Here is a 57,671-nt window from a genome sequence, read left to right on the forward strand (position 1 = left end):
TAAGTAAAGGGCAAATCAACACATACCTTGAGTTCAATCAATTGACGTGGGTAGAGGATCCAAGCAACCAAAAAAATCAATACAGCCGAAATAAAATTCGCAATCAGCTGCTGCCAGTCATCGAACAATATGATGAACACGCGGTTCAAGCCATCAGACAGTCTGCGGCTTATTTGCAAAAGAGCCATGAATTACTCTTGCAACTGCTACCTAAAGACAACCCTATTCCTATGAACAACCTGGTAACAAGCACCTTTTTGCACCACTGGATTCAAAAACAAGGCATCAATCCACCACCTGCCAAACACTTAGACGCCTTTATGATCAGTTGTTTACAGGCTGAAAAACACAAAAACCCAAGCATAACTTGGGCACGTTATACACTGTCACTATGGCATAAACAGCTCTACTTACTTAAACGGGTTGCACAACCCAAAAACGCAACCCTAGACTTTCACCAACACATAAAACTTCCATGTGGAGGCCAGATCAGTTTTTCCCGTCCTCTGGACATGAGGTCACTACAAATTAGGTATGGGGTAACAGGGTTTCGAATTAAACTAACAAAACATGCGCAACACAAAAGTATCAAAAAATTACATCAAGAGCAAAAAACGCCACCATGGGATAAAGTCATTACCCCTTTCATTTACCACAATAATGAACTGTTAGCAGTTGGCTCATGGTGCACTCAATCCTTTGAGCAATTACTGGCAGCAAACAATTGTGATTTTTCATGGCAGAAACCCAATCAAATTCTGTAAAATAGCGCCCATGAGTCAATCCAAAACATTCGAAGCACAACTACAAGAGCTGAACAAAATCATTGAGCAAATGGAAGACAATGATGTCGGTTTAGAAGCCTCTTTAAAGCTTTATGAACAAGGCGTCAAGCTGACCCGTTCATGCCAAAAAATCATACTAGAAGCTGAGCAAAAAATACAAAAACTGATGGATCAAAACAGTGAAAGTGAATGATTTTTTCGCTGTTGAACTGGCACGCATCAATCCATTTTTAGCGCAACAGTTAAACTCATCGGCGATTGAAGACAGTAAGCTTAAAGAAGCTGTTGCCTATTCTTTATTAGCCGGTGGTAAGCGTGTTCGTCCGTTATTGGTTTATGCCACAGCTGACGCACTTGGCGTTCCTTTTGATGAAGCAGACCATGTTGCCGCTGCGATAGAGATGATCCATGCTTATTCTTTGATCCATGATGACTTGCCTTCAATGGATGACGATGATTTACGACGAGGCAAACCCACTTGTCACATTCAATTTGATGAAGCTACTGCCATTTTAGCTGGCGATGCTTTACAAGCCATGGCTTTTGAAGTGTTGTCACAAACACCTAGCCAGGCCACTCAAATCGTCAAAATCATTCAAATCATGTCCAAAGCCTGTGGTTTAGTCGGCATGGCTGGCGGCCAGTCTTTGGATCTAGAAGCCGAAAATAAAGAAGTGAGGCTCTCACAATTACAAAAAATCCATGCTGCAAAAACTGGTGCACTTTTAATTGCTTGTGTAGATATGATTTGCGCCTTATCTGACAACCACAAAGCAGCCGCTGAATTACATCAATTTGCAAATCATTTTGGCATGGCTTTTCAAATTGTAGATGACATACTCGACGTGACAGCTGACACAGAAACTTTGGGTAAACCAGCTGGCTCTGATGAAGCACTGAATAAATCGACTTATCCAAGCTTAATGGGGCTTTCAGGTGCTAAGGATGCCGCGGAAAAGCACATTCACAGTTGTTTTAAGCATTTAGAGGCCGCCCATATTTCAAGTGACAAGTTAACACAGTTGACTCACTTTATATTAAACCGAGCGCATTAAAGCAACAGCTGTTTCTTCAGTCCATATATTCAAATACTTTGACCACACGCTCTACATGCTTAAGGTGACGGATTCGCTCGACCACTGCCTCAGATTCTTGCTGCGTTACCATTCCCATCAAAAAAACCTCATGATTAGCCGTCACAATAGACACTCGGGTTGGATCAAAGTCTTCTAATTCGATTTTTAATAAACTGCCTTTGGCTTTGGTACTGATGTATTTATCTTTGGTCCGACGGCCCATTTTTGAAACTTCATCCACCAATTTCAGTTCATTAACCACTTTCATCACGCCATCTTTCACAGCAGCAACATCTTCTGCCGTCACACGATCTGAATGATTTGTCACTTCACCCACCATCAAAACCACACCATTATAAGTTTTGACTTTGATGCGACTGTCGTCTGACAAACTTTTGCGCAATTGATTCTTTACACTGGCGGTGATCATTTTGTCATCTAAAACTTGTCCACTGGAACGTCGGTCATGTGCCACGTTTACAGCAGTAACCAGCGCCCCGCCAACCAAAACAGGTGCACAAGATGACAAACCCAAAGTCAAAACCAAAGCAGTGATGATAATTTTCATTTTTTTCCTCAATTAGCCTTCAATAAAAGGCATGTTCTATCCAATCTATAGTATGTGATTCATGATCACCTTGAATCGCTACCACATCAAATCTGGCATGGTAACGGTTATGCCATTTCTTCTTTGTCATCAGATGGTTGGCGGCCCTGATCACTTTTTGTTGTTTCTGTTTACCAACAGACTCAAGTGCATTGGCCCATTGATCATGCTTTCTGTAACGGACCTCTACAAACACAATCATGTCTTTTCCTGATTGCATCACCAAATCCACTTCTCCAGCAGTACAACGGTAATTTTTAAACAAAAGCTTCAATCCTTTTTGTGTTAAAAATTCAGCCGCTTGGTGCTCCCAAAAGTCTCCAGTTTTTATTGTTCTGCGGCGAACACTTCGCCACCAATGTAATACGCCCATGGTAGGTGCCTGCGAATTTTGCCATCAAAGTCCATTGATAAATTACCTGACAAGCCGGAAAATTTTCCACTGTTAACACGACTCATCCAAGTCAATCGAGACGTTAATTGATAAGCATCATAACCAAAAGCAAATAGATTCAAATCTGTATTTTGAATTAGACTCACATCAAAGGCTAAAGTTTCTAAAAAGTCACCTGTTTGTAATAAGAGTGGCGCTACAGGGAAATAAACACCTTCTAAATCCTTATTATGTTGCTTGTTATCAAAACCCACAAATACATGAGATGTTGCATAAACAGGGACTTTCGCTGCCCGATTAAATTTCAACTGTGGCACCATCATACGCGCAAAACCAGGTTGAGCTGCCAAAAATATGGCATCAATATCTGCCCTAACCACTTCTTCGGAATGCACAGGTAACTTCAAGTATTGTTGTAGGTTTTTACTCCTCAGGCGACTTCCAACCAAGCCCAACACTTGCCTGAGTTGTGCAGAATAATCTGCTTGGTCGGTTGCAAAATAATGGTTAGAAATGATCTGACCTCCTAAATCTACAAATCGTTGTGCAAATGCCAATGTAATGCGTTCACCCCATGGGTCATTTGATGATAAAATTAGAACTTGGCGCTTACCTTGTTGATACATCACTTCAGCCACATCTTGAGCTTCCGCTTCTGGAGACAAGGTAAATTGATAATCGTCACTGTTGGACTGATTGAGTAGCAACACTGGAACTGTAGGCTCTGGTAATGCCTCGAGTGCTGCAATAGATTGCTTGTCCAATGGGCCTAATATGATATTCACTCCCGCTTCTTGTGCAGAAAACAATGCCGAAGCAAGCGCCTCACCTTGACTGCCGGTATCAAAAAATAACAGTTCATTTCGGCCACCTTGACTCATAGCAGCAGTCAGCATCCCTTTTTGAACCGCCTTAGCAACATGCTCAAAACGCCCACTCATGGGCAATAAAACGCCAACTTTTTGACGCAAAGACACTTCATTACTACCCAAAAAGTAACTTGAAGCTGGGTGGTTTTTCCATTGACTAAACCAATGTTCACCTGACTCACCGTCAGCTCCAAACTCAACAAAAGCGGCTTCTAGCCACCCACGCCACAGCTCATCATCCGTTTCACTGATTGCTTGAATCAAGTCCATCTCAGGTACTTTCATCAACTCATAAACCAAGTCATCAGATACTTTGTTATCAGTCGAGTTCTGTTCATCTGTTGGCAACTGCATCAATGCAAGTATATTTTTAGCTGCCAATAATGAATTGCCGAGACGTGCATGACATGCTGACAAGAGATTATAATATTCGGATTTCCAGTGTCCCGTAACTTCTGATACATTTAACGCACCCAATAAATCAATCACTGACGAGCAGTTACCATCCTGATCAGCCAGCTGGGCAGTGATGATGTCTTTTTCAGCCGAATATGAGAGTAGCTCATGATTTAAAAGTGGGTATATTTTGATGGACTCACCCAATCGACCATAGGCATCTATTAATGCCAACAAAACCGTTTTATTGGGGTGAGCGTTGTGGCTTTGTTCTAACCAGCTGACTGCATTGAAATAATCCCCTGCTTGATACAAAGCCATTCCTTTTCTTTGTTCGTTAAGTCCATCAGGGCGCACATTATTACCACCACAGGCCAACAATAAGCTAAACACGGTCAATAAGGCAGCATGCCGAACTGAGACTTTCACATTCCAATGATTTATATTCATCTCCAAATTTTAACCCGATTCTTACCTTCAAAATACAGTAAAATGACAATTTTCTGATTCTCTCAACATCATGGAAAACACGCCAGGTATTTTGTACATCGTAGCCACCCCTATTGGCAACCTCAATGACATCAGTTTTCGTGCCTTAGAGACTTTGAATAAATGCGATTTAATTGCTTGTGAAGACACCAGACACACCAAGAGACTGTGTCAACATCACGACATCAGAACCCCTTTACAAGCCTACCACCAGCACAATGAACACCAAGCAGGTCAAAAATTAATTGACCGCTTAAACTGTGGAGAGCACATTGCATTGGTTTCAGATGCTGGCACACCTTTAATCAGTGACCCTGGCTATGTGGTGGTGCAGCTTGCCCATCAAGCTGGCATTCAAGTATCACCCATTCCTGGCCCTTCAGCACTGATTTCTCTGCTCTCTGTGGCTGGCCTTGATACCAGTAGCATTCAATTTGAAGGTTTTTTACCTAATAAATCATCACAAAGACTGAGTGCTTTAAAACAACTTTTACCCTGTCAAAGCACGCTGGTCATTTATGAGTCGTCACATCGGATTTTAGCCTGCTTAAATGACATCAGCAATATTGCGGGAAGTGACCACTTAATGGCTATGGGAAGAGAGCTGACCAAAACGTTTGAAACTATTTACCATGGCAGTATAGATCAAGTTTTAACTCAACTGACAGACAATCCTGTACAACAAAAAGGTGAATTTGTTATTGCCATTTCGGCCACAAAGCCCACTGTTAATGAATCTGTACCCCTGATTGCGCAAAAATTAGCGCTGACTTTGATGCCGTTATTGCCACCCAAAATTGTATCTAAAATAGTTGGGTCGCATCATGACTGCAACAAAAAGCAGGTTTACCAATTTATTTTAGACCAACAAGCAAGTGAATGAGCTTTTGCTCCCAATTAGGCCTGTGTTTTTCAAAATAGCGCAGCAGTCCTTGTTTTTTCCACTCAACCACTTGCTTACTGTCTGTACTTGAGTGTCCCTTGATGTGCTTGACCTGTATGTCTCCGGCATAACCTAATTTGCCTCCCTTGTCTTGAATCCTTTTGAACAAGTCCAAATCTTCAAAATGTAATGGGTACCCTTCATCAAAACCAGAAATTTCTTCAAATACAGGTCGTTTGATGGCATAACAGGCTCCATTCACTGCTTCTACATTTACCGGTGCTTTTCTTAAATTCAAACCTTGTATAAAGGGCAGTTTCTCCAAACTTGAAACTGTTTTCAGAACACGCCAAATATTTGGTAACCTGCGCCAAGTTCCTTTTTGTGTGGACCCATCTGGGTCAACCACATGGCAACCCAATAAATCAGATGACCCTTTGGTTATCCTTTGTGTCAATTGCTCCAACTGGCCTTGTTCCAACAAACAGTCTGGGTTAACAAATGATATTACAGGTGAACTACCGCATTGAGCGCCTTGGTTACAAGCATATGAAAAACCCATGTTCTTATCATTTTCAAGTAAATTGACATCCAACTGTTGAAGACGTTTTAATGACCCATCTGAAGAAGCATTATCCACAACAATAACATTCATTTGCTTGTTATGTTTAAGCACATTGATCAAATCAATAACATACTGACCTGCATTGTAGTTAACAATCACGACGTCGACACTTACAGGAACTATACTTTGATCTGATATTTGGTTCATCAATTATTGTGTGCGGCAAAACTGCCACAGTTCTGGCCAAACACGCATTGCATCAGCAATCTCTTTCAAGTCGAACCTTGCTTTTGCCAGGCAAGCTTCCATATCCATTCCAACGGGCCAATCTCTTAAAACAGGGACTTCATTCTCGCGAACAGCTTGTCCATTGGCTTGTAACAATTCACGCACATCAGCCTGCCAATAAATGGGTGCATCTGGCACTTCTGCTGAAATTTGTTGCAAATTATTCACCAAATCCGAACGTACTTTAGACATGTATTCACGCAATCTCATTTCTAACATTTGATCATCTGACGTGCTTAAATCATCTAAAGCTGTTGCCACCGACAACAGTCGAGAGGCCGGATCTTTAGATAACAAACGTGGTGCAATCGATAAAGCATAGTCTGCGACAAATCGGTTGAAGTTGGGCCGCTGTGCTATGTGGTTGAAGCTGCTCCGATCGCGTTTATTGGTTTGCAAATGACCGAGCATCATTGGAAAATGCAGCGACACTTGATCAGGGTAGCAAGCGTTCATCATGGCATTGAAGAAATGGTCTTCATTTTTATTCACCGGCATGGCAAATGGTGCCATTTCACTGTTATCGATGGCAGATGGTGCAAATTGTGCCAGAACCGTTGCTTGAAATCTTGGGGCATAATGTAATAAATGAGAGGCTTCAATATTGTCTAGATAGGTCTCTCTGTCCTTCCAGAATGCCTCCCTTTGGTCACCCTTCAGTTGATACAGCCAATAATTACTTTCTGCTCTAGGGCTACCCCATGTTCCATTACATGTGGTTTTTATTTTTGAGTTTTGATTCAACTTTAGTAGGTCACGCAATCTCAAACCATACAGTGGACTGCTTTCCATGTCAGACTGACCTGACAACCAAGAGCCAAACGATTGACCGCAGGCACCAATCATACCCGCCAATATATCTTCATCATATACTTTGGATTGGCCTTTAATTTCTCGAACGTTCAATCCAAAATCAACACCCAGCTCTCCTCGACTAAGCAAGTCAATCTTATCTAATTGGGCAGATTCAGTATGTCTTGGCTGCATTAAAAAATCATCATCAAAAAATGTGAATTTTTTGCCGGCTAAAGCCAAAAGTGCTAAATTCCAAACACGCCCACCGGTAAACCCTTCTTGTGTTGAAAGCAACCATGACACTTGAGTTGCATCGTGAGGAAATTCTTTTTGAAGCATGGTTATAAATTGTTGCTGCCAGGCTGATCCGTGATAAGTCACTTTGAGTTTTACTTGTGTACACAACAGCTCATTTTCCTGGGCCAACTTTCGACCTGTGGAGTCATCAAAAACCAAAACCTCATGCTTACAATCATGAGATTTTTGATATTGTTCCAATGACTCTAACAAACGCGACAAATGCTCAGGTCTGTCACAAGTTCTGACCACCATTCCCGCATATTTCGGTTCGGCAAGTGCTTCTGTTGCTTTTAAATCAGACATCCAGTCGTCAGCACTTTTTAGCAAGCCTTTGTTTTGCATAAAACCCAGCACTTTTTCTATGGCCGACTGTTGACCTCTCAATTCAGATATAGATTGCTCAATGTGTTGAACGTGTTCATGTATTGGCTTGAAAACTTGCGTTAAGCTCATGGCTTGCAACACTTGTAGTGTCATGATGTGATTCATACCGGTATCTGCTTGCAGAAATACCAGTTCATCTGACGACAAAGGTAAAGCAACCCCATCCACAGAAGCGAACAAAGTCATGTCCTTAGGTTCTGGCTTGGCTATTGTCTGGCTGCCAAAATTAAATTCAAATTCCATTATTTTTCCTTATCAAACCAGCGAATACATCGACCTATGATTGGATGCTTTCGCCATTTATCTTGTTGGTCATTCAGTTTAACGAATTTTTCAGCAACAGAAATATATTCACGAATCATTTCATTGTAGTGTTCATAAACACTCTCGCTGCTGTCAGTAAACCCATAACAATCATCAACCATAGATGTGTCGATACTTTTATTTGAAGCCACGACGATAAAATACAAGGGATTAAAAGGCATTTTATCTAACAATGCCTTTCCATCATCTTGGTGTGTTTGCATGGTTAACGTTTTTAATTTCTGGTCCATTCTCCAAATAGCAGACTGGAACATGAGTTTTTGACCAAACCACTCTGTGTATTTAAACTCTTTGTGAATCAAGTCAGAAAATTCATCTTTGTACAGCTCTTTGATGTGGTATTCATTCTCAAAACCTGTTTTGTCACTGTATTCAGCTTTGTCCGGTGTGCTTATGATAAGCATGCCATCATCTTTTAAAACCCGTTTAAAAACTGCCAGCAGCTGTTCATGTTCTGCTAAATGTTCAATGGTCTCAAAAGAAACCACAACATCCACACTGTTTTCAGGTAAATCCAAAGCCAAAATATCTGAATGCATGAATCTTAAGTTTTTATTGCTATATTCACTTTTTGCATGCTCAATTGCCTCTACCGATACATCCACACCCAATACACGGTCTGCCTTGTGTGACAATATGTGACTGCCATAGCCTTCACCACAAGCAGCATCTAAAACCACCTTACCTTCAACCCATTCCGCCACCATGTGGTAGCGGTGGTAATGCTCGTACCAAATTTCTCGCTGACACTCGGGTAAAAAACGTTCACCTGTGAATTTAAGTTTTGTATTTTCTGACATGGGTTATCTGGCCACTGCCTGAGGCATTAAAAACGGCCTATTTTATCAATGATTGATTCCCTGAGTGAAGCCAATGCATCTTTTTCAATAAATTCAGCAATTAACTGCGCATACTCAGGGTGCTTAGCCAACAACCTGTTCATTGTTTCGCTGCTGGGCTTAAGTGCCAAGTCTTTAAATGACTGGTTTCCTATATGTGCTACATACACGTTATCACATAAAATATTTTTTAGGCCAGCATATTTGACTCGCAAAGAATAATCATTTTCTTCACCATATCCGTGACCAAATACTGTTTCATCAAAATACCCAATAGCTTTTTTTGCTTGAGCGGTTACCAGCATACAAAACCCCACCGCAGTCGGTATTTCTGGGTAGGTAGCCTGGTGTATTGATTGTAAACGAGAAGTAAATTCGTCTATATCCTTAGGCAACAGATTGTTCTGCAAGGTACAGGGGAAACTACAAATTTCTGCATTATTAGACCAAGGGGTTGCTGTACCTAATTGCTCACAGTTTTCAGAAGCATACTTTAAACCCGCTAACCAGCCCGTTGTCACCAACGTATCTGAATTAAGTAAAACCGTATGACCACTTGTTAGTTTCAATCCCCTATTGGCTGTTTTTACGAAACCTAAATTTTTACTGTTATTCAAAAACTGCCAGTTTTGTCTGTACTCACACATGCTTTCAATAAACGGCAGCACACGAGCATCAGTTGATGCATCATTAATAAACACCACATTTTCTTCACCGCTGTGTTTGACTAGTGATGCCACACAGTCTGACAAAGACTCAAACGCATTAAATACTGGAATAACAACCTGCATTAAGACCACTCAGTTTCTAATCGACAAACACCCAATTCTCGTGTTTTACCTTCAATATGTAAATCCAGCTCCAATGTATCTACCATTTGTAATTGATCAGGTGTCATGCTGTGCAACTTAATTTTATAGTCACCTGGCAGCAACTTATTATTTATAAATTTAATTCTGAATTGAACATGTAAGTCATCAATAAACACAGGAATGCACCCTACTTCACTCGAATAGGTTCCATAAATGGCATGTCCATCAAACCCGACAATTCCGATGCTTAATCCAGGTTTCAAACCATCTGGCGTATACACAGTAGCCACAACTTCAAAAGTTTCCATCATGTTAATCTGATTGCCACGCCCCTTTCCTTCTACCAGAATAGATGCATCTGACACATGATAGGTATTTAAGTCTTGATGTTTATTGGAAGCATCTAGTTGACCTAATATTGCCGTTTGATACGCCTTAGCGACTTTATGAGAATCACCGTACATTTTTATACTGCCATTTTCTAACCACATGGCATTTTTACAAATGGTCTGAATATGATAAATACTGTGAGAGACGAGCAATAAAGTACCACCACCTGCTAAATACTTTTCCACCCATGCCAAACATTTAACTTGAAAAGCTTCATCACCTACAGCAAGAATTTCATCTGTAATCAATAAATCTGGCTTGGTTTCAGTAATCACAGCAAAACCCAACCTAACTATCATACCTGAAGAATAGGTTTTAACTGGTTCATTGATAAATTCACCAATGTCCGCAAAGTCGGCCATGCGTTGTATTTTACGATCTAAGTTTTCAGAGATACCTGCCAAAGTTGCAGCCATCTTAAGATTTTCAATGCCGCTATACTCAAGGTCGAAACCAGAGCCAAGCTCTAATAGTGCACCGATAGAACCATTGACGTTTACCTCACCTGAACTGGCTTTCATAACTCCTGAAATGATCTTAAGCAAGGTACTTTTTCCAGCTCCATTTCGCCCTACTATCGCCAAAGACTCACCTTTTTGTATCTCAAAGCTTATGTCTTTTAATACAGGTATTCCATCCGTATGCTGCTTGCTTCTAAGTGTTGCCCATAAACCTTTCATGCGATCTTTATTACAGTTCACATGTGGAAAACTTTTGCATAAGGAAGAAACTTTTAATAAAGAGTTAGTCATTATAAATAATCATCAAAAACAGGTGATGTCTTATTAAAGAACATCAATGCAAGTTTTAACAAGACACCAGCAACTAAAAACCAAATCAATAAACTTTGCCACAGCAAATCACCTTGATTAACAATGATTTTTTGACTAAAGTCTACAACAATAAATAAAGGATTATAAGGAAGCCAGGATGTGAGACCATCTGGTAAACGTGAAACTGAATATATAATCGGTGTCATAAAAAACCACAAAGGAAAGACAGCCGCAATGATGTTTTTCACATCCCGATTAAAAACCTGAAATGAAGATAAAAACAAGCCCAATACGATGGCCATAAGAAACAATAATGCCAAAGGAAAAATCAAGAATAATAATTTCCAATGTAAATCAATAATTCCAGCCAAAATTAACACTGTTATAACTGCAACAAACCCAATGACCTGCAACAAAAAAGATGCTGTGATGTGAGCATACAATAAAATTTTTATATCTATTTTAACTTTACCAATTAGGTCTTTTTTATTGATGACCAACTGAGCTGCACTCATTACTGATTCAGAAAAAGCCATCCACGGCCACAAACCAGCTGATAAATAGGCTACGAACATATTTTCTGGTAGTTCGGGCACGCGGGCTTTGAATATCAATCCAAATACAAAATAATATACCGCTAAAGTCGCCAAAGGCTGAAATAACAACCAAAAAAAAGCGGAAGAGTTTCCAATAAATCGATCAGAAACTTCCCGCTTAAGGAAATAAACTATCATTGATTAACTGTCTTCTTCAAACACTAAATACCTTTCAAAAACCTTACTAATAACATTAGAATCAATCTTTATTTTGTCATTAACACTATAAGAATTTATTATATTTTGAAGTTTCATTTTTCCAAATTCTGGTAAAAGCTCATCTATCAACCTTTGTTTATGGTCTTCAAAAACGGCCTCCTTTGCTGGCAAAATCTCATCAATAGAAATTAAATAATAATAATCTTTCATTTCAAAAACTGAAGGAATAATTCCTGTTTCATTCAATGAAAACACATCATCAGCAAATTTATAATGAAACTGTTTCTTAGAGAAATACGATAAATCACCCTTATTGAGTTGGACTGTTGGATCATCTGATATTTTTAAAGCCACTTCATTAAAGTTATTATTTTTTATTACATCTGTAAGAAGACTCACTACTGACGACTGAGCGTGTTTATTTTTATCTAATGTAATCATAGACAATCTTCTTTTTTCAGGAACAGTTAATTCATTTTTTTCTATTAGAAATTGGTCATAAGCATATTGTTGAATAGGACCTTTTAATAACTGTTTTTGAATGTATATTTTCATTCTCATGAAATATTCTTTTTTTAAAGTGAAAAACTTCATATTTGTTAAAAAGTCATTACGGTCTATTCCAAGTTTTTTAATAAAATTTTCATCAACCTTAAACTCAAATGTATTTAATGCTTCAGTAACAGAGGCGAATTCTTTTTCTTTATCTAAATCATTATCAATGACATACTGGTAAACGAAATTTACATTTAATATTGACAAAATATTTCGTTCAATTTGACCATGATCTTTAGCAAAGCCGAAACGACTTTCAGGTTTCAGGTTATGAACATACGAATCTAAATCAGAGAGGTTGACAACCACATCATTTTGCTCAACCAAATTAGTATTTTGGTTGAGCAAACTAATAACAAAGAAAATTAGCTTTATCATTATTGAACTTCACCCTCTGAAAAGAAAGCAGCACAACGTGTGTGACTTGCATTTTGACATATAGGATCATCATTTGAATAAGGCACTTGTTTATTCACTAAATTAAGGTAATAAGCCTTATTTGGATCAAGTTTACAATATGTTGATGGCTGACCAGATTTAGTTGTTATAAACACATTTGGATTTTGCGCTGCAACTATAGTTTTAACACACGCTGTTGTTTGTGTATTAAAATCACCTGGACATTCACTGATTGATAATGTTGTATACAATGTTTTATTATGCGTTGTAGGTGGCGTCACGAAATTCAGTCTTCTTGATGTGTTAGCCCCCATAGAAGTAAAAGTGATAGCCGCAAACTCTGTATTTTTTATATCTAGTAAGATGTTACCATTTGCTGTTGCGCCGAATTCATTACCATCTTTGAGTGCAGCATATGAATATGTTTTGTTATTTAAATTGGGTGGATAAACAGCCGCAGAGCATTGTGAAGGTATAGAATCATCAAGAATGATATTCACATCACGTGTAGCAGAACCACATGTCAATGTTAAAGTCACTGAATCTGTAATATTCACAGCCTTAGATGAACTGCTTGTTGGATTAAATGTATGGTTCCAATCAGAATTTAATGGTGATGATGATGCAGTACAGCTCGTAGCATTAGAAACACTCCAACTGACTGTAACATTACCAGCTGCCGTAACTGTCAAATTATTACTACTTCCACCGGCCCTCAAGTATGAAATACTAGGACCTTCCACAACTTGCTGTTCTGCCTCTGATATAACCAAATCTTTACTACTTGTAGTAGTTGCCGTATACCCCATATAGTTATCACAAGTGATTCGCAGTGTGGCAGGTAAACTATTGATTGTTACAACTTTACTGTGAGAGCCGATACCACTGTTCAATGACCCTGCCCACCCAGTGGCACTGCCATCTTCAACAGTACCTACACAGTTTTCACCGTATGCAACTGCCCAATCGACTGAAATGGAGTCTCCCACATCTACTTGATATTTGTCGGCATTAATACCCAAAACAGCAGACTGATTAGGCACGATGAACAAGTCATCAGAAGGTGAAACTACAACATCACCTGTTACCACATCAATTACTGCAGTACCAATAATATCCGCTGATTGGTTTTTTGCTGGGTCCGAGTATTCAAATTTAATTTTTTCAGCAGAACCCGCAGTGGCAATCAACGCTGAAAGCAACAATAGTTTTTTCATTATTTTCTCTTTCGCAATAAAGTGGGTACATTATATAGTTAATGTCGTTAAAATTTCTTTAAAAAAAAAGGACAAGCACTAAGCTTGTCCCTTTTTTTAAACAATATGTTTATTCTATTAGAATGAAACGATATCGCCTTTGTGGTTAAACAAACCAGCGTACTGTGCCATCAAACCAGGAGCAGCATTAGCGTTGGTGTACTGTTGTACCATAAAACCAGCAACTGGCAAACCTTCATAGCCTGCACCTGCAGCTGGAGTCATTGGAAGTGTACCAACAAATGACATTGCAGCCCAACCGTTTTCAGTAGCATTAGGGTTATCTAAAACACCACCAACTGAAATTAAGTTAGTTGCACCTAATACTTTAGATGCAGCACCACCAACTTCACCTGGAGCTAAGAATTGAACAACGTTAGCTTCTTGACAAATTTGTGGGTTACTACCTTGAGGAGGCTGTGGAGAAATTTGTCCGCCGCCTGGAGGTGTTAATTGCTCTTCACGATCGAATGTAGTTAAACGGAATTCTTCACAAGCTTCTACACCATCCCATACTGCAGTAAACGGAGCCAAGTTAACTGTGTCAACGTGTCTGTTTTTAGTAGGGAATGTAACAACCCACTCAGATTTAGCAGCAATGGCTGAATCGAATGCGTACTCATTAAATACTTGTTGCTTCATGAACAATGAAGAAACGGCTTCAATACCAGAGTTCCAAGTAGAGTAAACAGCAGAGCCGTCTAACAAAATAACACTTTCCACGTCTGACTCAGAGATAGAAGGAGCCAAAGAACCTGGATCTGTGTGGTTACCAGCGCCTGTCCAGAAATCATCTAATGCAGTTGCATCATAAGTCATGGCCAAACCTTCAGCAACATTCAACATCGTTGCAGCACCAAACAAACCACCTGTAGGATCTACAATATCAGTTTGTGGAGCAGCTGCCCAAGTACCACCGTCCCAAGATGCTTTCAAGAAAGCACAATCAGCAGGAACACCTGTAGAGTTATGCAATGCAGCAGCAGCGTGAGTACCTGTTACAACACCCATTTCAATCACTTCGAAGTGACCTTGAGTAGAACGTTCCATGCTTTTGTTTGACGCAGCTAAGTCTGTATCAATTTCGTATGGCAAAAATTCTTGACCCGCTTTTGTTAATCTAGGAGCACAAGATGTATCTTCAGATACATGCATACCAGAAGGCTCACCAGCGTGGGCACCGATAGTAGATGTAGTTGAACCTAAAGCACCTGTCCATACGTCGTATGGCGACATATATACGTTAAAATCGAGCACCTCTAAAGAGTGATCGCCTTCTAAGAAACGTACTTTGATAGCTTTAGTCTCATCAGTTGTATTAACAACAGAGTAACTAGTAATCAAACCATTGTTTACTGTGTAATATGGGTAAATCAATACTTGACCAGTACCTTCACCGCTCACATGTACAGCAGCATTTGCCATGCCGGCAACGCCAGCTAAACCAGCAATTACTGCAGTAGTTAGTTTATTTTTTTTCATTTCTAACTCCAAATTATAAAATTTTAATATCAGGGCTATTCATTAATTTCTCTGCATACAATTGCAGAGCTAAACAAGATAGCTTGGCGAATAATATATCAAATTACATTATTAAACAAGTTTTTATTCAATATTAATTCATACTTTTGCTGTATCATTTCTTTGTAGGTACATGATACCATCCATCTGATTTCTTAACCCATTTTTCAGAAATGGGAGATACAATTGAGGCGCTACCCATACTTTTCCTTGGAAAACTATAAGTAACCTTTAGCGTCAACTCAACATCACAAACTTCTTTGTCACACTGTTTGGAAATAAATTTTGGCTTTTCCCATTTAACATTTATTTTAGCTGTTTCAATTCGCACAGAATAAGAAGTTAAGCTTTCCACCTCTCTGTATGACGGTGACAGATAACTGTAAGCTTTTTCATAATCTGAATCAACAATGGCTTGCCACCTATTAACTACTTTTTCCTCTATGGTTTCTGTAGACTCTGAACATCCAGTTAAAACGACCACGATTGTAAACAAAACGGCTTTCAATATCATTTTCATTCTCATTCCTTTTCTTCTTTATCTTTTTTATTTGTATTAATCGGCTTCAAGCCTTCAAATTTCTTGGCATATTCTAAAGTTGCTTTTCTTGCCTGCTCTGGATTCTCTATAACGGTGGGCGTGATTAACACCATCAATTCCGTTTTTGATGAACTGTTGGTTCTTTTACCAAACGCACCTCCTATCAAAGGTATCCGACTCAAGAATGGCACACCATCTCTTCTGTTCTTATTAGAATCGCGAATAAGTCCTCCCATTATTATCGTTTGTCCACTTTGTACTGCAATCTCTGTTGACAATTCGCGCTTAGAAATAGGAGGGTTGCCACCGTCATTTCTTGGCTCACCAGCTTCACTTACATCTTGGGTTATTTCCATGTACACCAATCCACCTGGATTAACTCTTGGAGTAATATCAACTTGAACACCTGTCTGAATGTAGCGAACATTACTGGTAGGAAAGTTATTATTAAAGTTCCCTCCATTGTTACCATTATTTACACCTCCAATTGAAGTTGATGTTATTGGCTCTTGATTACCTACATTGATTGTCGCATTCTTATTATTCATAACCATTACACTTGGTGATGACACCAGTGAAACACGTCCCGCACCTTCTAAAGCAGTCAATTTTGCCTGAGCCTCTTTTCCAAAGAAGTTGTAAGAAGCTCCACCTGAGCCAGTCGTTGCACCATCTGTAAACCAGTTATAACCTTTGGTTTCAGGACTTTCTCCACCATCACCGCCATCACCGCCATCTTCACCTCCCTCACCAACGGCAGAACCAAAGAATAATTCCATCCCATATTCTAGACTGTCATTTAAAGAGACTTCAATAATCTTAAGCTCAACGAGCACTTGCAAAGGTACCTTATCTAATCTTTTAATGGCTGAGATAATTTTGTCATATTCTGCAACATTGGCTTTGATTAACAATTGGTTTGACTCTTCAATCGAAGTTATCTGAATGTCATTGTCATTATTTGATGTTGAACGTCTTTTGGTGGTATTGCTGTTTTTTGCACCACTTGAAGACACTTCTTTCCCGTTACTACCTGGCGCTGTTTTCCCTGAATTACTTTTTCTCGAAGATGAACCACCACCGCCTCCAAACACGTCATTCAAATAGCCAGCCAAATCATCTGCTTTGATATTTTTCACACTATAGACATATAGATTGGCGCCACCTTCCAAGTCTGCTCTGTCCAATCGCTCAATCCACTTTTGAGATTGTGCTAGGTATTCTTCTTGAGGCGTGATAACCATGATTGCATTCAATCGTTCCAAAGGCAAAAAACGAAACATCCCTGCCAAAGGCGTTTCAGCACCTTCACCAAACAAAGCTTCAAGTTCTACTATGATGTCATTTGAATCTGTTCTTTCTAAATAAAAGATTCCAGTGGACATACCAGCGAGCCAGTCCACATCAAATATATTGATGGTGTCTATATAATTATTCAACTCTCTGTTTGTACCCGATAAGAATAAAATATTTCTGGCATTGTCTGCTTTTACAACAGCACCTTCTTTAGCATAAGGCTCAAGAATTTTTTCCATTTCTGTTGGTGAGACAAAAGACAGTGGGACTGCCAATACTTGAAATCCTTTTTTGGCATTCACTGCACCTACTCTTGGTGTCAACTTACCTTTGATGGCTTGATTTTCTGGTACAACATGAAAACGACCTTCAACTTCAACCAAAGCCGCTTTATTCCAACTGAGTAGCATTTCTAAAATGGGCAAAACCTGATCTTTGCTTATAGGCTTAGCCGTTGCAAAAGTCACCTTGCCTGACACCCCTGGTGCCATGACATAGTTTTCTTGTAAAATAGTGCCCAGAATCAAGTGCACAACAGCCTGTAACGGTTCTCCCTCAAAATTGAATGTCACTTCACCTTGAACAGTTAATACCTTTTCAAGCTTTTTAGCAGCAGCCACATCAATGAACTCACCTGTTCCAGGGTATATTTCATGTTCTTTTTTGCCATCACCGATTGGATCTCCGCCTGTATTAAAGACTTCTCCAGAATAATTCGTGGTATCCATGTCTTTTAAGTAGTCAGAATTTTCCAACTCTTTATTTAGATCCCGTGGCGCACTTGCACATGCAGCCAACATTGCAAACACGGCACCCGTGAACAGGTGTTTAACTAATCGTTTATTCATCATTGCTTTTGATTCCTATCTGCTGCTTCTTTACGCATTTGGGCACGTCTTTCAGCTATTTTTTTTCTGATTGCTTCGGCACTGTTGGCACGTTCGTTTTTATTCTTTTCTTGCGTGATTTTTTGTGTCTGTTTGTTGTTGCGACTGTTATTCGCTTTACTTTTGTTTTTTTTACCACCAGCCTTACCTAATGATCCACTGAATACTTCCAGCTCGAGCTCTACTGGCTCTTCCCCTTCCGCTTCAAAAGTCACCTTTCGCGGCTCAATGTTAGCTACAGTCCATAGTCCTTGTTCGCCTTCTAATGGCATACCTTGCGCCAATGTCAACCGTTCTTTACTGACATTGTCTTGGATAATCACATAACTGTTATCTCCTGTGATGACAATACTAGAAACTTTTGCATCTAAAGGTGAAGCAACTGGCTCATCAATAGTAGGCTCTATACCAATTATCGGCCCTACATAAGGTTCTCTTGTCGAACTGAATAATGGCAAGGCAACAATTTGCTCTAACTGCCTTTCTTTTTCCTTTCCATCCGGAGCAGTATCAGAAACTTTATCAACCAATTGGTTCAATTGTTTTTCATCAAATTGTTCAGCTTCAAGTTCGCTCAACCCTTGGCCAATACCAAACATTTGTATAGAAGCTAACAGCAACAAAATACCCAACAACCCCAGTAAAACCTGCGCTAACAAATTATTTTTCATCGCTTTTCTCAATTGGGTTTTTTAGGTAGGCGTACAATTCAAACCTGATTTCCACACTTTCAGCGGCTGGCTCACTGTTCTTGCCTTTTCTTCTGTAGCGACTGACATTTCTTGCCTCTATCCTTAAGTCGTTAATAAACAAAGACGGTAAATTCTGCTCTAATCGGGCCAAAATATTCGCAAAGATTTCATATTGGCAGCGCATTCTAACACGCAATACCACTTTTTCAAATTGGTCCAAATCCCTGTCTTGTGTGGGCTGTTGACTGACTATTTGACACTCTGCCGTTTCCGCACCTTGCTCATTAAAAATGTTTTTAAAAGTTGAAGTTAACTCTGCATTACCCAGGTTTTTTGTTTCAGCTTTGAGAAATTCGTCATTACTTCCAACTTGTAACTTCACTTCTTTAAGCTTTTCTTTCAGCTTGGGGGATTTAGCCGCCTGATTGATGTACTTCTGACGTGAGCGATTCAACTCATCAACAGATTCGTTCATACCTGCATGTGTCACGAAAAAGTTGTGAAAGAATAAAAAATAAACAATCACAGACACCATTAAAAGAACCGTCAATGCGGCCCATCGATTCATGTTTTTATCAAGCGTCATCTGTCGTCTCCTCTGGGGCTTTCAGCGCCGCTTTGATTGTGAACTTTTCTTTTCCAGTGCGTGCATCTGGCATGACTTGACCCACTATTTCTGGCTCAAACCACAAGTCCGATTTATTTAATATCGGCACCAATGCATTGGCATTATCTGATTGTCCAACAATTTCTATACGCTCTTCATCTAAAATGATCCGAGTCAAATAACTGTTTTGTGGAATCATTCGAGTCAATTCATCCATGATTGATATGGCACTGGCTGCATTAACTTTTTTATCACCCAAAAAATTAGCTGCTTGAATAGATGCATTCAATTCAGTCTCTAGCAATTTAGCACGACGAGCGTCCCTTCTCCATTCATCCGTTTGGGCTTCGAGACGCTCAATTTTATCTATTTTATTTTCTATTGAATTGAACATCACAAACCAAATCATCGCGACAACCGCTGCCAGCAATAACAAATTAAGCTTAATATTACTCCAGTCTTTTTTCTTTCTTAATGATTCAGTTAATAAATTGACACCCAAGGCCTTAGGCGATTCTGCTGAACTTAAGTTAACATCAATCGCTGATAATTGAACACCCTTGTTACTCGCCTCTGTCTCTATTGCTTCAATTAATGATTTTTGTGCTACCACCAGTTGAACCGGCGTCTTTTCTGCACCCTCTTCCGCAAGCATGGGTTGACTGGCAAACACCACTTCTTGAGGATTAAAGGGAATGTATTTGTCCAATTCATAACCTAAAACAGCATCAATGTTGCTTAATGCCGCAGTAGGCATAGCAACTTCTCTGATTAACACATGTTCATTTGGTATCAAATAAGTGACTTTCGATTGCACGTCAGATTGCGCCACATGATGATTGAGCTGGTGCCACCACTGTTTATCTACTAATGACTCATCTTCTGGCAACTGTGTTGCCTCACCTGTATTTTGAATCCACAAGGCAATTGAATCATCTGACCCACTTATAAACAGCTGCTCTTGTTTTGGAAAAAATTGTTTCCGCTTCCTTTCTGGCACCCATTCCATCATTGACTCAGTCCACCAATCCCAAAACGCACGAACGCCTGAAGTTTGGTACCAAGTACTGATTGGGGTAACGATTTTATCTACAATAGTTGTCATTTGTGTTCGTTGTCTCTCCAGCGCACCACTCGAAATGGCTTGCCATTAACTGTGCCGCCCATTCTGATGGTGGCATCAAATTCTGCCCACTGCCCATTCGGCAAAGTGGCTTTACTTATAATACTGAAAGTGGTTCCACCACCCCTCAATTGTCCTGCATAACCCTCAGACAATAAAGGTAACTCTGTACTGATGTCATCAATTTCATGTCGCTGTCTGATAAAGTCATCGGCCATTTCTGCTGATATACCATCAATAGCCATCAATGCCTCTTTAGGGGCAAACCCCAAATTGATGTTATTCCTGCCTGAGTAGACCGTGATGGCAGGCTCTATTTTTAAATAGGTCTCATAGTCAATACCCATTACCTGTACCAGCTCGGGAACTGAGTCAAAGGGCGCATCTTTTGCACCATAGGCATAGCCTGCTGAAAAGTAATCTTGATCTTCTGCCCCACCCAACCTGACTTCCTCATCAGCATCTTTCCAGTCCAATATCTTATCTGCCAAAGCCAAAGCTTCGTCAAACTCAACACCTACTGAGGCAAACAATCCCATTAAAAGTTCCTCATTGGCCTGGTTGATATCAATTTTCCCTGACTCATCAGTTATTCTCAGCTCAATTTTCGCACCTTCAAAATCCAATTCTTGGACCCTTCCATCTGGAATCCATCGTGCCTCAGGGTCAGGGTTCCTCAGTTGGAATACGGCCATATTCAATCCAGCCTCTGCTATATATCTGGCTTGAGTTGATGAAAAAACAATTCGTGATTGCATATACTCAGTCCTTGCTGACAAAGCAAAACTGCCCGCAATCACCGTCATCAACAAGGTAATCCAAAGCACCAATACCAAAGCCACACCTTTTTGATTCAACTGACTTTTCACTGCAATTCCTTGCCTGAGTTGCTTCTTTGGTTTAATAAATTCAAAGAGCTTCTGCGTCTGGTTCTGGTACTGCTGCCATCCACTTGTATCGCCACTTGCATTATCGGCCATTGTTCTTTGGCATCTTGGTTCATTTCTAAGTCTAATTGAACCATCATAGGCATGGAAGCGGTGTTTTCTATCTCTGACACCCAATCCGTCGGCAATCCATCTTCACCAACCTCAATAAATGCAAACTGTCCACTTCGGATATTTTCCATCAGCACAATGGGCTCAGCATCATCAAATCCAGACTGCTCATCTTCATCGTCATAATTACTCACCATGCCATGACGGTATTGTAAATACTTACCATCTCCATCTTCCGCAATTTCAATCTTTTGAATATGTGGCCCAGCATTTCCAAGATAACCTGGCATCTGAGAAATAAAAGTGACAGAATTTTCATCGCCATAAAATAATGCCATTTGGCCTTCATCATCTTCTTCTATACCAATTGCCATTGCCCTAGAAACCTGTCTTCTTATGATGCCCTGCACCACCCGCATTTCATTGATTGCTGAAATGCGTTTTTCTCCTTTTTCTGCCGTTCTCCTTCCTGAGTCAAGGCCAGAAAAAATCATCGCCATAATCATCGCCAACAATGTAAAGACAACGATGACTTCAATCAAGGTAAAACCTTGCTGTTTTTGATTAACCACCGGGACCTCGATCAAAATCGGGAGTCATTGCCCTCAATGTAGAAAAAATCGCCTCTCTGTTTTTACCCAAGCCATCAACCCAAGCAATCACCAACTGTACTTTGAACAACTCAACAGGTGCAAAATCCATACTCGTGTTACCTTCATATTCCGCTTCATAAGGTGTGATGTCGATTTGCCAAGTGATACCATCTTCAAAGTCACCAGATTCAGTACCTTCTTCAACAGGAATCGTAATACCCACTTCATCCATTTTGCTTTGCGCCAATAAAGCCAGCTTGGTTTGCTCCGAAGACTTGATGGTGTTACGTGAAGAGTTAGACAAAATTTCAAGAACAACCATAAAAGTCATGGCTAAGATCGTGAAAGACGCGATCACTTCAATTAGAGTAAAACCTTGGGAGCGCTGCTTGTACATCATTAAACCTCAGTGTCTTGAAACAAACGGATTTCTCCAGTAAGCCAAGCCACATTGATCCGCCAAAAACGCTCTTCATAGATTAAGGTCACACGTCCACCCGTTGAAGAACCATCTGAAAAGAACCTAAAACCCGCTTGAGTTTCACTTGGCACTTCCGACTCTGCCGCAAAAACCTTCAGCTCCATGCCTTCAGGAAAAGTCACTTTCTTTTTTCCAGGTGCTTGATAAGATTTGCTTTCAACGTCTATCATCAGACGCTGCTCTTTATGTTTAACGACCGCCTGAGAACGTGTATATCTTAATGCCGCCACCAAATCTTTGCTTGCCGCCCTGATTTTTGTGGCTTTCATGGAACCAGACATATTAAACGCAACGGTACCTGCAATGATGGCCAACATGACCAACACCACCAAAACTTCAATCAAAGTGAAACCGTCGCCTTTTCGCATTCTTACTGCCAATTACCAATATCTAAACCCAACTTATCACCACCTGGGCTTTTGTCTTTTCCATATGAATAAACATCAAAACTTTGACCGTGTTGTGACTGGGTAGAATAGTGATAAGACTCACCCCATGGGTCTTTCAGCTCTTTTTCCTTGACATAAGGGCCCATCCACATCGAATCACCTGAATCATTAACCAGCTGATCCAATGAATCAGGTAAATTACCCGTATCCAAACTGAATTCTTGCACTGCTTGGGTTAATTTTTGCACCATAATCTGTGCTTGTTTTTGCTTGGCTTTGTCTTGGCCTCCAGTCACATTCCTTACCACCATGCCAAAAATAACAGCCAAAATGGTCATCACAACCAAAACCTCAATCAAACTGAAACCTTGTTGCGCTGCGCTGAATTTTTTTCTATTTTTCATATGCTTTTCTCACTTAAATTATTTATTAACCAACCAATTCACTCATGTTCATCATCGGCATCAAGATGGCGAACACTATGGTAAAAATCATACCTGCCAATGCCAATACCAAAATAGGTACCAACACCGACAACATGCGGTCTATTGTATTTTTAACTTCACTGTCATAAGTATCAGATGCCCTGACCAGCATCTCATCTAAATTACCTGTCTCCTCACCCACACTCAGCAACTGCTGCGCCAATCGCGGGAAGGACTCTTCTTTAGCCAAAGCATCTGACAAAGGTATGCCGTGCTTGACCTTTTCAGTCGCATTGGCTATCGCTTTAGACAACACCGTGTTGTTTATCACTTTTTTTGCCACGCCCAAGCCAGATAGCAAGGGTACACCACTGTCTGCCAAGGTACCCAACGTGCGAGTGAACTTTGCTGTTTCCACACGGGTAATCAACTCGCCAAACAAAGGCAGTTTGAGCATTTTTTGATCGACTTTAAATCGAAATTCTGTGTCTTTCAGTTGTTGTTTTATTATTGCAACCACTGCCACAATTAAAATTACAAACACCCACCAAAAACTTTGCACCAATTCAGCACCTGCAAACACCACCTGAGTTAACAAAGGTAATTCAATGTTTGCATCTTCAAACAAAGGTTTAAATTTAGGCACCACTTTGGCCAACAAAATAAACAAAGAACCCACAGCCAGCACCAATAAAATGGCAGGATAAATCATCGCAGAAACCACCGAATCTTTAAGCTCTTTTGAAGATTTCAAGTAATCACTTAGTCGCTGTAATGAGAGCTCTAAAGTGCCGCCCATTTCTCCGGCACGAACCATATTGGTGTACATGGTTGAAAAAACGCCATGCTGCTCTTCCATTGCATCTGATAACGAACCACCACCACGAACTTTATCTCTAATCTGTTCAACCATGGTTTTGATGCGCTCATCATCTGACAGTTCAATCATCACTGACAACGACCGATCCAAAGGCATACCAGAATTCAACAATGTGGCAAGTTGCTCAGTAAAAAAACCAACCTGTTTTTGTGACACTTTCTTGCGGTTGGCCATCAAGTTTTCAAATGAAAACCCCGCCTTCATTTCTTTAGCTAAAACAGGAATGTTGCCTGCTTCTTGAATTTTAACAATCACCTCAGCTTCACTGAAAGCTTCCATTTGACCTTCCAATTGTTCGCCTGTCGGAGTGATTGCTTTGTAGATAAATTGAGCCATTATTCGTGTGACACCCTGATGACTTCTTCAAAACTGGTGTCACCTGCCAAACATTTCAACAAACCATCTTGATACATGGTTAACATACCTTCAGCTTGTGCTTGTCTTTGTAACTCGCCTGCAGTTGCTCCTTTCATGACCAATCGCCTGATGTCCTCAGTCATGGTAAGGCACTCTAAAATTGACAACCTGCCACCATAACCAGTTGGGTTTGTCTCTGAAGGTTGAGGTCGATAAAAGTGAAATTCCTTGTCATCACTGATTTCATGCAATTTCAACTCTTCTACCATCTCTGGCATTACCGGATATTTTTCCATGCTGCTTTTGTCTAAGCGACGGGTCAAACGTTGGGCCAATAGGCCATTAATGGTTGAGGTCAAAAGATAATCTTCAACGCCCATATCAATCAATCGAGTGATTCCACCTGCTGCTGAATTCGTGTGAATGGTTGACAGCACCAAGTGGCCCGTCAGTGCAGATTGAATCGCAATTCGAGCGGTTTCCAAATCTCGCATCTCACCAATCATGATAATGTCAGGATCTTGTCGTACAATCGCACGCAATGCCGATGAAAAGTCCAGTCCAATCGACGATTTCGCTTGAATTTGATTGATGCCTGTCAATTGATACTCTACTGGGTCTTCAACCGTAATGATTTTTCTGTCTTCGGTATTCAGTTTTTGTAATGCGGTGTAAAGGGTGGTGGTTTTACCACTACCTGTTGGCCCCGTCACCAGCAAAATACCATGAGGCATTTCCAACACTTTCATAAAAGGATCCAAAGTGTTTTCCCTGAATCCCAATTGATGGAAATCAAATACAATGCTTTCCCTATCAAGAATACGCATGACCACACTTTCGCCGTATGATGTTGGCACGGTTGATACACGTAAATCCAGCTCTTTACCTTGAACCCGCAACATGATACGCCCATCTTGAGGCAACCGCCGCTCAGCAATGTTCAGCTTCGCCATGATTTTGATTCGAGAAATAACTGCTGAAGTTGACCTGGCCGGTGGTGACTCAACCTCATGTAACACGCCATCTACACGGTAACGTACTTTCAAGCGGTTCTCGAAAGGCTCAATATGAATGTCTGATGCGCGAGATTCTACAGCGCGTTGCATGACCATATTTACCAATCGGATTACAGGTGCTTCAGAAGCCAAGTCTTTAAGGTGTTCGACATCCTCTTCTTCATCACCGTCGTGAGACAATCCTTCAACGATTTGACCCATTGCCGACTTACCACCACCAAAATATTTTTCAATGGCATTTTCTACATCAGATGGCATGCCAATTTTAATGTCGATTTTTTTATGTGCAGCCATATTAATGGCTTTGATTAAAAACTCATCAAAAGGATAAACCATCACAACTGACAATGTATCATCGCTTTCATCAATAGGAACAAATTGACTTTCGCGCATAAAGCGCAATGGAAACTCAGTTTCTGTGGTAACCGTTTCTGGCATGGATTTGTCATTCATCAATGGCAAATCCATCAACTCATGTAAACTCAAGGCCACATCACGTTCTGATGCCAGACCCAAACGCACCAGCAATGGCACCAACGACCCACCAAAACTTTCATGGTGTAATCGAACACCTCGCTGTAAGTCTTCTTCCTTGATTCGCCCTTGCTCAACCAAATATTCGCATAACTGCGCTTCAAAGCCTTTTGGCTTTTCAGGCACATCTTGCACGTCGGTTGCTGTTATTGTTTCAGCTTGATCTTCGGTTTTATCTGTTGTCATTGTTTCTGTCATTTGTGACGAATCTGTCATTTTATATTTCATCCATCAGACATTACAATCTGATTAAAGTTCTTTATTCTGTTCAATATTCTAAGCCGGTTCATCATCAGCAGTTTCAGAGTCCTTGTTATTTACCAAGAACTCTATGAATTTTCTGTTCATTAAAATCCACAACACTATGGGCATAACTGCGGGCAAAATCAAATATGACAATTGATACATGGCAGCCACCAAATCTGGAGAAATACCCGTATCCAATATGGCTTGCTGTGCATCACCACCACTGAACAGCAGGTGTTTTATGGTTTGCCAAAACGAACCAAAGCTTTGAACCAATACAATCATCACATAGCCTATCATGATTTGAATCATTTTTTTCTGCCACGACAAGTCCGGCAAAGAAGCCACTAAACCTCCGATTACTGCCAGCCCATAACCGTATATCATTGGGTTCACCTGAACATCTAAAACAGCAATCTTTCCTTCATGGCCGGTCATCGCCTGTGTAGGAAATATAAGCGTTTCAACAACAAGCAGGTATTGGTTTTGCACCACACCATTAAACAAATCAGCCTGCCATATATTCAATGTCAATTCAGTCAGCCAACGGACAGGCATCACCCAAAATGCTGCCCCATAAAACCAAATAAAAAAGCACAGCGGCAAATATAACGCTGCACTTATTATCAATTGTTTTATTGGTGACTTCACTTTAACCTACAAACTTTCTTGCATTATAAAACATGCGCATCCAAGGTGAGTTTTCACCCCACTCATTTGGCGCCCACGACATTTGAGCCGTTCGGAACACGCGCTCAGGGTGCGGCATCATCGCCAAAACACGCCCTGAATCATTAGTGACAGCAGCCACCGCTTGTGTTGAGCCGTTGGGGTTATATGGGTATGTTTGGGTGGCTTGCCCATGATTGTCAATATATTGTGCCGCAATCACAGTCGGTTCGACTTTCTGCCCACCAAAATCTGCTCGACCTTCTCCATGTGCAATCGCAACTGGTATTCTTGCGCCAGACATGCCTTCAAAAAACATGCTATTCCCTGCTGGGATTTCTAATTGTGAAAACCTGGCTTCAAACTGTTCAGACTCATTACGAACAAAGTCAGGCCAATGGTCAGTACCAGGAATCAAACTGCGTAAACCTGACAGCATTTGACAACCATTACAGACACCCAAAGCAAACTTCTTCTCGTCTTCAAAAAACGCCTTAAATTCTGCTTTTAATTTGGGATTAAATAAAATCGTTTTAGCCCAGCCCAACCCTGCACCCAGCACATCACCGTAAGAGAATCCACCACAAGCAACCAATCCACTGAAAGATGATAAGTTTTTATCGCCAGAGAGTAAGTCAGACATATGCACATCCACACAATCAAATCCAGCTAGCATAAAAGCAGCTGCCATTTCATTTTGACCATTCACACCCTGCTCTCGCAGCACTACCAATTTTGGTTTGGCTTTTTTAGCATATGGCTTGATTTGCGATTCGCTGAAATCAAACTTTGTCAAAGGCTTAATCCCTGGATTGTCTTCACCCAACAGTCCAAATTCTGAATCAACAGACGCTGGGTTATCTCTGTGTCTGGCCATCATATAACTGGCTTTAGACCAAATTTGCTCTAACTCACTCAAAGTCCAATAGATTTGACCTTCATTGATATCAAAAGTTTGCGTGTCATTAATCACCGCCACTTGAGAAATGTTATCTTGCAAACCATGTTTTTCAGCCAGCGCATGAAATACATTCACTGCACTTGGATCTATTTCTACCACCGCACCTGGCTCTTCACTGAACAACTGTGAAGCCAAATCTCCGCCTGCTAAACCCACATCTAGCCCGCAATGACCCGCAAACGCCATTTCGGCTAATGTGGCTAACAAACCACCGTCTGATCGATCATGGTATGCCAACAAATCCCCACTGGCATGTAAGCTTTGCATCATGGCAAACATGTTTTTCAAAACCACAGGAGAGTCTAGGTCGGCTGACTCTGTGCCCATTTGCTTCTGTGTTTGATAATAAATAGAACCCCCCAACCGGTTTTTTCCTGCCGACAAATCAATCAAATACAAGGCATTACCCTTTTTACCTGATAACTGAGGAGTGGCATGCTTTTTCACATCTTCTACTGGAGCAAAGGCTGAAATCACTAATGACATAGGGGAAGTAACTGCACGGTCCTTACCAGCCACTTTCCAAGAGGTGTGCATTGACAACGAATCTTTACCAACCGGAATACCAATATCTAAACTCGGACACAACTCCATACCTATGGTTTTAACCGCTTCATACAATGCTTGGTATTCACCAGGCTGTGAACTGGCTGCCATCCAGTTCGCTGACAACTTAATCAAATTCAAGTCATTGATTTGAACTGATGCTAAATTTGTAATGGCTTCTGTAACCGCCAATCTTGCCGAAGCGGCTGGATTGATTAAAGCCACTGGCGTACGTTCACCCATACTCATGGCCTCACCTGCCAAGCCATGATAATCACGCAAGGTGATTCCACAGTCTGCAACAGGCACCTGCCACGGGCCCACCATTTGATCTCGGTGGATCATCCCGGAAACCGTCCTGTCTCCGATGGTAATTAAATATTTTTTACTGGCAACTGTAGGAAACGCCAAAACTTGTTCAGCTGCAACTTTCAATGACTCCACTTGATTAACAAATGACTCACCTTTTGGTTGGGCATGGTTGATTTTAATTTCTGTTTTAGGCGTATTTCCAAACAACAAAGACATCGGCACGTTAACTGGTGTGTTATTAAATAACTCATCATTTACTTTCAAAGTTTGCGCCACTGTTGCCTGCCCCATCACTGCATACGGACATCGCTCACGAGCACACAAGGCTTCAAATTCCGCCAGCTTTTCCGGTTTAATTGACAACACATAGCGTTCTTGTGATTCATTACACCATATTTCCATTGGAGACATGGATACATGATCAATTTGTAAACGTCGCAATTCAATTTCACCGCCTACTGCCGCATCATCCAGAATCTCAGGGATGGCATTTGACAAACCACCTGCACCAACGTCATGAATTGAACGGATGGGGCTGTCAACTTTTTGTTGCCAACAACGATCAATGACCTCTTGGCAGCGGCGTTCCATTTCAGGATTACCGCGTTGTACGGAGGCAAAGTCTAAATCTTCTTGCCCATCAGCGCTGGTTATTGAGCTGGCTGCACCGCCGCCCAATCCAATCAACATCGCGGGACCACCCAGTACAATAACATAATCACCAGGCAAGGTGTCTTGTTTGGGTACATGGATGTGATTGATATTACCCATACCACCTGCCAACATAATCGGCTTGTGGTAGCCTCGCCACTGGGTATCACCAACTGGCAATTCAAAATTTCTAAAGTAACCGCAGATATTAGGTCGGCCAAATTCATTATTAAATGCTGCCGCACCTATAGGCCCTTTTTGCATGATTTCAAATGAGGTTGCCATCCTTTCAGGTGTGCCAGGCGATTCATTTTCCCAAGGCTGATGATAGCCTGGAATATGTAAATGACTGACTGAAAAACCACACAATCCTGCTTTGGGTTTAGCGCCTTGTCCTGTCGCCGCCTCATCACGTATTTCACCACCAGACCCAGTGGCTGCACCAGCAAAGGGTTCAATGCCTGTTGGGTGATTGTGTGTTTCTACTTTGATTAAAACATCTATTTCTTGGTCTTCAAATTGGTAAGAATTGTCTTCACTTCCATTAATCAATCGTTGGCCTTTACCACCTGCAAACACTGCAGCATTGTCTTTGTATGCAGACAATGCTTTTTGCGAAGTTTTGGCCTCTGTGTTTTTAATCATTTTGAATAGACTCAGTGGCTGCACTTCACCATCTATCGTCCACTCAGCATTGAAAATTTTGTGCCTACAATGCTCTGAATTGGCTTGAGCAAACATCATGAGCTCTGCATCAGTTGGTGCAGTTCCTGCTTTTTGATAGGCGTCAAAAAGGTAATCTATTTCTTCCGATGACAAAGCCAGTCCTAAAGTTTGATTTAAATCTTCAAGTGCTTCTTTACCATCAGATAAATCGATTGCGGTGACAGCCTTTGCCTGCTCATGATTAAATAAATCTGACAAATGCTCCAAGCCTGTAAACCTTTGCTCCGTCATTCGATCATATATCTCAGCAGGCGCTGTATTTACATTTTGAGTAAAGACATACATTTGTCCCGCTTCAATTCGATTAACTGAATCTAGGTCACAATGCTTAAATATATCAGTGGCTTTTGTTGACCACGGTGATATGGTTCCCACTCGCGGTAACATCACCACACTGCTTTGAGAAAAATTCAACGCTTGTTGTTCTGCATGCAATAACTGTGAAACTAGTGACAACTCTGCATCTGACAACGTCTTGGAAGCTTCTAAGACATATATGTACTTAGCTTGCTCAATAACGGCCTTATTATTCAAAGCTTGATTCAACTTCCTCAAACGGAAAGCAGAGTGACTTTCGCCACCCACAAATGTATATATATGAAGCGCCATAGGATTTGCCAATATCTGAGAGTTCAAAAAAAACACGTTATTTTACATGAAAGCGTTTAATAGCGCTGATGAATGCCACAAAAAAAGCCGCATAAAAGCGGCTTTTTTTGTGTTATTGAAAACTTATTTTTTCATTGCCAGCATATCCATACGCTGTTTCAATTGAGCAGGTGGCAAATAACCTGGCATCAATGTACCGTCATCGAGCACAATTGCTGGTGTGCCAGACACACCCGCAGTTACACCCGCTTTGTACTGTGCCGCTATTGGGTTGTCACATGTTTTTGGCTCAACAGGTTCACCTGCTTTAGACAATGTCATTGCTTCTTGCTTGTCGTTGGCACACCAAACATTGACCGCTTTATCAAAAGAAGCAGAATTTAAACCCGCTCTGGGGAAAAACAAGTATGACACGCCGATACCAAGGTCATTATAACCCTGCATATCTGCATGTAGTTTGCGGCAGTAGCCACAATCTATGTCTGTGAAAACGGTGACATGACTGGTCATTTTCCCTTCTTCAGGAAAAAAATCTATGGTGTCGCCCTTTCCAAATGCTTTCATCACATCTTTACGCATTTGAGTTTTTTTGGCATCCGTTAAATCAACCCTGTTTTCAATATCAAACAATGATCCATTAACCAAATATTTGCCATCTTCGGAGATGTACATCACTTCTGATCCACGACCCACATCAACTAATATTTCTTTTACACCCTTTATTGGCGTATCAGACACTGCAACAACTTTTGTTGCAGGAGAGGCGATTTTTTGTAACGCCATGGTGTATTTCACCAAATCATCTTCTGCTACACCTTGTGTTGACGTTAGAGCAGCGGCTGCCAAAATTAATATTTTTTTCATAAATTTCCTGTTTTTCTCGGTTTATGGCCGTAAATAGTCAAAATAATTCAATAAGACACTTCATTCTATGTATATCTTTCATAAATTCCACTTTTTCTAGAAATGAAGCAGGGTTATTTAAGCTTCATTAGCTGGTGTCGTGAATTGCATTAATAGTTTGTGTATTTGTTTGTTGAAATACTCTTTAGATAAACCCAAGACTACATCAAATAAGGATGTTTTTATTTTAAAAAAGTGAGGTGTTAGCTTTTGCCAATTTCATAAGTAAGAAAAAAGTGGCTGGAAAGTCCTTTTTCCAGCTTTTAATACATCAAAAGTTGATTACGGCTGAGCTTGGGCAGTCGTTGCTTTTGCCTTTTCTTCCAACGTGGTTAAATGATTCAACCATTGCTGTGCATTACTTCTTGATTTTTTATAGTTTATTGCATTGTTAAAAGCCTTTCTCGCCTGAGGATAGTTTTTCAAGCTTGCATGACTCATACCTAACATCAACCAAGCATTGCCCATCTTATCGTCACTTAAACCGCCTTTTTTCAATGCAGATGTTATAGAAGAAACGGCTTTAGACCAGTTCTCCATGTCTAAATACAAAAATGAACGAGTTAAATCCATTTCACCGTCTTTAGCAAACTCACTTGCTCTGTCATACGCTGCCAATGATTTGTCGACATTTTTAGCGGCGTACCAAGTTTGTCCCAATTGCTTTAAGTTTTTGAAATTGGCCTCAACTTTTTTCTCATTCATGGCACGCTCTAATAATTTAGCGCCTTCATAAGGAACATTATTATATGAGTACATCTTGTACAGTTGTAGGTATTCACTTTCTTCAGATAATAACCCTTTCCTTTCGGCTAGCGCCAAAACAGCCAGTGATTTTTTGTCATTTTTTAAAGTAAAATAAACTGAAGACAGCTGTTTCCAATAGATTTTCTTCTCAGGAGCCAGACCTATCAAAATTTCCAACACCTCTGCCATTTGCTTATATTCAGACAATTCGGCATGCGTAGACAACAAAAGCTGGTACCAAGATTCATTGGGCTTATCAGCCAATGCTATGGCCTGCTTTATGGCTTTTTGCGCTTCTCTGAACTGTTCTAATTGCGCATGAGTATTTGCCTTAACAGCAAAAGCTTTATCTGGAATCTCATCTACAACTTTAAAGTATTCATCCAAAGACTTTAAAACACCTTGATAATCTTGGTCCGCCATTTTGATCTGAGCCAATTGCAACATCATACTGAAATGAGTTGTATTAGGCATCGCATCTAAATCAATAGATTTTTGAAAATGACGTGCTGTGGCTTTGTAGTCACCTTGAGCGGAAGCTGCATGGCCAAGCAGTTGATGCAACAATGATTGAACATAAGCATCACGCTTAGGGTTGGTCTTAACCAACATAGCTTCCAAACCTGATTTAGCTTCCGCGTATTTCTCATCTGCCAAGAATTCACTCAACTTAGTGACCCTTTTAGATTGAACCTCAGACATGATGACTTGAGCAGATGGCTTTCTTTCAGGGTTGTCAGTCTTTAATGATCCTGCCAACAATGAAGTTGACGACAATAACAAAGCACTTACAGTGATTAATTTATTCATGAATAGCTCCTCATTAACTGTCTGGCAAATCAAACTCAATGGTTTGAGTAGCAATTTGCTCTACCTGCTGACCATTAACAACCTTTGGTTTAAATTTAAACTTTAAGATTGCTCGAATGGCTTCACGGTCGAATATGCGTTTAGGTTTTGAATCAACCACTTGTGGATTAGAAACTGTTCCACCTGGAGTAATTGTAAATTGAACCTTAACCCACCCTTCAATTTTAGCCATCAGTGCCTTACGTGGATACTGAGGCGCGATTCGAACAATGGGAATTACGCCACCTTCTGCACCCATATCTACTGAACCCAATTGACCTAAAAACGGACCATCTCCACCCATACCCAAATCTAAATTAGGAATATTTGCCATTGGCATGTTATTAACTACTTGCTGCTGCTGAGCAACATTCAGTTTTGGTGGCGGTGGCGGCTCTTTTGGTGGTGGTGGCTTCTTAGGGATTCTTCGAGAACGCTCTCTCACCTCATCCTCTAATTTTACTTTCGTAAAATCAATAGAAGGCAACTCATCATCATTATTACGGTTATCAGCAGCTTGGCTAACCAAGTGATGCATTAACAGATACAAAGTAACCGTAATAAATGCAGCAGCAAAAGCAACTAGAATATAGCGAGGTAAACTCATACAACTTACCCCTGATCTTTTTCTGCAGCGATCGAAATACTTTCAACACCAGCTGATTTAATTTGATCCATTACCTGTACTAAGTCACCTGTACGAGACCCACGATCAGCAATAATAACTGCACTGGCTTCTGGGTTTTCCGCATGCATTTTTTCTACACGAGATCTAACCGCACGTAAATCAACTTCTTGTTTGTTAATCCAAATCGCACCATCGTCTTTGATAGCAACCAAAATATTTCCTTTTTTGACTTGCTTGGCATTTGAATTAGATGGTCTTGAAATATCAACACCTGTTTCTTTTACAAATGAAGTTGTTACGATAAAGAAAATCAACATGATGAATACTACGTCCAGCATGGGCGTGATGTTGATTTCTGCTTCGTCTTCTTGAAAATGTCTTTTCTTCATTGTTCAATTCTCTTTTTACTCAATGTTATTGACCTGAACCAATGGTCCAGGTTCAATAAATTTTCAATGTGACTGCATTCTGTCTTCTAATTTTTCCGCTTCAACCGCCGCTTTGTGCTTGAAGAAAGTCGTAAAAAATACACCAGACAGTGCAGCAACCATGCCAGCCATAGTCGGTACAGTGGCTTTTGAAACACCACCGGCCATCGCTCTGGCATTACTGGTACCAGCAATTGCCATGATGTCAAATACTTGCAACATGCCATAAACAGTTCCAAACAATCCAAATAATGGGCTGATGGCAACCAAAGACTCTAAAAAGCCTAAACCTGAACGCAAACTGATTGATGCTTCAGAAACTTTTGCTTCTTTGATTCTTCTGGCAAACCAAGTGGTTGTGTCTTCTCGCTCGTCCCATTCTTTAATGATTTTGTTTCTCATCTTAGGATAAGTTACAAAATAGAACCAAGAACGCTCAAGAATCATCAGCCACATCACAAATAATAACACCATGATGGCCCAGAGCACTGGGCCACCCATGTCAATAAAAGATAAAATGCTATACCAACGCTCTTTGAGCCAAAACATCTTATTTCTCCGCCATACGGGCTACGATGCCTGCACTTTGCTCTTCTAGGATTTGCGTTTGTTTACGCGCCATAGATTGCAAGATTGAGTGCAATACAGTCAAAGGAATGGCAACAACCAAGCCCAACACTGTAGTTACCAGGGCCATAGAAATACCGCCAGCCATAGATTTAGGATCACCAGTACCCATTAATGTGATCATTTGGAAGGTTTGAATCATACCAACAACTGTACCTAACAGACCCATTAAAGGTGCAATCACATAAAATACTTTAATGATAGACAAACCTGACTCTAGAGGTCCGGTCTCTCTCAAAATGGCCTCATCTAGTTTCAATTCCATTGTCTCAATGTCAGTATCTGGACTTTCAGTATATACAGACATGATACGACCCAAAGCATTGTTTTGACTTGGTTGCTTTTTCTTTAATTGAGATTTGATTTTTGAACCAGAACCTAACAACATGAAGAACTTGATGATAGCAATTACCAAACCGATACCACCCATAATCAAAATGGTATAACCCACTTCTTCACCTTGTTTTACTTTGTCCTGCCAACTTGGAGTCTGAATCACCAGCTGTAAAATGGTACCACGGGTATAATCCATTGGCACTTCGCCTAATTGGCCCGCCGGCGTATTAACAAAACTTTTAGCCAAACCAGCATATTGAGCCGCAGGTTGTTTTGACAAACGCATCAACTCACCTTTACCAGTACCAGTACCAGCATCAGCAGCAGATTTCCAGATCAAAAACTTACCATTTGAATCGAACGCATTGAACGTACCAACTCGAGTGACCTCTACATTACTTTCAATTTCTCCACGCTCATCACGAATATCGGCCGTGAACCTAGAGATCTTACCTTCTTCGACAATTTCAGTTTGCATTTCCAACCACAGTTGACGCAATTCTTGAATGTTAGGTAATTTAGTTTGTGAAGCCAACTGAGTTAAAAACTCAATTCGACCAGGCAATTCAGCAGAAGTCATAGACTCTTCTAAAGCGCTTCTTAAGTCGCCAGCCAATACTTTAACGGTACCTTGCATTTCACCCAAGTTACCAGAACGCTCAGCCAAAGTAGTTTCCAGTTCAGCCAATGTTTTTTCGTTGTTGTCGTAAGCCAACTTTAATTCTTCTGTACGACGTTCTAAAGCTGCCAACTGTGCACGAGCTTCACTCAACAAACGGCGCTGTTGGTCACGCTTGCTTTTGAATTCTGCTTCACGTTTTTTGTTTGCTGCAGAGCTTTCAGTTGCTGCCTTTTTAACAACATTCAACAACTGATCTAAAGACATATCTTGTGCTTGAACAGCAGTTGCCGAAAAACACAGTGCCAATAACAAAGTAGTTAATTTTCTCATCTTATTCTCCTGTGCTCATGATAACTGGCAAGCCAATCAAGTTTGGCGCAGCTTGTTTAGCAGCAATTCTCAATCCTTCCTTAATAGCTGAATTGTATCTGTCATCCAATTTCTCGAATTGTTTGGTAGATGCATTCCACATACCAGACTCTTTTTCATCCAATGTTTGGTATAACAAGGCTGTACGACCTATTTGCAAGAACTTAACTTTGGTGTTATTGCCTGGCAACTCATCTTCATATGTAGAAACAGAACGACCATAATCCAACTCAATTTGATACGCTTCAGTTACTTTTCGATAAATTTCAGAAGTGGTCACACTTGAGTTTTCTAAAATGGCTTCTAATGAAGCAACTCGTCTCAAACGCTCTTGTTTTCTGAAAGGCACATCAGCTTCAACTATCTGCCTCATCATATCGACCATTTCGATTACCATAGGAACAATGGCACGGTTAGTTGATTCCAACTCAGTCATTTGCTCATTCATAGATTGAATGGCGCTGTTTTGGTCATTTACAACCGTTTCTAACTGCTGGTTATAAACCTGCAAACTTTCAATTTCAGACAATACTGTTCTGTATTGAACCAACAACTCTTCTGTTTGATCACTCAAACGGTTGACGCTGTTTTGAGATGTTGCTGCTGCATTGTTGGTGTTGGTCACCACCTGTACTGCTGTTTGTAATTGTGCAGTTACTGCAACTGAAACGAACATTAAAGCCAAAATTACCATTTTTTTGGTCAAATTAACTTTAGAATTGTGAGATATAAGCATACCTTCCCTTCCAATTATTAGTTTAAGAATACGTGAAACCATTGATTTTAAGCACATTTTTCAATACAAAACACACCCAAACTCAAGATTCACTCGACTCAGTGGGGAACAAGAATACCCGCCTTTCTCAAAAATTTAAAGAAATATTTACGCTAAATTAAGAAAAATATTGTTACATTTTGCTCGCGTATTTCTATAAAATCCATGCCGTTCAATCATTTACAAGGCAATTCATAAAATGAAGCACTCTTCAGTTTTTAAACATCTCTTTTCACTAATGTACGACATATTTCCTATTTTAGGTCTGTTTTTGACATCTTCTCTATTTATCATGTTATTGAGGGGTGGTGAAGAAGTATCTCCAGGCACTGTTTGGTTTCAATTTTTTCTCGCGGCTGAAGTGTTTTTGTATTTTGCCTATTCATGGAAATCTGGCGGACAAACATTAGGCATGCGTGCATGGAAGCTGGCAATTGTAGACCACAACCAACTAACATGGGGCAAGGTAACTTTAAGGTTTTTGGCGGGTGTGGCCAGTATAGCCACACTTGGGCTTGGCCTTTGGGTCAAGCTCTGGAACAAAGACAAGATAACCTGGATGGACCAAATCAGTCACACCAAAACTGTTTCTATTAAGAAAGCCTGAGCTTTTCTGACAAGACCAAAAATAGAACCATGATCAATGCCAAGGAAGGCAACATGGCAACCCAGAACGGATGCACATGATAAACCTCGCCATAATTAAGCAAGGTCTTGTTTAGCAAATAAATCACAATACCAATCACAATACCCACAACCAATCGCTGTGCCATGCCTCCACTCCTCACCTGGCCGAATAACATCACAACGCCGCACATGGCTGTGGCAATGACCAACAATGGAAAACTCCATTTAGACCACCAAGCAATATGATACGCTGATTGCATGCTTTCATTCTGAGCCGTGAATTGCTGATACTTTTTAATGTCACGTAAACTCAAATATTTTGGCCGGGTGCTGCTGATATTCAAAATCTCAGGTTCAATGCGAGATGACCATTTCATGTCAGACTTCTTATCAAGGTCCACACCAGCCACTTCAAATTTTGAAATCTGAATGTTTTCCAGCGTCCATTGTTCATTTTTATATGTTGCCTTTTCAGCCTTCGACACCCGCTTAAGCTTCTTATCCACCAGCTCAAACACAGTCACATCTTCCAACTCATATCCACCGTCACCTTTGGACCTCATTTGTTTGGTTTTTAAAACAACATCACCATCTTTCAACCAAATGGCCTTTGATGTACTGATAGATTTACCCTGAGAAATTTTATGGTTCCTGAAGTCTTGCGCCATTTGCTCTCCTGCTGGCGCAACAAACTCGCCCAACCACAAAACCAAAGCCAACCAAAACCCAATGGACAGCAGCGCAACCACAGCAATTTTAATTTTACTGAAACCAGAACTCATCAGCACAACCAACTCAGAACCCGCTGCCAAGGCGCCCAGACCAACAACGACAGACAACACCGCGCTGACAGGAAAAAGTTCATATATTTTACTGGGAATGGTTAAAGCCACATAAAAGAACACATCACCTAAAGTATAGGCCGACGATATGTCATTTAACTCTTTAATCAAAGCAAACAACACATCAATTGAAAGTAAGATCAAAACAGCCAACAACAATGCCGCTGAAATTGACTTAAATAAGTATCGCGTTATCAGGCCCATCACGATGCGCCCTCAGCCTTCAAAGCTGACCATTTTAATGAAGGGCCATCGGCTTTTTTAATGCGCCAAACACCGTAAATTAGAAACACAGCGTAAACCCACCACAAGCCGAAAGCCATAGGTACTTTTTCCTGCTCCAACAATGATTGTCCAATAGTTAACAAGTTAACCATGAACGCATAAGCCAAAACACCTACCACCAAGTTGACAAATTTTGCCTCTCTGTGTGACGTTTTAGACAAACTCACTGCCAAGACAAATAAAACCAAAACAGTCAATGCTGGCATGATGCGCCAATGCAGTTGTGCTTGCTCTTTGACATCCGTTGACTGCCATAATTCCATTGAAGTTTTAGATTTCTCATCTAAGTCAGCAATTTTTTCATCCAAACTGGGTAATTTAATGTCATTGCGTTTGAACTTCATCAAAGTGTATTTTTGCGTTCCAGGCTGGCCTTCATTTCGATATCCATTAAACAGTGCAATGTATTTTTGACCATCCTCTTCATACTGGTGCGCGTATTCAGCTGTGATGGTGTCAATCCGATCATCGTGACTGATGTTAGCAAAAACATTTTCAACTTTCTGCTGTTCCACATCGACCCTATCTACAAAGATGACGCCATCAGAAGAAAAAAACTTTTGAAACTTGCCCTCGGTTAAACCCATCAAAGAAATTTCATCGTTGGCTTTAGATGTAAGTTCCTTTGAAATCTTAGCCGCTTCAGGAGACACCACCAAAGACAAAAATAACATCAAAGCGAAAACAAACACCGCCAGGGGCATCAGTGCCTTCAACATCGACTTGGTTGACCACCCCACACTGTGCATGATGACCGCTTCTTGATTGCGGTATAAACCACTTAACGAAACCAACACCCCTAAGAAAAATGAGAGTGGCACCAAAATACTGAGCACATCAACAGAGCGCAGACTCAACTCAGTAAACAAAAGCTCCGGAGGTAAAACGCCACGCGCGATGGCGCGCAAAGTAGAAGTAAACAAAGTCCCCACCATCAACAAAAACAGCAGCATCAAAACCACCAAACTGGTTTGGATACATTGTTTTCTTAAATAGTTGGCTAAAGTATTCATTCAAAGTTTCATTTCGTGGCGCGCCATTTTACCAGAAAGCATAGAGTAAAATCTGGTGAAAGCGACGCATATTGTATAAAATGCGCGGTTCGTATATATAAGGAATAAAACATGAAAATAAAAGCCACCATTCAAAACATTGCGGACAATGCAGCTGACTTACTGATTGTAGGCCACTTTCAAGACCAAACAGACAACGCTTTAATTACTGCTTTAGGCAGCGAACTGTCTGCACAATTGAGCCAACGACTGGCGAACGCTGATTTTACAGGTAAAAACGGCGAATCTTTGACCTTATATAATGACAAAGGCCAACACATCATGATTGTAGGCTTAGGTAAAAACGACAAATTAACTCAAACAGCCCTTTATGACATCAGCCACAAAGCTTCAGCGACGGCTGCCAAGACACGCTGTAAAACAGTTGCCACTTATTTATTGAGTGACACGTTTGAATCTATCGATGCTGACCAAGCCGTTAAATTGGTTGTTTTGGGTTCATCTCATGGCGAATACCGTTATGAAGACACCAAGAACTTCAAAGAAGACAACAAGCACAACTTAGACACTTTGGAAGTTTTTGCTGATGAAAACCTACACACTTACATCAACCAAGCCAAAGCCATGGCAGAAGGTGTCACAGCAGCCCGTCATTTGGGCAACAACCCGCCGAACATTGCCAACCCAAAATACATCGCCAAATTCGCTGAACAAATTGCCAACAAGTACGACAATGTCGAATTAGACGTTTTAAACCACAAACAAATGAAAAAAATGGGCATGGGCGCATTATTGGCTGTTGGCCAAGGTTCACACAACAAACCTAAGATGGTGGTATTGAAATATACCGGCACTGATAAAAAACAAGCACCGGTTGCTTTGGTTGGTAAAGGCATCACATTTGATACCGGCGGCATCTCTTTGAAGCCGGGTGCCAACATGGACGAGATGAAATACGACATGTGTGGCGCAGCCAGTGTGATTGGCGCGTTTGTTGCCATCGCTGAAATGCAACTAGACATCAACTTACTGACCATTGTTCCTGCTGTTGAAAACATGCCTGATGGTAAAGCTTACCGTCCGGGTGACGTCATCACCTCATACTCTGGTAAGACCATCGAAGTGTTGAACACCGATGCCGAAGGCCGCATGATTTTGTGTGACGCTTTGACCTATGCCCAAGAATTCAAACCTGAAGTTATTTTAGATTTGGCCACATTAACCGGTGCCTGTGTGGTTGCCTTGGGTCACCAAGCATCTGCTGTGATGACCAAAACCGACGGTCTGGCACAAGATGTGATTCAAGCAGGCTTACAAGTACATGACCGCGCTTGGGAACTGCCTTTGTGGGACGAGTACCAAAAACAATTAGACACAAGCTTCGCGGACATGCAAAACATCGGCGGCTTCCCAGCTGGTACGATCACCGCTGGTTGCTTCTTGTCACGCTTCACCGAAGGTCAAAAGTGGGCGCACATTGACATCGCAGGTACGGCATGGAACAACAAAAAAGAAGGCGCCACAGGCAGACCTGTAGCGATGTTGACACAATACTTAATCAATCAAGCAGGATAAGCTGCCAACAAAGTCAATAAAGACAGGGCCAATAAAAAATGATCAACAAATACGACCCATCAGAGATTGAAACCAAGTGGTACCAAACTTGGGAACAAGCAGGCCATTTCAAAGCCGACATGTCGGCCGAAGAAAGCTATTGCATCATGATACCACCACCTAATGTGACCGGTACTTTGCACATGGGCCATGCATTCCAAGATACCATCATGGACGCATTGATCCGCTACCACCGCATGCAAGGTAAAAACACCTTGTGGCAACCGGGTACCGACCATGCTGGCATCGCCACGCAAATGGTGGTCGAACGCCAACTGGACGCCAAAGGCTCATCACGACTCGAATTGGGTCGTGAAGCTTTTGTCGAAAAAGTGTGGGAATGGAAAGAGCAATCAGGCAACACCATCACCAATCAGTTGCGCCGTATCGGTGCATCACCAGATTGGGAACGCCAACGCTTCACCATGGACGAAGGTTTGTCTGAAGCGGTGATGAAAGTATTTGTTGAATTACATGAAGAAGGCTTGATTTACCGCGGCCAAAGGTTGGTCAACTGGGACCCAACACTGAACACCGCCTTGAGTGACCTTGAGGTGGAGTCGATTGAAGAAAACGGTTTCATGTGGCATTTCAATTACCCAGTTGCTGATGATGCAGGTAACGCCACTGATCAGTTTTTGACCATTGCCACCACACGACCTGAAACTTTATTGGGTGATACGGCCGTGGCAGTTAATCCTGAAGACGGACGATTCAAGCATTTGATTGGTAAAAACATTCTGCTGCCGATTTGCGAGCGATTGATTCCGATTGTTGGTGACGATCATGCCGACCCTGAAAAAGGCACCGGTTGTGTGAAAATCACACCAGCACATGACTTCAATGATTACGAAGTCGGCAAGCGCCATGATTTACCAATGCTCAATGTACTGAATTTTGATGCCACGATCAACAAGAACGCACCTGAGCCTTATCAAGGCTTGCCTCGTTATGAAGCGCGCAAAGCCGTGGTTGCTGAAATGGAGCGTTTGGGTTTATTGGTGGAAATCAAACCACACACTTTGATGGTGCCTCGCGGTGACCGTTCAGGTGATGTGATCGAACCGATGTTAACCAATCAGTGGTATGTCGATGCCAAAACATTGGCAGGGCCTGCCATTGAAGCGGTTGATACCGGTGCGATTAAATTTGTACCAGACAACTGGAAAAATACCTATTACGCTTGGATGAACGACATCCAAGACTGGTGTATTTCTCGTCAACTGTGGTGGGGTCACAGAATACCAGCTTGGTATGACGAAAACGACAACATATTCGTCGGCCTGAATGAAGGCGATGTGCGTGCCAAACACAACATTGCCGATGATGTAAAATTACGCCAAGACAATGACGTGCTAGACACCTGGTTCTCATCTGCTTTGTGGCCCTTTGCCACATTAGATTGGCCAAAAGATTCTGAAGAACTGAAAGCCTATTACCCAACCAATGTTTTGGTCACAGGTTTTGACATCATCTTCTTCTGGGTCGCCCGAATGATCATGATGGGCATCAAGTTCATGGACGATGTACCCTTCAAAGAAGTTTACATCCACGGCCTGGTTCGTGATGGTCAAGGCCAAAAAATGTCCAAGTCCAAAGGCAACGTCCTTGATCCTTTGGATGTGATTGATGGTATCACTTTGGAAGACTTGCTTGAAAAACGCACCAAAGGCTTGATGCAGGACCAACCGAAGAAAATAGAACAAATCAAAAAAGCAACAAAAGCCGAATTTCCAGAAGGCATCAAAGCCTACGGTTGTGATGCCATGCGCTTTACTTTTGCCTCTTTGGCCAGTACCGGTCGAGATGTCAACTTCGACATGGGTCGCGTAGAGGGCTACAGTAACTTTTGTAACAAAATTTTCAATGCCTCTCGTTTTGTCATGATGAACACCGAAGATTATGTAGCAACAGCAAACAACTTCTCAAATGCCACAGTGATAGAACAATGGATTTTGTCACGTTTACAAAACTGCATCAGCGACTACCGCAGGCACATGGATAGCTACCGCTTGGATTTGGCCAGCCAAAGCATTTATGACTTCTTCTGGAATGAGTATTGCGATTGGTTCTTGGAGTTGTCTAAACCGTTACTGAAATCTGAACACAAAGCACAAGTTCAACACACCTTGTTATATGTATTAGACCAAGCATTGAAATTATTGCATCCTTTGATGCCTTTCATCACCGAAGAAATTTGGCAAACGGTCAAAGAAAAACTGAGCCTGAGCGATGAATCTATCATGATTTCGCCCATGCCAGTTCACAACGAAGCTTTGGTCAATACACAAAGCGATGCTGAAATCCAATGGATTAAAGATTTAACACTGGCCGTGCGACAAATCCGTGGCGAAATGAACATCCCGCCATCTAAGAAACTGGACGTATTGGTGACCAACTGTGGTGACAAAGACCTACATTGTTTGAACACACAGCAAGATTTACTGAAAACCATGGCACGACTGGCTTCTGTTAATTTGCTAGAAGGCGAAGAACCACCGGCGGCAACCGCCTTGATGGGTGACATGAAACTGTTGATACCCTTGGCTGGCTTGATAGATGTGGCAGAAGAGTCTGCCCGTTTGAATAAGCAGGTTGCTAAGGTCACGCAAGAAATCAAACGCGCAGAAGGTAAATTGGCGAACGAAAAGTTCACCGCCAAAGCGCCAGCTCATTTGGTTGAAGCTGAAAAAGAAAAACTGACCCAAAACGAAAAAGCCCTGACAGAGCTGCAAGAACAGTTAGAGAAGCTCTCTAACCTTTAAATCTATTTAGGGTATTGAAAGCATGTTTAACATAACACTAAAAAAAAATGCATAAACTTTTAGCTGCTTGTTTATTGCTAGTGTTTAGCTGTTTTACCTATGCCAGTCAACTCTCAGTCAATCACAGCCATACCGAGCAACTTCTTCTCGACGAAGAAGTTGCTGGCATAGCTGGTAGCAACGATCAATTTGGGATTAGCATTTCTGCTAATCAAAATTTTGCGGCCGTCGGGGCGAGTAAAGCAAAATACATGGGAGTGGTATATTTTTATGAATACATCAATAATAGCTGGCAACTACACTCCATTATAGAAGCACCAGATGCCACACCCGGAAGCTATTTTGGCTACTCAGTAAAACTGACCGATGAAATGCTTTTTGTTGGAGCATATCATGATGATACATTAACAGTTTCAGGTTCAGTCTATATTTATAAAATGCTAGAAGGTAATTGGCAATTTATTCAAAAGATTAAAGCCCCAACTCCAGCCTATGAGTCTCACTTTGGAATCAGTCTTGAAGCTTACAGTGACTACCTGTTCATCGGTGCGCCGTGGGAAAACAGTTTTAGTGCTCCCAAAAATGATTTAGGTGCCACCTATATCTATAAACTAGAAAACAACCTATTTACTCTGAACCAAACGCTTCAGCCCGATTTTTTAGAGTGGGAGAGTGAATTTGGGTCTAATATTCATGCAAGTAACGACCAAGTATTTATCGCGGCAATTGGCCATAATGATGTGGGGTCTGTATTTGTATATGACTTAGTTAACGACCATTGGCAATATAATCAAAGTATAGCACCTGTAAATGTAGTTGGAGGGTCTTTTGGGTTGACTATAAAAAGCAACTCAGATCATTTAATCATTGGATCTCCATATACAAGATATGAAAGCTGGACAGGTAAAGTTTACTCATACCAAAAAGTCGAAAACACGTGGTTGTTAACTCAAGAACTTGTCAGCAATGATATTGAATCAGGTGCTTGGTTTGGAAGTGCTTTAGCCTTAAATGGCAATGACCTTATGATTGGGGCCAATCAAGACGATACTGGATACAGTCAAACAGGTTCAGTATACCATTATCAGTTCACAGATAACCAATGGCAAGAAAAAACCAAACTGACACCAGAATCGGACTGGAGTTTAGAAAGGTTTGGCACATCAATTTATTTTAATGACGAAAGCCTATTAATAGGAAGCTATAAAAAAAGTCATGTTGCTGGCCAATCAGGTGCTGTAGCTCATTTCGTCAAACAACCAAACGAGTGGTCTCAACAGAATTATTTAGACACCCCATTAGGCAATTCCTACGGATATTTTGGAGGCGCCTTAAGCCTTTATAACCAACAACTTTGCACCATGAGCAAAGTTGATAATGACAGCAACAGTGTCAAGTTAATTTGTTTTGAACAAATAAATGATTTTCAACAAACTTTTTCATTCACAATCACTGGAGACCTGGGAAATCATTATCTTAGACAGGATAAATTTTCAATAGCCCACAATGACCAACATCTGTTGCTTGGGGTCAAGACTGCAGATGCAGAAGAAGCATATGATGGTAGAGGCGTTGTGTTCTTTTTTGTTAACGAGAATAAGGAATGGACTTACCAAGGGTATTTCTATTCTGATGATGTCTCTGAAAAAGAATTTGGAAAGTCAATTTCAATAGAAAACAACCGAGCTGTTATCTCATCTGACAGAAACGCTTATTTGTATGACTTTCTCAATGGACAATGGCAAAAAAATCATGCTTTTGACAATTCTCCACATCACAACAACCAATTTGGCCAACAGGTTAAAATAGTTAACGATACCGTTGTTATTGCTGGCAGCCAATATAATACCCAATCTAACGAACTGAGTGATGAAATCATTTTTAGTTATCAATTCCTAGAAAACTCATGGCAATTAACCAATAGTGTTAGCCGTACAGACACACCAGCCTACCGATTACATTGTGCAAATACCTTTGATTTTGACGGTGTCACATTGGCTGTCTCCTGTCTTGCCGATTCCAATTCAAATGATGATGATCACCCCGGTGCTGTTTTGGTTTATAAGGAAGACATCAATAATGAATGGCAACTTAAAAAAACTTTATTGCCCAGTAAACAACATCCACGCCATCAGTTCGCTTTTTCAGTTAAGCTAACTCCTGATTTTATTTTTGTAGGAGCGCCCTCTAACTTAAAGCTAGATCAATATTATCCAGAATCTTCTGTAGAGATTTATGCAAACAATGAAGAACAGAGTTGGCCCAAACTTATGGGCTTGAATTCTGATCTAGTAAACCTTTACTCTACGTTCGGCTCTTCTATACAAGCAGAGGGCAATACTGTTTTTGTTGGTGCGCTTCGTGCAAAAAAACAAGGCACCTCTTCTGGGGCCATCATTCAAATAAACTTATTGGATTTAGACTTAATTTATTACTCTGGTTTTGAAACAAAATAAAAACAAAACTTCACAATCATCTTCTCAATATTATGAGCTCTGGCACTTCTACCATAAAACTACTTTCTATCACAACATATAGAATGGCAAGCCATCAATCAGGGACAGCTTAAGATGGATCTGTTGAAAACACAAAAAACCACAACAACAAACTAAAATTCATCCCCACGATCAAGTACCTGGATTCAGCAGCAGGTGCCAGAAACAGCATCACCAACACATTCAATACAATACACGCTGTTAAAGCCCTTGCCAAACCGCTGCTTTGCCACTTGCATTGGCCACCCTGTTTTTTCAGCAACAAAGGCACTGCCAGCATACCCAGCAACAGATAAAACCATGGTTTGCTGTAAAAACCCTTCACAGCGGCCTTTAACACTTGTTCAATTTTTACATTCGCTTGGCTGTCGTTCTTTGGGTATGTGCCATTGTATTTCGACATTGTATGGTTGTAGTACAAAGCCACAGGGCTGTCTTTTGATTCATTTATCCTGAGTAACTCCATCATCACACGCCAGCGGTGCTTTATGTAAGCTTGGCTGTGGTTGAATGGCAGTTGTAGCCAAGTTTGTCGCAAAGTTTGGTATTGTTCATCAGAATAAGGCAAGTCAATCCCCGTGTTGATACCCGCTTTGGTTCTAGAAAACAAAGGCACATTACTCCAAGGTTCAAATGCTTGAGTCAAATCTTCTACCGTCATGCTGGGGCCAGAAACGAAAGCAGGCAACAAGTTTTCATCGACTTCAATCGAAACAGCTGCCAGATCCCACAAAGCCATGGTTGGCCACAGGGTGATTTTCTTGGCCCCTGAAATTTGTGACATCAAGGCATTGCTAACAAAAACCACAGCAATGAAAGCCATCGTCTTCACACCCGTTCTGACAATCAGGTATTTCCTGCTCGTGTCTAGACCATTTGAGGTTGGCCAAACAAAATAAAAAACCATCGGCCAAAGGTATAACACGGCTTCAAAGCGAAACGACATGGCCAAACCCAAACTGATTAATGCCATCACTTTTAATACTCGATTTGAACTTTGAATAGATTTTTGAAACAAACCCAATGACAGCATCAAAAAAGCCAATAAGGCGATGTCTTTCCAAACATGCGGTAGCAACATCACATTAACTGGTGCCAACATAACCACGACCACAGCCAATACTTTCTGCCACCACTTGATTCCAAGGGTATTGACAAACAAATGCACGCCCAATGAAAAAACAGAGAGCAGCAACAAAAACATACCAGCAGGCCCAGCTATCAGTGTGTGCGTGAGTTTCCACAAGCCCAAGAAAACAACAGGTTGAAATGTGGTCCACCCTCCTGACATCACTTGATCAAAATGAACCTTAGAGTCGAATGTCATATAGCCCGGATAATATGCCACCACATACAAACACCAAAGGGCAAACAGCACCAAACTCGGAGCCAACTGTTTCAGAAAGTTTCGCAAATTATAATCTGAGTTAACACAAACCGGCATGATACTTCACCAACCCATCCTCTTGCCATTCGTTTTCACACAAACCAGTGATTTTTTTAGTACAATGGCTAAGGTTAGTTAAAAAGTAAACTGTATGAAAGGATCGCATCAATACAAACCCATCTTCAACTGTGTGAGCTTGTTGTGCTTGCTCATGACTTCACATTCAATGGCAGCTGATACCTGTCCAGCCAATGATCTGTTTCCCGACGCCCTGTTTCCAGAAGTCACTTTTGAAACATCTAAGGGTAATATAGTGGTGGAGCTGGACCGACAAAAAGCACCGGCCACAGTCAATCATTTTCTCTACCACTTGAACAATAAAGCGCTTGATGACAACTTGGTTCACCGTGTGGTCAAAGATTATGTGATTCAAACAGCCGCCTTCAAAAGCGATGGGTCGGAAGTCAAATCATGTGGATTGGTCATGAATGAATCTGGTAATGGCCTAAAAAACAACCGTGGCACCATTGCGATGGCTCGCTACAACGACCCCCATTCTGCCAGCACCAGTTTTTACTTTAATATGAATGACAACAACAACCTGGATCCCAATCCCAAAGGTTGGGGCTATACGGTTTTTGGCTTGGTTATTGAGGGCATGGATGTATTAGAACAAATCAATAACGAACCGGTTGAATACAATTCGAAACTGGACGCCCCCAATGTGCCAGTGGTTCCTATCATCATCAAAAAGGTGACATTAAATCATGAGTGAATTGATACGATTTGAAAAAAAGGATGATGTCTGTGACATCTTTGTTTCTGGTGAGGTGGATTTATCAAATTCGGCTGAATTAAGAAAAACCATATTAGGCGCACTCAAAGGTGCACATGTAGTTACAGTTAATTTGTCAGAAGTCTCTTATATAGATTCTTCAGGTATCGCCGCGTTGGTGGAAGGGCTACAACAAGCCAACAGCAATGACAAAAAATTCAGCTTGTCTCACCCCAGCAACCAAGTCAAGTCTATTCTTGAGTTGGCCCGTTTAGATCAGGTGTTTACCATTAAATAAGATGATCATTCAGCAAATTGAAAAAATCGGTATGGCCAGCGCCCAAGCAATTGAAAAGTTTGGCTTTGCTGTGCGATTGTTTTGGGACAGTTTTTATTGGCTGATTGTTGGCAGACGATATAAGCAAAAAGTTCACTTTCATCAGATAGTTGAACAAGTGAGGGTCAATGGCTTCGATGCCTTGCCGATTGTTTTGGCCTTGTCTTTTGTGGTTGGTATGATGTTGTCTATTCAACTGCTTTATGCCTTATCAGATTTTGGTGCAGAATCTGAAGTGTTGCGTGCCATCGCCAAATCAGTGACCCGCGAATTTGCACCCTTAATCACTGGCGTGATTGTTGCTGGCCGTTCCGGTGCGGCGATTGCGGCTCGCATTGGTTCACAGGTTGTATCACAAGAAATTGATGCACTGCGCGTTATGGGTATTGTGCCTGTTCGCTATTTGGTATTACCCCCTTTATTAGGCTTGATGATTTCTATGCCATTGTTGGTAATATGCTCAGATTTTATGTCCATAGTCGGTGGTGCGGTATTCAGTATTGGCACCTTAGACATGTCATTGATGGCTTACCTCCATGACTCTTTGAACATTTTGGTGGTCAATGATGTGATGCAGGGTTTGATCAAAAGCGTGGCTTTTGGCATCATCATTGCTTTGGTAGGAGCAACCACTGGTTTTCACGTCAAAGGTGGTGCTGAAGGTGTGGGTAAAGCCACCACTTCTGCAGTGGTGATTTCTATTTCATTTATTGTACTGGTTGATATGATCGCCAGTTACTTTTTGACTCAATAAACATGAATCCTACAACCACAAAAGAGACTGAAACCGTCATCAAAGTTGAAAACTTAGTGACACACTATGGCGCCCGAAAAATATTGGATGGTTTAGATTTAGATGTTAAAAAAGGTGAAATCAGGGTCATCATGGGCGGTTCAGGTTCTGGCAAAAGCACCCTGCTTTGGCACATATTGGGATTATATCAACCAACCCAAGGTCAGATAGAATTACTGGGTAAAGACATACAAAAAATCAGCTTCAATGAACAGTTGGCCTTAAAGCAAGACATTGGCGTGTCTTTTCAAAGCGGCGCCTTGTTTTCATCTATGAGTGTCGGAGAAAATGTTGCCCTCCCTTTAAGAGAGTTTACAGATTTAGACGAAAACACCATACGCATCATTTCAAGAATGAAATTGGAAGTGGTCAATTTGGGTGGTTTCCATAAATTATTGCCTTCACAATTATCCGGTGGCATGATCAAAAGAGCGGCTTTGGCTCGTGCCATTGTTATGGACCCCAAGTTGCTGTTTTTTGATGAACCTTCAGCAGGTCTAGATCCAGTTGTGTCTTCCGAAATTGACGACCTTATTCTGTCATTACGGGACACCATGGGCATGAGTATGGTTGTGGTGACTCATGAGTTGGACTCGGCTTTTAAAATTGCGGATAAAATCACCGTATTGGATCAGGGTAAAAACCTCATTACTGGCACAGTTGAAGAAATTAAAAAGTCAGAAATTAAAAGAGTCAAAGATTTACTAGAGCGGCGTTCAAGACATGATGTATTGAAACCAGACGATTATTTAAAACGATTAACACAAGAAAATTACACACTATCATGAAACGAACAGTCAGCAATTATTTTTGGGTCGGGCTATTTACCCTCATTATTACCGTGCTTACCCTGATGGCAATGGTCAAAATGACTGGGAAATCCGGTGATGTAGAAGAATACCACAGCTATTACAACAATGTGACCGGCTTGAGTTTTGGTACACCTGTTTACTATGAAGGCTACCGCATAGGACAAGTTGAACACATCACACCAGAAGCCAAACCGTCTGGATTGATGTTTAAAGTCAGTTATACCATTCAACAAGGTTGGCAAATACGCACCGATGCCAACGCCCAAATTCAATCAGCAGGACTACTGGCTGATATGTCTATCAACATCAATGCAGGTAAAGAAAGCAGCTTCTTTAAACCTGGTGATATTATTCCTGGTCGCATGCCCGAAGATTTGTTTGCTCAGTTAGGTGAGGTTTCGGAAGACATCACCGACATCACAGAAGATCAAATCAAGCCCATGCTCGACATGTTGAACACCCGACTTGACAGCATCACCAAGCAGGTAGATGACGGTTTGCCTGAAATCATGCAAAACATTAAAGACACAACTGCCAATTTGAATCAAGTTGCCCAATCGGCTAAACAAGTTTTAAACCAAGAAAACACAAAAAACATCAGCTTGGTTCTAGAAAACATGAATCAACTTTCTGACAACATGAAAGCAAGCCTGGAGGCATTAGACAAGAGCATGAATAACATCGATGCTTTGATAACAGATGCGCGCGGACTTGTAACGGATGATGACTCCATTGTTGCTGGCATGCTGGCCACTTTGAACAGAACCTCAACAGATGCATCTCATCAATTAAATACCATCCTCAATGAAATTGAAAGCGCTTCAATGAACCTCAATGAAGTAACTAATTCAGTGCGTAAAAATCCCGCCACCCTGATATTTTCAAAAGAGCAAGGAGACGATGACTTATGAAATTAACTTATTTATTGATTTTATTAACCACCCTTTCCGCATGCAGCTCTAAACCCGCAGCAATCAAAAAATATTACCGCATTGAACTGCCTGTGCACGCAAACACTGCAAACACCCACCCATATACATTGTGGATAAAAAGACCGGAAGCTTACAGCATATTAGGCAACAGACCCATGGTGGCAACAGACAATGAGGGTGCACTACAACAATTGTCACACCACACATGGATTGAGTCACCAAAAATTTTAATCCAAGAACAATTACAAAAACACTTATCGAACCAATGGCAAACGGTCACCACAAACAGACCCTCAGACTCAGATTATTACCAGTTACACAGCAGCATAAAAGCTTTTGAAAAGGATGATAATCAAGCCCATGTACACATGACATTTAAATTATTTGCACCTGATTTGTCACTGCTTAAAACATTAGATTTATCCAGTATGCAAACCCTCAATGGTGATGGTTACGCGGCCTTTGCCTCTGCCATCAATGCCGCCATATCTGAAATTTTCAATCAGTTAGAGTTCACTTTATGACCTTAATACTCACCCCTGATTTACAAAAACACTTGGGTATACTACCGCTACAATTAAAAGCATCCAGGCATGACAAGCATGCACCTGTTGCAAAAAAAAATGATGTCAACACACCTGTAATACCAGCAGCCCAACAGAGCAAGCCAGCCGTTACAGAGTCCGCCATGCCAAAACCTGCCATGCCAAAGCCGACACTTGAAAAAAATGAATTCAGGCTGTTAGTAAAAATATTACAAGCCATTGGCCATGAATGCGTGTTTAATCACATCACCTATAAAGGTAAGGCTGTACATTATGCACACCCGAAGAAAACTTTGATTTTCGATGACATCACTGTCAAAGACGATGCCGATAAAATGCATTTATCCAGCTTACAAGACATGAATGACCAGCCTCAATTAAAACGTGCCGTTTGGGAAAAATTAAAAACACTGTCATGAATTCAAAATTATTGACACTTTCAGGCATAGGCTGCTTACTCAGCTTATCAGCTTGGTCACAAGAAGAAGACCCCGCATTGATGTTCAATGAAGTCGATTACAGGCTTTATTGGAATGCCAATTTAGGTGTGGTTGTCCCTGATGATGACATCCGATTGAATGAAGCACAGGTGATTGACCTCCGAGTAGGTAAACATTTTACTGAAAATTGGGCATTAGAATTTGAAGTGATGCGTGATGAATATGATTTTGATATTGATTATGACCTCAAGCATTACGCCACAGGTGTAAATTTCATGTACACCAATCATGACCCCCTATGGAAACCTTACTTCCTCGTCGGATTGGGCGCTATATATTCCGATTCTCGCTTCCCAGACTCTGTCCAAAGTACTGACATGATAGTAAACCTTGCCGTTGGTGGTTCTTGGTATTTCGCAGGCAATGGCGTCCGCATCAGGGCAGAGGCCCGTTCACGTCTTGATACCAATAACTCAGACTTACCCGGACAAGATGGCTTTGGAGATGGCCAATTCACCATAGGCATCATCGTACCGATTGGCGACTGAGGTATTTAGCACATTCAAATTGTCTCAGTTGTTTTGCTGATTTTGTTTAAGATAGTAGACTGATTTATTAAACAGCAAATTGATACTGAACAACCTGCCCCGTTCATTTGCATATGCAGTTATTTTCCTACAATTAAACAGCTTCAGTCAGAAACTGATTCTACTACCTCATTGTCATTCAGTATTGACACACCACTTCTCACTTACGGGTAAGCATGGCTGCGGGTATCCTGCCTCCGCTGAAGGCCTACATCCATTGTCTCCTCCGCTGCCGGCATCCTGCCTCCGCTCAGGGCCTACATCCATTGTCTCCTCCGCTGCCGGCATCCTGCCTCCGCTCAGGGCCTACATCCATGGTCTCCTCCGCTGCCGGCATCCTGCCTCCGCTGAGGGCCTACATCCATTGTCTCCTCCGCTGCCGGCATCCTGCCTCCGCTGAGGGCCTACATCCATGTAGGCCAAAAAAAAAGCACGACCCGAAGGCCGTGCTTTTTATTTCTTAGTTTTTCAGTACCGCTTAGGGAGCCGGTGCTTCAAAACCATTGGCAAAGATTAAGTCACTTGGACCATCAACTGTCAAAGTTACTGGAACAGCCACTCTGGTTTCATCTAAGTCATCACTGTCAATACACAAAGTAGCCTCATAAACACCTGGCATCATACCAGTTGAGTCTAAAGTTACTGTTACGTCAATATCACTGCCAGGTGACAATACACCAGATGATGTGTCAACACTTAACCAAGAAGCACCACATGATTTCAAAGTATGCGCATTGAACGCTAAGCCATCAAAATCGGTATCTCCAGTCAAATCAGAAATAATTAACCAATTAGGTGAGGCAGCTCCAAAGATACCCGTTGGATCAACCAATTTAGCAACGGTACCGCCAGGTGTACCTGTAAACCAATTCCAACGATTTGCGCCAGTAAAGTTCGCATAGCCAACCACCCAGTATGTCCCAGCGGTTAAATCAAGACTGCCTCCTAAAGCATCTGCTAAGTTAACATATACAGAACCCAGACCATCTGAAAGATTTAAACGATAATCTCCAACTGATAAAGTAACGCTTGCAATCTCAGTACCACCACCATCTTCTGGATGACCTGCAGGAGCACCAGCGGCATCTGGATAAATCAACACTGAAAATGATGAAATTTCGTCTGCTAAATTGGTACCATTTGTGAAACCGTCAAAGAAGAATCCATCAATAGTTGTATCAGCTGCTAAGGTAAAATCATCAGCTGAATATGCGCCACCATTAGTCACACCATCATCGAAGTAATCACTGACAATACCATTACCTAAACCTGTTTGCAGTTGTTCTAACAACACTTGATCGACTTCACCAGTTTTACCAGTATCATTAACCATCCAATTCAAATCTGCTCCAGCCGAGTCTAAATTGGCGATATTAAGGGTTAAATCAGTGGTCATGTCTGCATCAATGGTCGCAGCCAATGAAGTTGGTGTTACATCAATTTCAGGTGCATTGGGGAAGCCAATGATCACAGCAGGCATATGTAGTGCTGGAACTGATGGGGCGGCACCTTCTGAAATATTCAACGTGGCAGTATCGATTGTACCACCTATACCGTTTCCATCATCAAAAGCGTCTCCACCACAAATTTGCCAAGTACCATTAATGGTGCCAGTTAAAATGGATGAAAAGTCTGCAACCGATGCAGTTTCTTCATCAGGGTTTGGATAGTATTCACATAAGCCATCATCTTGACAAATAACGCCACCTCCGGCTCCCATAGCTTCAGCATCGGTTGCTCCGCCGTCAACAAAAGTTACTGGAGATGTTCCAGCTAAGTCTGACGAGGTACCAAATGAACTTGCTGGGAAAGCTGGACGTGAAAACAGCGCCAACTCATCGCCATCAGGATTGATTAATTTAGCAGTCATGTCTCCAACCCAAGTATGAGAGGCACCCAGTTCTACATTCGCGCTTAATGAACTCGAAGTTATGCCAGAAACCACCACATCTTCACATGACATGGCAGCATTACCATCTCCAAAAACATATCCACCATCAGTAATATCAATAGAATTAGCAATACTGAAAGGATTAGGAGCACCAAATGAAGACTGTTCAGCAATCATCAACTCACCAAATGAAGTTGCACCTGGTGGTAAAGCCGCGCCATTCACTTCAATATCCAATGTAACAGTTTCACCTGGATTGACAGTGAATTGAGCAGGATTAACAGTACCAGGAATATCAACCAAAGACGCATTGTAAGTCACAGGAGCAGAAGCCACACTTCTCAAACTTCTTTCAAAACTACATGTATCAATACAATTGAAATTAGTTAAATTAGGTGCATTGATGGTTTTTGGATCACCAAAATTATCAGGATCTGCTAGCAACATATTGAATGCTGACTCATGCATTACCAAGCCAGTTGAAGACGCCACATCTACTTGAATTCTACCCGCGCCATCATCAAAATGATCCGTTGGTGTTATGCCATCTTCTTTGGTGTTGCCCGCTTTTTTAGCCGTCATCATCAATGCTGACTTGACTTCCATAGGTGTCCAAGTAGGTTGCAACTGTCTCAACAATGCAGCCGAACCGGCCACATGTGGCGAAGCCATAGATGTACCGGAAATGGCTGCAAATTCTGCACCGCCATCTACGGCTACTGTGTCATCATCGTATGCCGCTAATATGCTTACACCTGGAGCTGAAACGTCTGGCTTGTTATATTCGAAACCACTGGGGCCACGTGAACTGAAACCAGCCATGACATCTGCCTGACCATCATATAAAACTGTCGCTGTATTAATAACGATTGGCAATGTGCCGCCCGCCATTTCAGTAACAGCAGCTTCTGCTAAACTTTTAGGAATCGTCATTGAAGGAACTGTTGTCGCTCCCATGCCACCCATAAAAAAGTTTGTGTCAGTATTACTCATCACAACAACTGCAATCGCTCCGGCATCTGTCGCATGAACAACTTTTTGTGCAAAAGGGCATGTAAAAATATCTACAAAAGCCACTTCTCCATCAAATGCATCAGCTGCCCATGGATTACATCCATCTCTGTTGGTTGGGTCAACATCTTCGCCCCACCTCAATTCACCAGTGATTTGAGAAGTGACTCCAGGGCCATCAGCACTAGACAAATAACCGATATCTTGCAATGCGGGTGTCGCACCAATATTTAACAAAGATTCAACTCTTCTGTCATGAGTGGTTGCACCAACTGATGTAGTCCATGGCTCAACATGTCCCAAAGTGCCTGCACCTGGACCTGAGTTACCTGCCGAAGTTGCAACAAAAATACCGGCTTCAGTGGCGTTAACAAATGCCCGAGAAACTGGATCTTCCCAAGGAGAGGAACCACCACCGATAGAAAAGTTAATGACATCAACCATACCATCTGCAATGGCTTGATCTACAGACATCATTGAGGAGATACCTGGACACAAACCACGACCTTGATCATCTTCATAGCAAACATCAAATATCACATTCGTGGCATGAGGCGCCACACCACTAACTGGAACAGTGACGCCATTAAAGTCACCATCAGTTTGATTACCACCTGATGTAGATGATGTATGTGAACCATGTCCATTTTCATCTTCAGGTCCAGGAATTTCAGTCGCACCCGCAGGTTCCAAGCCATTAACAAAATCATAGCCGCCGATTAATTTGTCATTACAGGTGTAGTTTGCAAGATACTGATCTGTGTTGCCCGCATCACAAACACCCAAATAATTGCCTGAGCCTAATGGGTTGTTGTGAACATAACCATCTCCACCCATAGCATCGAAGGAGGGGTGATCAAAGTTTGTCCCTGAATCCAGGGTACCAATAACCATACCTTCCCCCATTGCAGCTCCTGCAGCTGGGGCGTCTCCAAGCCAAACATTATCTGCACCGATAATTCTTGGGCCTGCATCAGTATCAAGCTCATAGTCTTTATCAGCTCTGATGTCTGCCACTTGATTCAATTGTTTTACACTACTGACCTCTGAAGGATCCAAGTAAACAGCCATACCATTAAATGCATATTGCAACTGATAAACAGGTGTCACTGTTCTTCCTAAAACAGAAGACAATTGACTGGCAAATAAATCTTGCTGACTTTTTAAATGGGAAACATAATTTCTCGCCTCAGCACCATTAACATCTATTTTACCGTTAGCCTGCCTAACCGGAGCAGCAAA

General features: G+C 41.3%; 53 protein-coding genes (2 of these 53 cut by a window edge). 16 read left to right on the forward strand and 37 right to left on the reverse strand.

Features of this window, described 5'->3' with window-relative positions; all coding sequences use genetic code 11:
- The 3 genes in view from tilS to FET73_RS02780 are tightly spaced (at most 10 nt apart) and all read left to right on the forward strand, a layout consistent with a single transcriptional unit that may run on beyond the window.
- Positions 1 to 764, forward strand: the 3' portion of a protein-coding gene (gene tilS, locus FET73_RS02770) for a tRNA lysidine(34) synthetase TilS (RefSeq protein ID WP_154222378.1). Its footprint begins 481 nt before the window's first position; the window shows 764 of its 1,245 coding nt (coding positions 482-1,245); the start codon falls outside the window, past its left edge; it ends in the stop codon at positions 762 to 764.
- Between the two features lie 10 nt (positions 765 to 774).
- The gene (locus FET73_RS02775; RefSeq protein WP_154222379.1) at positions 775 to 978 is read left to right on the forward strand and encodes an exodeoxyribonuclease VII small subunit; all 204 of its coding nucleotides are present in this window, start codon (positions 775 to 777) and stop codon (positions 976 to 978) included.
- Positions 965 to 1,840 carry a farnesyl diphosphate synthase gene (locus FET73_RS02780; RefSeq protein WP_154222380.1) on the forward strand — a complete coding sequence of 292 codons (876 nt, stop codon included), beginning with the start codon at positions 965 to 967 and terminating at the stop codon, positions 1,838 to 1,840. Before FET73_RS02775 ends, FET73_RS02780 begins: the two co-directional genes overlap by 14 nt.
- 16 nt (positions 1,841 to 1,856) lie before the next feature.
- Here the strand turns inward: FET73_RS02780 and FET73_RS02785 are convergent, their stop codons facing one another.
- The 3 genes from FET73_RS02785 to FET73_RS02795 are packed head-to-tail and all read right to left on the reverse strand — an operon-like array spanning position 1,857 to position 4,577.
- On the reverse strand, positions 1,857 to 2,429 hold the full coding sequence (locus FET73_RS02785; RefSeq protein WP_154222381.1) for a BON domain-containing protein: 573 nt from the start codon (positions 2,427 to 2,429) through the stop codon (positions 1,857 to 1,859).
- A gap of 19 nt (positions 2,430 to 2,448) precedes the next feature.
- Positions 2,449 to 2,841, reverse strand: coding sequence for a YraN family protein (locus tag FET73_RS02790; RefSeq protein WP_154222382.1), 393 nt, complete (start codon positions 2,839 to 2,841; stop codon positions 2,449 to 2,451).
- Entirely contained in the window at positions 2,796 to 4,577 is a 1,782-nt protein-coding gene (locus FET73_RS02795; RefSeq protein WP_154222383.1) for a penicillin-binding protein activator, read from the reverse strand. The genes FET73_RS02790 and FET73_RS02795 overlap by 46 nt, the downstream gene beginning before the upstream one ends.
- A gap of 70 nt (positions 4,578 to 4,647) precedes the next feature.
- On the opposite strand from FET73_RS02795, the gene rsmI reads away from it, so the two are divergent.
- On the forward strand, positions 4,648 to 5,499 hold the full coding sequence (rsmI, locus tag FET73_RS02800; RefSeq protein ID WP_154222384.1) for a 16S rRNA (cytidine(1402)-2'-O)-methyltransferase: 852 nt from the start codon (positions 4,648 to 4,650) through the stop codon (positions 5,497 to 5,499).
- On the opposite strand, the gene FET73_RS02805 is transcribed toward rsmI, so the two are convergent.
- The 30 genes from FET73_RS02805 to FET73_RS02950 all read right to left on the reverse strand — a co-directional run bounded on the left by FET73_RS02805 (position 5,471) and on the right by FET73_RS02950 (position 37,239).
- Positions 5,471 to 6,271: a glycosyltransferase family 2 protein gene (locus FET73_RS02805; protein ID WP_154222385.1), complete on the reverse strand. Its 801-nt coding sequence runs from the start codon at positions 6,269 to 6,271 to the stop codon at positions 5,471 to 5,473. The two genes, rsmI and FET73_RS02805, sit on opposite strands and share 29 nt — an antisense overlap.
- A gap of 3 nt (positions 6,272 to 6,274) precedes the next feature.
- On the reverse strand, positions 6,275 to 8,074 hold the full coding sequence (locus FET73_RS02810; protein ID WP_154222386.1) for a hypothetical protein: 1,800 nt from the start codon (positions 8,072 to 8,074) through the stop codon (positions 6,275 to 6,277).
- A complete protein-coding gene (locus tag FET73_RS02815; protein WP_154222387.1) occupies positions 8,074 to 8,955 on the reverse strand; it encodes a class I SAM-dependent methyltransferase in 882 nt (293 codons plus the stop codon). Before FET73_RS02815 ends, FET73_RS02810 begins: the two co-directional genes overlap by 1 nt.
- Before the next feature lie 26 nt (positions 8,956 to 8,981).
- Entirely contained in the window at positions 8,982 to 9,785 is an 804-nt protein-coding gene (locus FET73_RS02820; protein WP_154222388.1) for a glycosyltransferase family 2 protein, read from the reverse strand.
- Complete coding sequence (locus FET73_RS02825; RefSeq protein WP_179952070.1) at positions 9,785 to 10,876, reverse strand: ABC transporter ATP-binding protein; 1,092 nt, start codon at positions 10,874 to 10,876, stop codon at positions 9,785 to 9,787. Before FET73_RS02825 ends, FET73_RS02820 begins: the two co-directional genes overlap by 1 nt.
- Before the next feature lie 71 nt (positions 10,877 to 10,947).
- Positions 10,948 to 11,703, reverse strand: a complete 756-nt coding sequence (locus FET73_RS02830; RefSeq protein ID WP_154222390.1) for an ABC transporter permease — start codon at positions 11,701 to 11,703, stop codon at positions 10,948 to 10,950.
- Positions 11,704 to 11,706: 3 nt separating this feature from the next.
- Positions 11,707 to 12,657, reverse strand: coding sequence for a peptidylprolyl isomerase (locus FET73_RS02835; protein WP_154222391.1), 951 nt, complete (start codon positions 12,655 to 12,657; stop codon positions 11,707 to 11,709).
- A complete protein-coding gene (locus tag FET73_RS02840; RefSeq protein WP_154222392.1) occupies positions 12,657 to 13,895 on the reverse strand; it encodes a hypothetical protein in 1,239 nt (412 codons plus the stop codon). The genes FET73_RS02835 and FET73_RS02840 overlap by 1 nt, the downstream gene beginning before the upstream one ends.
- Positions 13,896 to 14,012: 117 nt before the next feature.
- Positions 14,013 to 15,416 carry a hypothetical protein gene (locus tag FET73_RS02845; RefSeq protein WP_154222393.1) on the reverse strand — a complete coding sequence of 468 codons (1,404 nt, stop codon included), beginning with the start codon at positions 15,414 to 15,416 and terminating at the stop codon, positions 14,013 to 14,015.
- A gap of 154 nt (positions 15,417 to 15,570) precedes the next feature.
- Positions 15,571 to 15,975 carry a hypothetical protein gene (locus FET73_RS02850; protein ID WP_154222394.1) on the reverse strand — a complete coding sequence of 135 codons (405 nt, stop codon included), beginning with the start codon at positions 15,973 to 15,975 and terminating at the stop codon, positions 15,571 to 15,573.
- Positions 15,976 to 15,977: 2 nt separating this feature from the next.
- On the reverse strand, positions 15,978 to 18,140 hold the full coding sequence (gene gspD, locus FET73_RS02855) for a type II secretion system secretin GspD (RefSeq protein WP_179952071.1): 2,163 nt from the start codon (positions 18,138 to 18,140) through the stop codon (positions 15,978 to 15,980).
- Positions 18,140 to 18,850 carry a hypothetical protein gene (locus FET73_RS02860; RefSeq protein WP_154222396.1) on the reverse strand — a complete coding sequence of 237 codons (711 nt, stop codon included), beginning with the start codon at positions 18,848 to 18,850 and terminating at the stop codon, positions 18,140 to 18,142. The genes gspD and FET73_RS02860 overlap by 1 nt, the downstream gene beginning before the upstream one ends.
- Positions 18,840 to 19,457, reverse strand: a complete 618-nt coding sequence (gene gspM, locus FET73_RS02865) for a type II secretion system protein GspM (protein WP_154222397.1) — start codon at positions 19,455 to 19,457, stop codon at positions 18,840 to 18,842. The genes FET73_RS02860 and gspM overlap by 11 nt, the downstream gene beginning before the upstream one ends.
- Complete coding sequence (locus tag FET73_RS02870; protein WP_154222398.1) at positions 19,447 to 20,583, reverse strand: PilN domain-containing protein; 1,137 nt, start codon at positions 20,581 to 20,583, stop codon at positions 19,447 to 19,449. Before FET73_RS02870 ends, gspM begins: the two co-directional genes overlap by 11 nt.
- On the reverse strand, positions 20,580 to 21,470 hold the full coding sequence (locus tag FET73_RS02875) for a type II secretion system protein GspK (RefSeq protein WP_179952072.1): 891 nt from the start codon (positions 21,468 to 21,470) through the stop codon (positions 20,580 to 20,582). Before FET73_RS02875 ends, FET73_RS02870 begins: the two co-directional genes overlap by 4 nt.
- Entirely contained in the window at positions 21,467 to 22,171 is a 705-nt protein-coding gene (locus tag FET73_RS02880; protein ID WP_179952073.1) for a prepilin-type N-terminal cleavage/methylation domain-containing protein, read from the reverse strand. Before FET73_RS02880 ends, FET73_RS02875 begins: the two co-directional genes overlap by 4 nt.
- Positions 22,164 to 22,589 carry a type IV pilus modification PilV family protein gene (locus FET73_RS02885; RefSeq protein ID WP_179952074.1) on the reverse strand — a complete coding sequence of 142 codons (426 nt, stop codon included), beginning with the start codon at positions 22,587 to 22,589 and terminating at the stop codon, positions 22,164 to 22,166. The genes FET73_RS02880 and FET73_RS02885 overlap by 8 nt, the downstream gene beginning before the upstream one ends.
- Positions 22,590 to 22,591: 2 nt before the next feature.
- The gene (locus FET73_RS02890) at positions 22,592 to 23,041 is read right to left on the reverse strand and encodes a GspH/FimT family pseudopilin (RefSeq protein ID WP_154222402.1); all 450 of its coding nucleotides are present in this window, start codon (positions 23,039 to 23,041) and stop codon (positions 22,592 to 22,594) included.
- A gap of 2 nt (positions 23,042 to 23,043) precedes the next feature.
- Complete coding sequence (gspG, locus tag FET73_RS02895; protein WP_154222403.1) at positions 23,044 to 23,466, reverse strand: type II secretion system major pseudopilin GspG; 423 nt, start codon at positions 23,464 to 23,466, stop codon at positions 23,044 to 23,046.
- Positions 23,467 to 23,491: 25 nt separating this feature from the next.
- On the reverse strand, positions 23,492 to 24,703 hold the full coding sequence (locus tag FET73_RS02900) for a type II secretion system F family protein (protein ID WP_154222404.1): 1,212 nt from the start codon (positions 24,701 to 24,703) through the stop codon (positions 23,492 to 23,494).
- The gene (gene gspE / locus FET73_RS02905; RefSeq protein ID WP_154222405.1) at positions 24,703 to 26,460 is read right to left on the reverse strand and encodes a type II secretion system ATPase GspE; all 1,758 of its coding nucleotides are present in this window, start codon (positions 26,458 to 26,460) and stop codon (positions 24,703 to 24,705) included. Before gspE ends, FET73_RS02900 begins: the two co-directional genes overlap by 1 nt.
- 90 nt (positions 26,461 to 26,550) lie before the next feature.
- Positions 26,551 to 27,171, reverse strand: a complete 621-nt coding sequence (locus tag FET73_RS02910) for an exosortase H-associated membrane protein (protein ID WP_343032264.1) — start codon at positions 27,169 to 27,171, stop codon at positions 26,551 to 26,553.
- A 1-nt stretch (position 27,172) separates the two neighbouring features.
- Positions 27,173 to 30,994: a phosphoribosylformylglycinamidine synthase gene (gene purL, locus FET73_RS02915; protein WP_154222407.1), complete on the reverse strand. Its 3,822-nt coding sequence runs from the start codon at positions 30,992 to 30,994 to the stop codon at positions 27,173 to 27,175.
- Between the two features lie 123 nt (positions 30,995 to 31,117).
- Complete coding sequence (locus FET73_RS02920) at positions 31,118 to 31,858, reverse strand: thioredoxin fold domain-containing protein (RefSeq protein ID WP_154222408.1); 741 nt, start codon at positions 31,856 to 31,858, stop codon at positions 31,118 to 31,120.
- A 321-nt stretch (positions 31,859 to 32,179) separates the two neighbouring features.
- The gene (locus FET73_RS02925) at positions 32,180 to 33,454 is read right to left on the reverse strand and encodes a tetratricopeptide repeat protein (RefSeq protein ID WP_154222409.1); all 1,275 of its coding nucleotides are present in this window, start codon (positions 33,452 to 33,454) and stop codon (positions 32,180 to 32,182) included.
- 13 nt (positions 33,455 to 33,467) lie between these two features.
- On the reverse strand, positions 33,468 to 34,100 hold the full coding sequence (locus FET73_RS02930) for an energy transducer TonB (protein ID WP_154222410.1): 633 nt from the start codon (positions 34,098 to 34,100) through the stop codon (positions 33,468 to 33,470).
- Positions 34,101 to 34,105: 5 nt separating this feature from the next.
- Complete coding sequence (locus FET73_RS02935) at positions 34,106 to 34,510, reverse strand: ExbD/TolR family protein (RefSeq protein ID WP_154222411.1); 405 nt, start codon at positions 34,508 to 34,510, stop codon at positions 34,106 to 34,108.
- 63 nt (positions 34,511 to 34,573) lie between these two features.
- Complete coding sequence (locus FET73_RS02940) at positions 34,574 to 35,098, reverse strand: MotA/TolQ/ExbB proton channel family protein (RefSeq protein ID WP_154222412.1); 525 nt, start codon at positions 35,096 to 35,098, stop codon at positions 34,574 to 34,576.
- A 1-nt stretch (position 35,099) separates the two neighbouring features.
- Complete coding sequence (locus tag FET73_RS02945; protein WP_154222413.1) at positions 35,100 to 36,464, reverse strand: MotA/TolQ/ExbB proton channel family protein; 1,365 nt, start codon at positions 36,462 to 36,464, stop codon at positions 35,100 to 35,102.
- Between the two features lies 1 nt (position 36,465).
- Positions 36,466 to 37,239 carry a DUF3450 domain-containing protein gene (locus FET73_RS02950; RefSeq protein WP_179952075.1) on the reverse strand — a complete coding sequence of 258 codons (774 nt, stop codon included), beginning with the start codon at positions 37,237 to 37,239 and terminating at the stop codon, positions 36,466 to 36,468.
- Positions 37,240 to 37,477: 238 nt separating this feature from the next.
- Here FET73_RS02950 and FET73_RS02955 point away from each other — a divergent pair, with 238 nt between their 5' ends.
- Positions 37,478 to 37,885 carry an RDD family protein gene (locus FET73_RS02955; RefSeq protein WP_154222415.1) on the forward strand — a complete coding sequence of 136 codons (408 nt, stop codon included), beginning with the start codon at positions 37,478 to 37,480 and terminating at the stop codon, positions 37,883 to 37,885.
- Here the strand turns inward: FET73_RS02955 and lptG are convergent.
- On the reverse strand, positions 37,872 to 38,951 hold the full coding sequence (lptG, locus tag FET73_RS02960) for an LPS export ABC transporter permease LptG (RefSeq protein WP_154222416.1): 1,080 nt from the start codon (positions 38,949 to 38,951) through the stop codon (positions 37,872 to 37,874). The two genes, FET73_RS02955 and lptG, sit on opposite strands and share 14 nt — an antisense overlap.
- Positions 38,951 to 40,045, reverse strand: coding sequence for an LPS export ABC transporter permease LptF (gene lptF / locus FET73_RS02965; RefSeq protein ID WP_154222417.1), 1,095 nt, complete (start codon positions 40,043 to 40,045; stop codon positions 38,951 to 38,953). Before lptF ends, lptG begins: the two co-directional genes overlap by 1 nt.
- A 111-nt stretch (positions 40,046 to 40,156) precedes the next feature.
- On the opposite strand from lptF, the gene FET73_RS02970 reads away from it, so the two are divergent.
- The 3 genes from FET73_RS02970 to FET73_RS02980 are packed head-to-tail and all read left to right on the forward strand — an operon-like array spanning position 40,157 to position 46,880.
- The gene (locus FET73_RS02970) at positions 40,157 to 41,620 is read left to right on the forward strand and encodes a leucyl aminopeptidase (protein ID WP_154222418.1); all 1,464 of its coding nucleotides are present in this window, start codon (positions 40,157 to 40,159) and stop codon (positions 41,618 to 41,620) included.
- 38 nt (positions 41,621 to 41,658) lie between these two features.
- Entirely contained in the window at positions 41,659 to 44,424 is a 2,766-nt protein-coding gene (locus FET73_RS02975; protein ID WP_154222419.1) for a valine--tRNA ligase, read from the forward strand.
- Between the two features lie 47 nt (positions 44,425 to 44,471).
- Positions 44,472 to 46,880, forward strand: a complete 2,409-nt coding sequence (locus FET73_RS02980) for an FG-GAP repeat protein (protein WP_154222420.1) — start codon at positions 44,472 to 44,474, stop codon at positions 46,878 to 46,880.
- 109 nt (positions 46,881 to 46,989) lie between these two features.
- On the opposite strand, the gene FET73_RS02985 is transcribed toward FET73_RS02980, so the two are convergent.
- Positions 46,990 to 48,363: a hypothetical protein gene (locus FET73_RS02985; RefSeq protein ID WP_154222421.1), complete on the reverse strand. Its 1,374-nt coding sequence runs from the start codon at positions 48,361 to 48,363 to the stop codon at positions 46,990 to 46,992.
- A 154-nt stretch (positions 48,364 to 48,517) separates the two neighbouring features.
- Here FET73_RS02985 and FET73_RS02990 point away from each other — a divergent pair, with 154 nt between their 5' ends.
- From FET73_RS02990 to FET73_RS03025, 8 genes are all read left to right on the forward strand, one after another.
- Positions 48,518 to 49,081, forward strand: coding sequence for a peptidylprolyl isomerase (locus tag FET73_RS02990; RefSeq protein WP_154222422.1), 564 nt, complete (start codon positions 48,518 to 48,520; stop codon positions 49,079 to 49,081).
- On the forward strand, positions 49,074 to 49,379 hold the full coding sequence (locus FET73_RS02995) for an STAS domain-containing protein (protein ID WP_154222423.1): 306 nt from the start codon (positions 49,074 to 49,076) through the stop codon (positions 49,377 to 49,379). The genes FET73_RS02990 and FET73_RS02995 overlap by 8 nt, the downstream gene beginning before the upstream one ends.
- A 1-nt stretch (position 49,380) precedes the next feature.
- Positions 49,381 to 50,172 carry an MlaE family ABC transporter permease gene (locus FET73_RS03000; protein WP_154222424.1) on the forward strand — a complete coding sequence of 264 codons (792 nt, stop codon included), beginning with the start codon at positions 49,381 to 49,383 and terminating at the stop codon, positions 50,170 to 50,172.
- A 2-nt stretch (positions 50,173 to 50,174) separates the two neighbouring features.
- The gene (locus FET73_RS03005) at positions 50,175 to 50,999 is read left to right on the forward strand and encodes an ABC transporter ATP-binding protein (RefSeq protein WP_154222425.1); all 825 of its coding nucleotides are present in this window, start codon (positions 50,175 to 50,177) and stop codon (positions 50,997 to 50,999) included.
- An 80-nt stretch (positions 51,000 to 51,079) separates the two neighbouring features.
- Complete coding sequence (locus tag FET73_RS03010) at positions 51,080 to 51,934, forward strand: MlaD family protein (RefSeq protein WP_179952077.1); 855 nt, start codon at positions 51,080 to 51,082, stop codon at positions 51,932 to 51,934.
- Positions 51,931 to 52,479: an ABC-type transport auxiliary lipoprotein family protein gene (locus tag FET73_RS03015; protein ID WP_154222427.1), complete on the forward strand. Its 549-nt coding sequence runs from the start codon at positions 51,931 to 51,933 to the stop codon at positions 52,477 to 52,479. The genes FET73_RS03010 and FET73_RS03015 overlap by 4 nt, the downstream gene beginning before the upstream one ends.
- Positions 52,476 to 52,919 carry a hypothetical protein gene (locus FET73_RS03020; RefSeq protein WP_154222428.1) on the forward strand — a complete coding sequence of 148 codons (444 nt, stop codon included), beginning with the start codon at positions 52,476 to 52,478 and terminating at the stop codon, positions 52,917 to 52,919. Before FET73_RS03015 ends, FET73_RS03020 begins: the two co-directional genes overlap by 4 nt.
- Positions 52,916 to 53,488, forward strand: coding sequence for an outer membrane beta-barrel protein (locus FET73_RS03025; RefSeq protein ID WP_154222429.1), 573 nt, complete (start codon positions 52,916 to 52,918; stop codon positions 53,486 to 53,488). Before FET73_RS03020 ends, FET73_RS03025 begins: the two co-directional genes overlap by 4 nt.
- A gap of 517 nt (positions 53,489 to 54,005) precedes the next feature.
- Here the strand turns inward: FET73_RS03025 and FET73_RS03030 are convergent.
- Positions 54,006 to 57,671 carry the 3' portion of a S8 family serine peptidase gene (locus FET73_RS03030; protein ID WP_154222430.1) on the reverse strand. It continues 243 nt past the right edge of the window, so 3,666 of the gene's 3,909 nt are visible here — the last part of the coding sequence; its start codon lies off the right edge, out of view; it ends in the stop codon at positions 54,006 to 54,008.

This window comes from Marinicella rhabdoformis, from assembly GCF_009671245.1.
GTDB lineage: Bacteria > Pseudomonadota > Gammaproteobacteria > Xanthomonadales > Marinicellaceae > Marinicella > Marinicella rhabdoformis.

Excerpts from the sequence above, each read along its gene's own strand:
- FET73_RS02775 (WP_154222379.1), top strand. The coding sequence starts at position 775 with ATGAGTCAATCCAAAACATTCGAAGCACAACTACAAGAGCTGAACAAA.
- FET73_RS02785 (WP_154222381.1), bottom strand. The coding sequence starts at position 2,429 with ATGAAAATTATCATCACTGCTTTGGTTTTGACTTTGGGTTTGTCATCT.
- FET73_RS02790 (WP_154222382.1), bottom strand. The coding sequence starts at position 2,841 with ATGGGCGTATTACATTGGTGGCGAAGTGTTCGCCGCAGAACAATAAAA.
- FET73_RS02795 (WP_154222383.1), bottom strand. The coding sequence starts at position 4,577 with ATGAATATAAATCATTGGAATGTGAAAGTCTCAGTTCGGCATGCTGCC.
- rsmI (WP_154222384.1), top strand. The coding sequence starts at position 4,648 with ATGGAAAACACGCCAGGTATTTTGTACATCGTAGCCACCCCTATTGGC.
- FET73_RS02805 (WP_154222385.1), bottom strand. The coding sequence starts at position 6,271 with ATGAACCAAATATCAGATCAAAGTATAGTTCCTGTAAGTGTCGACGTC.
- FET73_RS02810 (WP_154222386.1), bottom strand. The coding sequence starts at position 8,074 with ATGGAATTTGAATTTAATTTTGGCAGCCAGACAATAGCCAAGCCAGAA.
- FET73_RS02815 (WP_154222387.1), bottom strand. The coding sequence starts at position 8,955 with ATGTCAGAAAATACAAAACTTAAATTCACAGGTGAACGTTTTTTACCC.
- FET73_RS02820 (WP_154222388.1), bottom strand. The coding sequence starts at position 9,785 with ATGCAGGTTGTTATTCCAGTATTTAATGCGTTTGAGTCTTTGTCAGAC.
- FET73_RS02825 (WP_179952070.1), bottom strand. The coding sequence starts at position 10,876 with ATGAAAGGTTTATGGGCAACACTTAGAAGCAAGCAGCATACGGATGGA.
- FET73_RS02830 (WP_154222390.1), bottom strand. The coding sequence starts at position 11,703 with ATGATAGTTTATTTCCTTAAGCGGGAAGTTTCTGATCGATTTATTGGA.
- FET73_RS02835 (WP_154222391.1), bottom strand. The coding sequence starts at position 12,657 with ATGATAAAGCTAATTTTCTTTGTTATTAGTTTGCTCAACCAAAATACT.
- FET73_RS02840 (WP_154222392.1), bottom strand. The coding sequence starts at position 13,895 with ATGAAAAAACTATTGTTGCTTTCAGCGTTGATTGCCACTGCGGGTTCT.
- FET73_RS02845 (WP_154222393.1), bottom strand. The coding sequence starts at position 15,416 with ATGAAAAAAAATAAACTAACTACTGCAGTAATTGCTGGTTTAGCTGGC.
- FET73_RS02850 (WP_154222394.1), bottom strand. The coding sequence starts at position 15,975 with ATGAAAATGATATTGAAAGCCGTTTTGTTTACAATCGTGGTCGTTTTA.
- gspD (WP_179952071.1), bottom strand. The coding sequence starts at position 18,140 with ATGAATAAACGATTAGTTAAACACCTGTTCACGGGTGCCGTGTTTGCA.
- FET73_RS02860 (WP_154222396.1), bottom strand. The coding sequence starts at position 18,850 with ATGAAAAATAATTTGTTAGCGCAGGTTTTACTGGGGTTGTTGGGTATT.
- gspM (WP_154222397.1), bottom strand. The coding sequence starts at position 19,457 with ATGACGCTTGATAAAAACATGAATCGATGGGCCGCATTGACGGTTCTT.
- FET73_RS02870 (WP_154222398.1), bottom strand. The coding sequence starts at position 20,583 with ATGACAACTATTGTAGATAAAATCGTTACCCCAATCAGTACTTGGTAC.
- FET73_RS02885 (WP_179952074.1), bottom strand. The coding sequence starts at position 22,589 with ATGTACAAGCAGCGCTCCCAAGGTTTTACTCTAATTGAAGTGATCGCG.
- FET73_RS02890 (WP_154222402.1), bottom strand. The coding sequence starts at position 23,041 with ATGCGAAAAGGCGACGGTTTCACTTTGATTGAAGTTTTGGTGGTGTTG.
- gspG (WP_154222403.1), bottom strand. The coding sequence starts at position 23,466 with ATGAAAAATAGAAAAAAATTCAGCGCAGCGCAACAAGGTTTCAGTTTG.
- FET73_RS02900 (WP_154222404.1), bottom strand. The coding sequence starts at position 24,703 with ATGGCTCAATTTATCTACAAAGCAATCACTCCGACAGGCGAACAATTG.
- gspE (WP_154222405.1), bottom strand. The coding sequence starts at position 26,460 with ATGACAACAGATAAAACCGAAGATCAAGCTGAAACAATAACAGCAACC.
- purL (WP_154222407.1), bottom strand. The coding sequence starts at position 30,994 with ATGGCGCTTCATATATATACATTTGTGGGTGGCGAAAGTCACTCTGCT.
- FET73_RS02920 (WP_154222408.1), bottom strand. The coding sequence starts at position 31,858 with ATGAAAAAAATATTAATTTTGGCAGCCGCTGCTCTAACGTCAACACAA.
- FET73_RS02925 (WP_154222409.1), bottom strand. The coding sequence starts at position 33,454 with ATGAATAAATTAATCACTGTAAGTGCTTTGTTATTGTCGTCAACTTCA.
- FET73_RS02930 (WP_154222410.1), bottom strand. The coding sequence starts at position 34,100 with ATGAGTTTACCTCGCTATATTCTAGTTGCTTTTGCTGCTGCATTTATT.
- FET73_RS02935 (WP_154222411.1), bottom strand. The coding sequence starts at position 34,510 with ATGAAGAAAAGACATTTTCAAGAAGACGAAGCAGAAATCAACATCACG.
- FET73_RS02940 (WP_154222412.1), bottom strand. The coding sequence starts at position 35,098 with ATGTTTTGGCTCAAAGAGCGTTGGTATAGCATTTTATCTTTTATTGAC.
- FET73_RS02945 (WP_154222413.1), bottom strand. The coding sequence starts at position 36,464 with ATGAGAAAATTAACTACTTTGTTATTGGCACTGTGTTTTTCGGCAACT.
- FET73_RS02950 (WP_179952075.1), bottom strand. The coding sequence starts at position 37,239 with ATGCTTATATCTCACAATTCTAAAGTTAATTTGACCAAAAAAATGGTA.
- FET73_RS02955 (WP_154222415.1), top strand. The coding sequence starts at position 37,478 with ATGAAGCACTCTTCAGTTTTTAAACATCTCTTTTCACTAATGTACGAC.
- lptG (WP_154222416.1), bottom strand. The coding sequence starts at position 38,951 with ATGGGCCTGATAACGCGATACTTATTTAAGTCAATTTCAGCGGCATTG.
- lptF (WP_154222417.1), bottom strand. The coding sequence starts at position 40,045 with ATGAATACTTTAGCCAACTATTTAAGAAAACAATGTATCCAAACCAGT.
- FET73_RS02970 (WP_154222418.1), top strand. The coding sequence starts at position 40,157 with ATGAAAATAAAAGCCACCATTCAAAACATTGCGGACAATGCAGCTGAC.
- FET73_RS02975 (WP_154222419.1), top strand. The coding sequence starts at position 41,659 with ATGATCAACAAATACGACCCATCAGAGATTGAAACCAAGTGGTACCAA.
- FET73_RS02980 (WP_154222420.1), top strand. The coding sequence starts at position 44,472 with ATGCATAAACTTTTAGCTGCTTGTTTATTGCTAGTGTTTAGCTGTTTT.
- FET73_RS02985 (WP_154222421.1), bottom strand. The coding sequence starts at position 48,363 with ATGCCGGTTTGTGTTAACTCAGATTATAATTTGCGAAACTTTCTGAAA.
- FET73_RS02990 (WP_154222422.1), top strand. The coding sequence starts at position 48,518 with ATGACTTCACATTCAATGGCAGCTGATACCTGTCCAGCCAATGATCTG.
- FET73_RS02995 (WP_154222423.1), top strand. The coding sequence starts at position 49,074 with ATGAGTGAATTGATACGATTTGAAAAAAAGGATGATGTCTGTGACATC.
- FET73_RS03000 (WP_154222424.1), top strand. The coding sequence starts at position 49,381 with ATGATCATTCAGCAAATTGAAAAAATCGGTATGGCCAGCGCCCAAGCA.
- FET73_RS03005 (WP_154222425.1), top strand. The coding sequence starts at position 50,175 with ATGAATCCTACAACCACAAAAGAGACTGAAACCGTCATCAAAGTTGAA.
- FET73_RS03010 (WP_179952077.1), top strand. The coding sequence starts at position 51,080 with ATGACTGGGAAATCCGGTGATGTAGAAGAATACCACAGCTATTACAAC.
- FET73_RS03015 (WP_154222427.1), top strand. The coding sequence starts at position 51,931 with ATGAAATTAACTTATTTATTGATTTTATTAACCACCCTTTCCGCATGC.
- FET73_RS03020 (WP_154222428.1), top strand. The coding sequence starts at position 52,476 with ATGACCTTAATACTCACCCCTGATTTACAAAAACACTTGGGTATACTA.
- FET73_RS03025 (WP_154222429.1), top strand. The coding sequence starts at position 52,916 with ATGAATTCAAAATTATTGACACTTTCAGGCATAGGCTGCTTACTCAGC.